This is a genomic window from Nitrospirillum pindoramense, assembly GCF_007827955.1.
Classification (GTDB): Bacteria; Pseudomonadota; Alphaproteobacteria; order Azospirillales; family Azospirillaceae; genus Nitrospirillum; species Nitrospirillum amazonense_B.
Window position 1 is genome coordinate 115344 of sequence record NZ_VITR01000008.1, and the last position, 57671, is coordinate 173014.

At 66.9% G+C, this 57671-nt stretch carries 36 protein-coding genes (2 of these 36 cut by a window edge); 16 read left to right on the forward strand and 20 right to left on the reverse strand.

Features of this window, described 5'->3' with window-relative positions; all coding sequences use genetic code 11:
* The 6 genes from FBZ90_RS14940 to FBZ90_RS14965 form a co-directional block, all read right to left on the reverse strand.
* Positions 1-609: the 5' portion of a glycoside hydrolase family 3 protein gene (locus tag FBZ90_RS14940; RefSeq protein ID WP_211102053.1), read on the reverse strand. Its footprint begins 2040 nt before the window's first position; 609 of the gene's 2649 nt are visible here — the first part of the coding sequence; it begins with the start codon at positions 607-609; the stop codon falls past the left edge of the window.
* The gene (locus FBZ90_RS14945; protein ID WP_246130428.1) at positions 606-3260 is read right to left on the reverse strand and encodes a beta-mannosidase; all 2655 of its coding nucleotides are present in this window, start codon (positions 3258-3260) and stop codon (positions 606-608) included. The genes FBZ90_RS14940 and FBZ90_RS14945 overlap by 4 nt, the downstream gene beginning before the upstream one ends.
* A gap of 32 nt (positions 3261-3292) precedes the next feature.
* Complete coding sequence (locus FBZ90_RS14950) at positions 3293-5650, reverse strand: family 20 glycosylhydrolase (RefSeq protein ID WP_145733382.1); 2358 nt, start codon at positions 5648-5650, stop codon at positions 3293-3295.
* Between the two features lie 13 nt (positions 5651-5663).
* Positions 5664-6752 (reverse strand): glycosyl hydrolase family 18 protein, encoded by a 1089-nt coding sequence (locus tag FBZ90_RS14955; protein ID WP_145733384.1) that lies wholly within the window; start codon positions 6750-6752, stop codon positions 5664-5666.
* 46 nt (positions 6753-6798) lie between these two features.
* Entirely contained in the window at positions 6799-8472 is a 1674-nt protein-coding gene (locus tag FBZ90_RS14960) for an alpha-L-fucosidase (protein WP_145733386.1), read from the reverse strand.
* A gap of 406 nt (positions 8473-8878) precedes the next feature.
* A complete protein-coding gene (locus FBZ90_RS14965; RefSeq protein ID WP_186455821.1) occupies positions 8879-11467 on the reverse strand; it encodes a TonB-dependent receptor in 2589 nt (862 codons plus the stop codon).
* A 352-nt stretch (positions 11468-11819) separates the two neighbouring features.
* On the opposite strand from FBZ90_RS14965, the gene FBZ90_RS14970 reads away from it, so the two are divergent.
* From FBZ90_RS14970 to FBZ90_RS15000, 7 genes are all read left to right on the forward strand, one after another.
* Positions 11820-13124, forward strand: a complete 1305-nt coding sequence (locus FBZ90_RS14970) for a sugar MFS transporter (protein ID WP_145733388.1) — start codon at positions 11820-11822, stop codon at positions 13122-13124.
* Positions 13125-13150: 26 nt separating this feature from the next.
* Positions 13151-14065 (forward strand): glucosamine kinase nucleotide-binding domain-containing protein, encoded by a 915-nt coding sequence (locus FBZ90_RS14975; protein WP_145733390.1) that lies wholly within the window; start codon positions 13151-13153, stop codon positions 14063-14065.
* Positions 14062-15093: an SIS domain-containing protein gene (locus FBZ90_RS14980; protein WP_145733392.1), complete on the forward strand. Its 1032-nt coding sequence runs from the start codon at positions 14062-14064 to the stop codon at positions 15091-15093. Before FBZ90_RS14975 ends, FBZ90_RS14980 begins: the two co-directional genes overlap by 4 nt.
* A gap of 1 nt (position 15094) precedes the next feature.
* Positions 15095-16267: an N-acetylglucosamine-6-phosphate deacetylase gene (nagA, locus tag FBZ90_RS14985; RefSeq protein ID WP_145733394.1), complete on the forward strand. Its 1173-nt coding sequence runs from the start codon at positions 15095-15097 to the stop codon at positions 16265-16267.
* Between the two features lie 222 nt (positions 16268-16489).
* Entirely contained in the window at positions 16490-17611 is a 1122-nt protein-coding gene (locus tag FBZ90_RS14990) for an ROK family transcriptional regulator (protein WP_211102055.1), read from the forward strand.
* A gap of 134 nt (positions 17612-17745) precedes the next feature.
* On the forward strand, positions 17746-18648 hold the full coding sequence (locus FBZ90_RS14995) for an ROK family protein (protein WP_145733398.1): 903 nt from the start codon (positions 17746-17748) through the stop codon (positions 18646-18648).
* Entirely contained in the window at positions 18648-21032 is a 2385-nt protein-coding gene (locus FBZ90_RS15000) for a beta-N-acetylhexosaminidase family protein (RefSeq protein WP_145733400.1), read from the forward strand. Before FBZ90_RS14995 ends, FBZ90_RS15000 begins: the two co-directional genes overlap by 1 nt.
* Positions 21033-21051: 19 nt before the next feature.
* On the opposite strand, the gene FBZ90_RS15005 is transcribed toward FBZ90_RS15000, so the two are convergent.
* The 8 genes from FBZ90_RS15005 to FBZ90_RS15040 all read right to left on the reverse strand — a co-directional run bounded on the left by FBZ90_RS15005 (position 21052) and on the right by FBZ90_RS15040 (position 35499).
* Entirely contained in the window at positions 21052-23190 is a 2139-nt protein-coding gene (locus tag FBZ90_RS15005) for an alpha-L-fucosidase (protein ID WP_145733402.1), read from the reverse strand.
* A gap of 88 nt (positions 23191-23278) precedes the next feature.
* Positions 23279-25615 (reverse strand): GH92 family glycosyl hydrolase, encoded by a 2337-nt coding sequence (locus FBZ90_RS15010; protein ID WP_145733404.1) that lies wholly within the window; start codon positions 25613-25615, stop codon positions 23279-23281.
* 114 nt (positions 25616-25729) lie between these two features.
* A complete protein-coding gene (locus tag FBZ90_RS15015) occupies positions 25730-28639 on the reverse strand; it encodes a TonB-dependent receptor (protein ID WP_246130430.1) in 2910 nt (969 codons plus the stop codon).
* A 332-nt stretch (positions 28640-28971) separates the two neighbouring features.
* Positions 28972-29781 (reverse strand): 5-deoxy-glucuronate isomerase, encoded by an 810-nt coding sequence (gene iolB / locus FBZ90_RS15020; protein WP_145733406.1) that lies wholly within the window; start codon positions 29779-29781, stop codon positions 28972-28974.
* Positions 29778-30692 carry a myo-inosose-2 dehydratase gene (gene iolE, locus FBZ90_RS15025; RefSeq protein WP_145733408.1) on the reverse strand — a complete coding sequence of 305 codons (915 nt, stop codon included), beginning with the start codon at positions 30690-30692 and terminating at the stop codon, positions 29778-29780. The genes iolB and iolE overlap by 4 nt, the downstream gene beginning before the upstream one ends.
* A 14-nt stretch (positions 30693-30706) precedes the next feature.
* Positions 30707-32560: a 3D-(3,5/4)-trihydroxycyclohexane-1,2-dione acylhydrolase (decyclizing) gene (gene iolD, locus FBZ90_RS15030; RefSeq protein WP_145733410.1), complete on the reverse strand. Its 1854-nt coding sequence runs from the start codon at positions 32558-32560 to the stop codon at positions 30707-30709.
* The gene (locus FBZ90_RS15035; RefSeq protein ID WP_145733412.1) at positions 32557-34512 is read right to left on the reverse strand and encodes a bifunctional 5-dehydro-2-deoxygluconokinase/5-dehydro-2-deoxyphosphogluconate aldolase; all 1956 of its coding nucleotides are present in this window, start codon (positions 34510-34512) and stop codon (positions 32557-32559) included. Before FBZ90_RS15035 ends, iolD begins: the two co-directional genes overlap by 4 nt.
* Before the next feature lie 99 nt (positions 34513-34611).
* Entirely contained in the window at positions 34612-35499 is an 888-nt protein-coding gene (locus FBZ90_RS15040; RefSeq protein ID WP_145733414.1) for a MurR/RpiR family transcriptional regulator, read from the reverse strand.
* A gap of 189 nt (positions 35500-35688) precedes the next feature.
* On the opposite strand from FBZ90_RS15040, the gene iolG reads away from it, so the two are divergent.
* Genes iolG through FBZ90_RS15060 form a run of 4 tightly spaced genes read left to right on the forward strand, consistent with a single transcriptional unit; the run spans position 35689 to position 40352 of the window.
* Positions 35689-36684, forward strand: coding sequence for an inositol 2-dehydrogenase (iolG, locus tag FBZ90_RS15045; protein ID WP_145733415.1), 996 nt, complete (start codon positions 35689-35691; stop codon positions 36682-36684).
* Positions 36681-38063, forward strand: coding sequence for an APC family permease (locus tag FBZ90_RS15050; protein WP_145733417.1), 1383 nt, complete (start codon positions 36681-36683; stop codon positions 38061-38063). The genes iolG and FBZ90_RS15050 overlap by 4 nt, the downstream gene beginning before the upstream one ends.
* On the forward strand, positions 38060-38998 hold the full coding sequence (locus tag FBZ90_RS15055; protein ID WP_145733419.1) for a carbohydrate kinase family protein: 939 nt from the start codon (positions 38060-38062) through the stop codon (positions 38996-38998). Before FBZ90_RS15050 ends, FBZ90_RS15055 begins: the two co-directional genes overlap by 4 nt.
* On the forward strand, positions 38976-40352 hold the full coding sequence (locus FBZ90_RS15060) for a family 4 glycosyl hydrolase (protein ID WP_145733421.1): 1377 nt from the start codon (positions 38976-38978) through the stop codon (positions 40350-40352). Before FBZ90_RS15055 ends, FBZ90_RS15060 begins: the two co-directional genes overlap by 23 nt.
* A gap of 55 nt (positions 40353-40407) precedes the next feature.
* Here FBZ90_RS15060 and galA read toward each other — a convergent pair whose 3' ends face one another.
* The 3 genes from galA to FBZ90_RS15075 form a co-directional block, all read right to left on the reverse strand.
* Positions 40408-43335 carry a beta-galactosidase GalA gene (gene galA / locus FBZ90_RS15065; protein WP_211102057.1) on the reverse strand — a complete coding sequence of 976 codons (2928 nt, stop codon included), beginning with the start codon at positions 43333-43335 and terminating at the stop codon, positions 40408-40410.
* Positions 43336-43423: 88 nt separating this feature from the next.
* The gene (locus FBZ90_RS15070) at positions 43424-44761 is read right to left on the reverse strand and encodes an MFS transporter (protein WP_145733423.1); all 1338 of its coding nucleotides are present in this window, start codon (positions 44759-44761) and stop codon (positions 43424-43426) included.
* 69 nt (positions 44762-44830) lie between these two features.
* Positions 44831-45982 (reverse strand): ROK family transcriptional regulator, encoded by a 1152-nt coding sequence (locus FBZ90_RS15075; RefSeq protein WP_145733426.1) that lies wholly within the window; start codon positions 45980-45982, stop codon positions 44831-44833.
* Between the two features lie 187 nt (positions 45983-46169).
* Here FBZ90_RS15075 and FBZ90_RS15080 point away from each other — a divergent pair, with 187 nt between their 5' ends.
* From FBZ90_RS15080 to FBZ90_RS15100, 5 genes are all read left to right on the forward strand, one after another.
* On the forward strand, positions 46170-48968 hold the full coding sequence (locus tag FBZ90_RS15080) for a TonB-dependent receptor (protein ID WP_246130431.1): 2799 nt from the start codon (positions 46170-46172) through the stop codon (positions 48966-48968).
* Positions 48969-49034: 66 nt separating this feature from the next.
* Complete coding sequence (locus FBZ90_RS15085; protein WP_145733430.1) at positions 49035-51110, forward strand: phosphocholine-specific phospholipase C; 2076 nt, start codon at positions 49035-49037, stop codon at positions 51108-51110.
* Between the two features lie 71 nt (positions 51111-51181).
* A complete protein-coding gene (locus FBZ90_RS15090; RefSeq protein ID WP_186455822.1) occupies positions 51182-52351 on the forward strand; it encodes an ROK family transcriptional regulator in 1170 nt (389 codons plus the stop codon).
* 107 nt (positions 52352-52458) lie between these two features.
* Complete coding sequence (locus FBZ90_RS15095; RefSeq protein WP_186455823.1) at positions 52459-55110, forward strand: TonB-dependent receptor; 2652 nt, start codon at positions 52459-52461, stop codon at positions 55108-55110.
* Positions 55111-55145: 35 nt separating this feature from the next.
* Complete coding sequence (locus tag FBZ90_RS15100) at positions 55146-55943, forward strand: DUF1868 domain-containing protein (protein WP_145733433.1); 798 nt, start codon at positions 55146-55148, stop codon at positions 55941-55943.
* 290 nt (positions 55944-56233) lie between these two features.
* Here the strand turns inward: FBZ90_RS15100 and FBZ90_RS15105 are convergent, their stop codons facing one another.
* The 3 genes from FBZ90_RS15105 to FBZ90_RS15115 all read right to left on the reverse strand — a co-directional run.
* Positions 56234-56689 carry a hypothetical protein gene (locus FBZ90_RS15105; protein WP_211102059.1) on the reverse strand — a complete coding sequence of 152 codons (456 nt, stop codon included), beginning with the start codon at positions 56687-56689 and terminating at the stop codon, positions 56234-56236.
* A gap of 76 nt (positions 56690-56765) precedes the next feature.
* The gene (locus FBZ90_RS15110; RefSeq protein WP_145733434.1) at positions 56766-57191 is read right to left on the reverse strand and encodes a hypothetical protein; all 426 of its coding nucleotides are present in this window, start codon (positions 57189-57191) and stop codon (positions 56766-56768) included.
* On the reverse strand, positions 57188-57671 hold the 3' portion of the coding sequence (locus FBZ90_RS15115) for a hypothetical protein (protein WP_145733435.1). Its footprint extends 476 nt past the window's final position; only the last 484 of its 960 coding nucleotides appear in the window; the start codon falls outside the window, past its right edge; it ends in the stop codon at positions 57188-57190. The genes FBZ90_RS15110 and FBZ90_RS15115 overlap by 4 nt, the downstream gene beginning before the upstream one ends.

Consider the following 57671-nt stretch of genomic DNA (forward strand, 5'->3'; position numbering starts at 1 on the left):
ATGCCGGCCCGCTTCCGGTCCGCTGTGCACGACAAAATGCTTGGCGGTGGCGATGGCCTTGGGATGGGCGGGGTCCGGGCCCTGGATACCCTGGATGAAGGCGACGCCCAGGCGTCCCGTCAGATAGGGGTCCTCGCCATACGTCTCCTGCCCCCGGCCCCAGCGCGGATCCCGGAAGATGTTGATGTTGGGCGACCAGATGGTCAGGCCCTGGTAACGGTCGTGGTCCGCCTTGGCGCCGGCGGCCCCCCCTGCAACGTTGTACTTGGCCCGCGCCTCGGTGGAGACGGTGTCGCCCACCCGGCGCAGCAGGTCGGTGTCCCAGGTGGCGGCCAGGCCGATGGCCTGGGGAAAGACGGTGGCGTAGCCGGCGCGGGCGACACCGTGCAGGCCCTCGTTCCACCATTCATAGGCGGGCACGCCCAGGTGCGGTATGGCGGGGGCCGCACTTTGGATCTGGCCGATCTTCTCCGCCAGGGTCATGCGGCTGACCAAGGCATCGGCATCGGACGGGGCGGTCCCGGTTTGGGACCAGGCGCCGGTGGGAAGGGCCAGAGCCAGCAACAGCCCCCACGCGGCCGCACGGCCGCGCGCGAACCGCGCCCTCACGACCGGGGGCCCTTGGTGGCGCCGGCCAGCGAGCGCACCGACAGCGCCTGGCGCAGGGCCGCGATGTCGGCGGTGCTGCGCACGGCCAGCGTCACCGTCTGGCCTGGCAACAGGTCAAAGGCGTTGTCCGATAGGCTGGCGTCCCTGTCGCCGAACTCCACCCAGACGCCACGGGCCAGGCGCTGCGCCTTGATCGTCAGGGCATAGCCGTCGGCGGCGGGCTGCAGGTCGGCGGTCAGCCCCGGGTCCGTCAGGGCCAGGTCGATGGCGTCGGCGAAATAGACGATCTCACGCGACACCGGCTGGCCACCCTGCAGCAGTTCCACCACCGCGACGGTGCGGGCGGGATCGGCCCCCTTCAGCAGGGCGGCATCCTCGAAGGTGCCGACGTCCGTGCTGGACAGCGGCGCCAGGGTGACCGGCGTGGTCCGCTCCTGCCGCACGGTACCGTCCAGGTCCATGACCCGCAGCCGCCACTGCGCCGCCATCGGCGTGGTCAGGTCCGACACCAGGTGGATGTCGGTCTTGCCGTTGTGGCGCTGGGCCGCCGCCAGCAGCGGGGCGTAGAAGCGGCGGGCATGGAACTGCAGCGCCTTCCACCGGCCGAAATAATCGATGCTGGACCAGGAGGCGCCCGGCCAGACGTCGTTCAGCTGCCAGTAGAGGGAGCCCATGCTGTGCGGGCGGGAGGCGCGCAGGTGTTCCGCCGCCATCTGGATGCCCTCCGCCTGCATCACCTGGCTGAGGTAGACGAAGGCGGCGAAATCCTTTGGCTCGCCATAGTATTTGCGGATGTAGAACAGCAGGCGGTCATTGCCGTTGCCATTGGCGAACTTCTGGTGCGCCCGCATGACCGGCGAGTTCGGGCTGGCCAAATCCTCCGCATTGGCGAAGGCCCGGACGGTCTGCATCACGGGGAAGGATTGCAGGCCGTACTCGGACTGGAAGCGCGGCGTGGTGTCCAGGTAATCCTCCAGCGGGGCGGAACCGGACCAAACCTTCCAGTAATGCTTGTCACCGTCGTCCATGACATCGGCGGGGCCGTCGAAATCGGTGCTGGGGGTGCTGGCCCAATAGGGCACGCCGCCGGCATATTTGGTGACCACGCCGCGCAGCACGTCACCGAACAGCACGGTCATGCCGGTGACGATGCGTTCCCGCTCCGCCGGCGCGATGCTGTCCTTGAACGTCTGGCGGTCGGGCCAGGATTCCCAGCCGGTCTGCACCTCGTTGTTGCCGCACCACAGGACGATGCTGGGGTGGTCGCGCAGGCGCTTCACCTGGTCCACCGCCTCGGCCCGGCTGCTTTCGCGGAAGGCCACGTCATAGGGGGTGATGGCGCCGCCGAACATGAAGTCCTGCCACACCATGATGCCCATCTCGTCCGCCAGGTCGTAGAAGGCGTCGTCCTGGTAGTGGCCGCCACCCCACATGCGCAGCATGTTCATGTTAGCGTCGCGGGCGGATTGCAGCAGGGCGCGGGCGGTTTCGGCCGGCACCCGGCTGGGGAAGCTGTCCATGGGGATGAGGTTGGCGCCCTTGGCGAAAACGGGGATACCGTTCACCACGAACTCGAAGCTCTTGCCCCACTGGTCCGGCGTGCGGCGCAGTTCCACTTGGCGCAGGCCGGTGCGGCGCGCCGTGGTCGCCACCACCTCCGCCCCATCGCTGATCGTTGCCTTGAAGGTGTAGAGGTCGGGCGCGCCATAGCCCACCGGATACCACAGGTGCGGATGATCGATGCGCAGCGGCAGGCTGACCTGGTTGGTCCCGGCGTCCAGCGTCACGTCCTGCGTCACCGCCGGAAGGGCTGTGCCGTCGGGTGCCGTGGGTGTCACGGTGATGCGCACGCTGCCGGCATGGTCGGCGGTGATCTCGAACTCCGCCCGCACGGTGGCGGCGCTGGAGTCCACCCGCTGCTGGGCGATATGGAAGTCCGCCAGGCGGGGGCCGTTCCAGGCCTCCAGCCGCACCGGCCGCCAGATGCCCAGGGTGACGTAGCGCGGGCCCCAGTCCCAGCCATACTGGTAATTGGCCTTACGCACGTAATTCGACGTCTGCTTTCCCACGGGCTCGTCCCCAAAGGCGCTGTCGAACTCACCCGGCAGGGCGTAGGGCTGCTTCAGCAGCCAGGGCTGCAGCTTAGCGATGGGGGAATGTAGCGCCACCGACAGGGTGTTGGCACCGGGTTGCAGGGCCTGCTTCACCGGCACGCGCCAGCGGCGGAACATGTTGTCGGCCGACAGCAGCGGTTTGCCGTTCAGGCTGATGTCGGCGAAGGTGTCCAGCCCCTCGAACACCAGGTCCACGTGGTCGTGGTGCAGCGTCGCCTCATCCACCGACAGGGTGGTGCGGTAGTCCCAATCGGCCAGGCCGATCCACTGCAGGCCAGCCTCGGCGTCGCGATAGAACGGGTCGCCGATGCGGCCCAGGGCCAGCAGGTCGGTCTGCACCGCGCCCGGCACGGTGGCGGCCCGCCACTGCGTTTCCCCCCCATGCGCCTTGGCGGCCGGATCCTGGGGCGCCAGGCGGAAAGTCCAGCCCTGGTCCAGGTCGCGCGTCACCACCGCCGCCGACGCGAGGCCGGGAGCCGCCAGGGCCAATGCCAGGACCAATGCCAGGGACTGCGGGCGGTGAAGGGCACGGGACATGGGGAATTTCCTCTGATTCGGCATCAGCTTACTCATGGGGCGGCCCGCAGGCTGACGCTTCCTATGGCATATAGCGGACCTTGGATAGGTGCCGTGTACATCAGGCATAGGTCGCGCTGTCCCGTGGTGGCGGGCAGGCGGGCGGTCAGGGGGAACTGCTGCGGTGCCGCTGCCGGGGACGGCAGCGGCACCGTCGCGGCGACCGGCCCGTCGCAGCCGTCCATGCGCACCACCAGTTCCCCGTTGGGGGTGGTGGCGGGATGGCTGCGCACCTTCACCGCGTCGTGGGCCAGGCCATAATTGCGCGCCAGGCGGGCCGCGTTCACCGTCAGGGTGGTGACGCCGTCCAGGCGGGCCTTGGGATAGACCCAGCAGGCGTCGAACAGGTTGACGTTGAACACGGGACCCTTGGTCGTGGCGTCGGGCGTCAGCGGGATGCGCAGGCCCATTTCCCCCTGCGGGCAGGCCTGAAGCTCTCCGCTTTGCCGGGTACGCAGCGCCTCGGCCGTCAGGTCATAGCGGCGGGGGGCGGCCAGCACTTGGCCGGCATCGCTGAACACCATGGCGTTCAGGGTGGCCGGCAGGGTCAGGTGCAACGGCGCCTCATAGCGGGTCGAGGCGCTGGTCGGCGTACTGCCGTCCGTGGTGTAGCGGATGGTGCCGACGCCCGCCTGGTTGGACAGGGCCACCGTGGCCGTGCCGGCGGCGAGCGCCGCGTTGGCGCCGCCCTCCACGGTGAAGTCGACGGCGAAGGCGCTGTCGGCGGCGTCCACGCCCAGGTGGCGATAGCGGGCGAGCTGCGCCGGCAGCCGATCCAGGAAGCCCCGCCAGTCGCGCTTGTCCTTCGGGGACCACAGGCCTTCGGCCAGGGCGTCGATGCGGGGATAGACGGCGTGGGTCACATGCCACGGCGTCATCATGTATTCGGTCCAGACGTTGGCCTGGCCGCCCAGCACATGATGGGCCTGTTCGGCGTTCAGTTCCGCCGGCATGGCGTCGTAAGCGTAGATGTCGGCCAGGGTGACGATGGCCAGGCGCCCCGCCGGCTCGTCATCGCGGCGGCTCTGCAGGCTGTCCAGGTACAGGGTGGGGGCCGGCGACAGGATCACGTCGTGGTCCATGCGCGCGGCGTCCACCGCCCCCTTGATGCCCCGCCAGGACATGATGGTGGCCGTGGGGGGGATGCCGCCCTCCAGGATCTCGTCCCAGCCGATCATGCGCCGGCCGTGGGCCGCCAGATATTGGCCAACCCGTTCGATGAACCAGGTCTGCAGGGCGTTCTCATCCTTCAGGCCCAGGGCGCGCATGCGCGCCTGGACCTTGGGCGAGGCCTTCCACTCGTCCTTCAGCGCCTCATCACCACCGACATGGATGTAGGTGGAGGGGAACAGGGTCATCACCTCGTCCAGTACGGTCTGGATGAAGGTGAAGCTGGGCTCATCGACATTGAACAGGTAGGGGTTCACTCCCCAGTCCACCGCCACGGCGGGCCGGGCGCCGGTGACGCCGATCTTGGGGTAGGAGGCCATGACCGCCTGGGCGTGGCCGGGCATGTCGATCTCGGGCACGATGGTGATGTGCCGGGCGGCGGCATAGGCGACCAGGTCGCGGATCTGGTCCTGGGTATAGAACCCGCCATAGGGCGTCGTGGATTGCCCGGAAACGACGCTGGGCGGGGTGCGCCAAGCGCCAACCTTGGTCAGTTCCGGGTAATGCTTGATCTCCAGCCGCCAACCCTGATCGTCGGTGAGATGGAGATGCAGGCGGTTCAGCTTGTGCGCCGCCATCTGGTCAATCAGGGCCTTGACGCTGTCCAGCGGCTGGAAGTGGCGGGCCACGTCCAGCATCATGCCGCGCCAGGGGAAGCGCGGCCAGTCGCGGATTTCCTGCGCCGCGATGGTCACCGGCCCCTGGTCCGCCCCGGGTGCGGCCTCCGGCGTCAGCAGTTGGGCCAGGGACATGGCACCATAATAGAGACCGGCCTCATCCCGGGCGGTGATGTGGGCGCCACTGGGCGTCACCTCCAGGGTGTAGCCTTCCGCCTGGGTCACCGGCGCATCGGCCTGAAGGGCCAGGGTGATGGCGGCCCCCTGCCGGCCCTCGCGCACCATCAGGTCCAGCCCGCGGACGCGGCGGACCTGATCGGCCAGTTGGGCGGCAGCGAACCGGGCCTGGGCGTCGCCGGTGGGCACGGCGATGACCGCCCCCGCCGACAGGGTGAAGGTGCCCTGCCCGGGATTGATTTGGGCTGCAAGGGGAATCAAGGGCGGCGGTGCCGTCTCCGCGGCGGATGCCGTCAAGGGTGCGCGCCCCTGGGCGCCCACAGCGACACCCAAGGCCATGGCCAGGACCGCCGTCGCGGTCCGCTTCCCCAGTCCCCTCACACCCATCCCCTTTCGTGCGTCAGCGCTGTGACTTGGGCAACTCGTCCCAAACCTTGGGATCTTCCGACCCCAGGACCCAGGAACAGAAGCCTTCAAGGCCGTATTCCTTCACCAGGGCATAGCGATCGTGGAAGCTGCGGGCTTCGGGCATGAACACCCATTCCCGCATCTGGTCGCGGTAGAAGTAGTAGAACGCCTCATGCTCCACCGGATCCCACTGGATCTGCGCGCCGTACTGCTTGGCCTGGGGGATAGACTCGTCGGCATCGAAATAGGCGCCGGCGATGTTGGAGGCCTCGGTCCCGTCCGGCTTCACCGGATTGTCGGTGTACCAGCGGTAGCCGTAGAGCGGGATGCCCAGAGACAGCTTTTCCTTGGGAATGAACTGCAGGGCGTACTTCAGGTGCTCCATCACCCAAGGCATGCCGGCGACGGGGCCGGGCACGGTCCAGCGGGTGTGCTCGTCATAGGTCATCAGGCAGAACAGGTCGACGGCGTCGCCGATGGCCTTGTAGTCGAAGGCGCCGCGCCAGAATTCCCACATCCATTTCGAGAAGGGGCCGCGGCCGGCATGGCCCGGCGCGTTGGGCACGACGGCGATGGACAGCTTCAGGCCGGCGCCGTGCAGGGCGGTCGCCGTCTGCTTGATCAGCAGGGTGAAGGCGTCGCGGTCGGTCCAGGCGATATTCTCGAAGTCGAACTGATAGCCGATCAGGCCGTGTTCCTTGGCCTGCTGCAACAGCGAGGCGATCATGGCCTTCTTGGCCGTCTCGCTGGTGATCAGCTCATGGAACTTCTGCTTGTCCACCGGCGAGATGATGGGCATCACCGGCACCTTTTTCTCGTGCGCCAGCTTCAGCACATAGGGGTTGGGCTGCCCATACACCAAGCCGTTCTGGTCGACGCCGTACCAGGTGGGAACGAGCAGGTCGATCTTGTCGATGTGCTGCTCGAACGAGTTAATCGATTTCTGGGTTTCCATCATATAGAACAGCGCCGTCGGCGCCTTAGCCCCAGTGGCGGCCCCAGCGGCGAGTGCCACGGAAGACGTGCAGGCCATGGCCATCATGGACAGGCCGACGGCCAGCGTTCCCAACAGACGTTTCATGAAATCTCCTTGATCAGCTTCGCGGTCGGCCCTTGGCCGTGCCCGCTCAGTGCATCTCGATGCGGTAAACGTAGGCGGCGACGGCGCCCTCCCCGCCCTCGTCGGGGCGCTTGGGCAGCGTCAGGTGCAGGCCGTCGGCCTCCTGGCGGACGTTCACGGGAGTGCCGCCCTGGGCACCCAGCAGGGTCACGGCCTTCATCGCGTCATCCGCCTTCAGGCTGTGGATCACCACCTCGCCCTCCGCCGGCCAGCCCAGCTCGATGGCGTACAGCGTCCCGCCCTTGGTGGTGAAGCGGAAGTCCTGCGCCGTGTAGGGCTTGGTCTTGGTTTCCTGGAAGGAGCCGCTGGCCACCTCGGTGGGGCCTTCGCCGAACTGGCGCCACGGGCGGGTGCCATAGATGGCCTCGCCATTCACCTTCAGCCAGGCGCCCATGGCCATCAGCGTGTCCTGCGCGCCCTGCGGGATGCTGCCGTCGGCCCGGGGCCCGATGTTCAGCAGCAGGTTGCCGTTCTTGGACACGACATCGGCCAGCAGGTGGATGAGCGCCTGCGGCGACTTGTAGGTGTCGTTCTCGACATAGCCCCAGCTGTCGTTGCTGATGGACGTGCAGGTCTGCCACACGCGCGGCTGGATGCCGGGCAGCTGGCCGCGTTCGATGTCCAGCACGCCGGCACCCTCGGGGAAGGCGCCGATCTTGTAATTGACGATGGCGGAACCGCCCAGCTTGGCCTGGGCGTTGTAGTAATAGGCTAGGAATTTCGGCAACGTGCTGCGGAATGCCGGGTGACTGATCCACCAATCGAAGTAGATGAGGTCGGGGTGGTAGAGGTCCACCAACTCCGCCGACCGGGCCAGCCAGTTGCTGAGCCAGGCCTGCGACACCGGCGTGAAGTCGCCGAACACATCGGCGTCGTCGGTGCCCTTTTCCTTCACCCGCAGTTGCGCCGGGCCGTAGAAGTCGGCGTAGCGCGGATCGTTGACGTCGGACGGGATCTTGCGCCCCTCGTCGAAGAACCAGTCATGCTCTGCCCGGTGGGACGACAGGCCGAGGTGCAGGCCCTGGGCCCGCACCGCCCGCGCCAGCTCGCCGATCAGGTCGCGCTTTGGGCCCATGCGCACGGACGACCAGTCCGACAGCTTGGTGGCGTACAGGGCGAAGCCATCGTGATGCTCCGCCACCGGCACCACATATTGGGCACCCGCCGCTCGGAACAGGCTGGCCCAGGCGCGCGGATCGTACTTTTCCGCCTTGAACAGGGGGATGAAGTCCTTGTAGCCGAACTTGTCCTGGGGCCCGAACGTCTTGATGTGGTGTTCGTATTCCTTGGTGCCCTTGGTGTACATGAGGCGCGAGTACCATTCGCTGCCAAAGGCGGGAACGGAGTAGAGCCCCCAATGGATGAAAATGCCGAACTTGGCATCGGCATACCATTGCGGCACCTGATAGGCCTTCAGCGAAGCCCAGTCGGGACGGAAGGGCCCCTGCGCATCGCCCTCGTCCACCTGCTTCAATTCCGCGGCGATCTCCGGCACATGCTTCGCGCCGCGCTTTTCCCACTGCGCATCGATCTGCGCCGGGGATAGGGACGCGGTCGGGGCGGTCGCCGGCTGCGGCGCAGCGGCGAGGGCCGCGGTGGCCGGTGGCAGCGCCAACGCCGCCGCCAGCAGGCCGGCCCTGATCCGCTTAAGGATCAGGCGTCGGGAAGAGGGGCGGGTCATGTTTTGCCTCCGGTTTTGGGTTTTGTTGGATGGGAGTGGCGTGCCGCTCAGCCACAGGGGCCGGCACGGCCCAGGGCGCGAGGCCACTGGCCCCGCGCCCCGGCCGTCGGGCCACTGTAGACCATCAAGGGGAAGGAGGGGAATGGACGGCCGTCGGTCATGCCGGCACGCCGGATAAGGGCATCAAGCCCGAAAGTGGCGGCCGCACGGCCAAACCAGCCCTTTGTTCCTAATCCCATGACCCTCAGGCTCCCCTGCCGTTGGCCCCACCAAAGGGCGGGGGTAGAGAAGGACCCATGCCTATCGTGGACGATCATCCACAGGCTTTTCTGCCAGGTATTTTCTTTAATTTAAAAAAGAATGGGCCGCCGCCAAAGCACGGGCGGCGGCCCAGGGGGAGGAAGGTTTACATCTTGTAGGACATGTTGATCGAGTAGACGCTGCCGTTCTTATAGTAACCGATCGGCGCCGACTTGGTGTTGTTGTACGAGTAGTACATCTCGTCGAGCAGGTTGCTGGCGTTGAAGGTGACCTGCATCTGCTCATTGATGCTGTACGTGGTCGAGAAGTCCAACTGCAGGTAGGAGTCGACCATGTTGCGCGAGTCCAGCCGGCCGATGCTGGTGAAGTACGGCGACCGCCAGCCCAGGCTGACACGGGCCTGGATCGGACCCTGCTCGTAGTATGGGATGAAGTTGATGGTGTGCCGCGACAGGTACGGCATGTTGATGTTGGCGGTGCCGGTGTCGGCGATGGAGTAGGTGTAGTTGGTCTGCACGCCGAAGCCGTACGCGATGTTCGTCTGATACATCGCCGCGAAGCCCTTCACGTTGGCATCGGAGTAGTTTACTGGCGTCGAAACGCTGTAAACCGCCGTGCCGCCATGGGTGTTGTCCTGCAGCACCATATCGGTCGCCGTGTTGACGATGTAGGACGAAATCTGACGGAAGAAGAACTCACCCGAAACCAGCGAGTCCTTGTTGAAGTACCACTCGGCCGAAACGTCGTAGTTGTTGGACTCGTAGGGCTTCAGGTTCGGATTGCCGCCGCTGGCGGTGTGCTGGGTATCGTCCTTGGAGAAGGCGCCGGCCATGTCGGCGTAGCGCGGACGGGCGATCACCTTGGCCGCACCAAAACGAAGGATGACATCGTCCGCGACGTCGTAGGCGAAGTTGAAGGTCGGCAGGAAGCGACCGTAGCGGCTGGTCTGGGTCACGCCATAGGGGTTGCTGGCCCCGTTGTCGTATTCCCAATACTTGATGTCGTCGGCGGTGTGCACGTAACGGACACCGACGTTGCCGCGGTACTTTTCGCCGGCGAAGTTGACCTGGGTATAGGCGGCGCTGTTCTGCTCCGTCACCTTGTACTCGGAACCGAAGTCCCGGTAGTAGGTGGTGTTCAGGCCCTTCAGGTAGTTGATCACCGCGTCCTGACTGATGCTGTAGAAGTTCAGCCAATCACCCGAGGCGTTCAGGCCATCGAACAGGCCGCTCGGCACCTGGGACCCGCCCAGCTGAGCCAGCGTCGTGCTGCCGTTGGAGTAGGTGCGGCTGCCATAGGCGCGGACCGTGTTCATGTGGTCGGTGTACTTGACGCCGGCCTGGACCGTGGTGATGGGACCCCAGTTGATGTCATGGGTCACGTCCATCTGGCCGTAGGCTTCGGAGTCGGCGTTCAACTGAGCGGCGATACCGCCAACCTGCTTGCCGGCAGCGCGAGTGGCCATGTTGTCCATGGTCGACGAGCCGTCGGTCGAGGTCACGTTGGTGTGCGTGCCGTCGTACGAGAAGCTGTACGGCGAGGAGGAGTAGAACGACAGCAGGTATTCCGGGTCCTTACCGCCGAAAGCGCGGGTGTAACCGACGTCGGTGTAAACCTTCCAATCCTTGGTCGGCGTCCAGGTGCCGGCCAGGTTGACACGGGCCGTCTGCACCGTGGTCTTGCGGTAGTTCGTGTCCAGCTCGGTGTAGGCACCTTGACCCAACGAGGCACTGGTGATCAGACCGTTGTTGATGGTCACGGCGTTGAACAGGTTGGTGCTGGCCGCCGGGTAGATGAAGCGCGACTGGCTGAAGTTGTTATAGACGCCGTGGATGTACAGGCCGGACAGGTTCAGGTCGATCGTGTCGGTCGGCTCGTATTGGACGGCGGCCTGCAGGCCCTCACGCTCACGGGTCTGCTTGAAATAGGCGGCATTGATGCCAGCCGGGAAAGTCGCGTTGGCCAAACTGCCGCTGCCCGTCACCGTCGGGTTGGAGGTGATGGTGCTGCCCTTCTGGTAGCCGAAGAACTCGATACCGGCGCGCGACAGGTCTTCCTTGTCGTACGTGCCTGCGACCATCACGCCGAAGGTGCTGGCCGGGTTCTTCCAGCTGTACAGCAGGGAGCCGCGCGGATTCCCTTGCTCGGACCGCGTGTTGTACGAGTAGCCGACCGAGCCACGCAGGGTGTTGGCGTCCAGATCCAGCGGCTTGCGCGTGTGGATGATGACGGTACCGCCCAGGCTGCCTTCGTCGATGCGGGCTTCCGTGGACTTGTACACTTCGGCCTGGTCGATGATTTCCGGCGACAGCAGGCTATAGTTGAACGTGCGGCTGTTCGGGTCGTTGGGGTTACCGCCCCAGTCGGCCGAAGCGATGGTCTGGCCATCGACCAGGATGCGGTTCAGCGCCGGGTCGGTACCCAGGATGCTGATCTTTTCACCTTCGCCAAACTGATGGTCAACACTGATGCCGGGCAGGTGGGACAGCGATTCCGCGACGTTGGTGTCGGGGAACTTGCCCACGCCTTCGGCGGAGATGACGTCAACGATGGCATTTGCCTGGCGCTTCACTTCAATGGAGCGCTCAAGGCTCTTGCGAATACTGGTGACGACAATCTCTTGCAGCTCATCGTCAGGATTGGCGTCGGCCGCATAGGCCTGCGCTGCTATGAACGACCCCGTCCCCATGCTCATCAGCATGGTGGTAACCAAGGCGTATTTCTTAATTCCCATGATATGGTTTCCCCTGCTGTGCTTTATTCTTGTAGATCCTGCCGATCTCTTGAATATCGCTTCGCTCCGTATCGGCAATACTGGAGGCGTTGTTACCGTAACCAAAGTGCCGCACAGCCTCCCCGCCGTCAATTTTTTTTTAATTTGCTTTCATAAATCCCGTTTTGGCGTGATTATAAGGCAACGGGTGATGGCGGAAGCGAGGAAATCCGGCAGGATGCGGACGGGACCGCTGAACCTGCCCAGGGCTGGCGGACGGCCATATCACACCCGACTCTGCCCCCTCTGAACACTGCCCCCAGTTGTTCCTTTCACGATCCCGGACCCTGATCACCGATTAAGGATGGCGCCCATGGCCTTTGTGAAACCGCCCCCCTCACCGAACCAGAATCGCGCCTCCATGGTGGTCATCGGCGTCCTGTTCTTCATTTTTGGTTTCGTCACCTGGCTGAATGGCCCTCTGATCACCTTCGTGAAGCTGGCCTTCAATCTCGATGACGTGAACGCCTTCCTGATCCCCATGGTCTTCTATCTGTCCTATTTCTTCCTGTCCCTGCCCTCCTCCTGGGTGCTGCGGCGGACAGGCATGAAGAAGGGCATGGGGTTCGGCTTGTTCGTCATGGCCATCGGCGCCGTCATTTTCGGCGAGTGCGCCACGATTCGCGTCTACCCGGGGGCGTTGACGGGGCTGTTCGTCATCGGTGCCGGCTTGTCGCTGCTGCAGACGGCCGCCAACCCCTACATCAGCATCCTGGGCCCCATCGACAGCGCCGCCCAGCGCATCGCCGTCATGGGCATCTGCAACAAGGTCGCCGGGATGCTGGCGCCGATCGTCATCGGCGCGTTGGTGCTGAGCGGCATCGACACCCTGGACCAGCAGGTCAAGGCGGCCCCGACGCCAGAAGCGCGGGAAATGCTGCTGTCCGCGTTCGCCGCGAAGATCCACATGCCCTATCTGGTCATGGCGGCGCTGCTGGCCGTGCTGGCGGTATGGGTCATCCGCTCGTCCCTGCCGGAGGTTTCGGCGGAGGCCAATGTTGGTGCCGACGACTCGGCCGGTGATGCCGCCCCCGCCCTGTCCCGCGCGCCGCACCTGTGGCTGGGCGTCCTGTGCCTCTTCCTTTATGTCGGGGTCGAGGTCATGGCCGGTGACGCCATCGGCACCTACGGTCATGGTTTCGACCTGCCGCTGGATGAGACCAAGTTCTTCACCTCCTTCACCCTGGCGGCCATGCTGGCGGGATATCTGGGTGGGCTGTTGCTCATCCCCAAGGTCCTGTCGCAGGAGCGCTATCTGGCCCTGTCGGCGATCCTGGGCGTCATCCTGACCGTCGCCGCCTTCGCCACCAGTGGGTATGTCTCGGTTGGGTGCGTGGCGGCGCTGGGCTTCGCCAACGCCATGATGTGGCCCGCCATCTTCCCCCTGGGCATCCGCGGCCTGGGGCGGCGGACGGAGGTCGGGTCGGCCTTGATGATCATGGGGATCGCCGGCGGCGCCGTCCTGCCCCAGCTGTTCGTGCAGTTGAAGCAGCACTATCCCTTCCAGGCCGTGTTCCTCGCGCTGATGGCCCCTGCCTATCTCTACATCCTGTTCTACGCGCTCTACGGCCACCGCGTCGGCCGCAAGGCCGTCGCCGAGGTCCCTTCCCTCGCCTGATCCCTCGCTCATTTCTGAAAATGCTCATGACACCCGATCGCTACTATCTAGGCGTCGATGGCGGCGGCACCAAATGCCGCGCCCGCCTGCGCGCCGCCGACGGAACCTTGCTGGGCGAGGGCCTGGGCGGCCCCGCGAACATCAGGCTGGGGCTGGACCGCGCCTGGTCCAGCATCCTGGAAGCCACGCACGCCGCCCTGGCCCAGGCTGGGCTGGACCCCAGCATCTTCCCCCGGCTGCATGTTGGCCTGGGGCTGGCCGGCATCGTGACGCCGACGGACAGCATACGGACCCGGGCCGCCGGGCCGGCATTCGCCTGCCTCGCCGCCGAGACCGATGCGCACGCCGCCTGCCTGGGCGCCTTCTCCGGCCGGGATGGCGCCATCCTGATCGCCGGCACCGGCAGTGCCGGCTACGCCCTGATCGGCGGCCGGGGCCATGCGGTCGGCGGCTGGGGCTTCGAGGTGTCCGATGAGGGCAGCGGCGCCAGCATTGGGCGGGAGGCCATCCGCCTGGCCCTGCGGGCCCATGACAATCTGGCCCCGGAAACCGGCCTGACCCGGCAGATTCGCGACCGCCTGGGCGGCACGCCGGCCGCCGTCGTCGGCTGGGTGAACGATGCGGGCCCCGCCGACTATGGCCGCCTGGCGCCCGATGTCCTGGCCCATGCCGCCAAGGGCGACGCCGTCGCCTGCTCCATCATCTCGGGCGCCGCCAAGGAGCTGGAAACCTACATCCGCCATCTGCACGCCCTGGGCGCTCCGAACCTGTGCCTGATGGGCGGGTTGTCGGCGCCCCTGACGCCGTGGCTCAGCCCCTGGGCCCGGTCCCTGCTTGTTGAACCGGAGGGGGACGCGCTGGAAGGCGCCCTGCTGATGGCCCGCCAAGCCGCCCCCCGCGACATAACCCAACGCCCTATCGCCAAGAGCGCCCTGCCATGAGCACGACCACCCCCCTGATGGCCCGTGAGGCCGCTGAAACCCCTGATGCGATGCGTCGTCAGATTGAGCGCTGCGCGCCCCTGTTCCAGGAACTGGGCGATCGCCTGCGCCGCCTGGCGCCGCGCTTCGTCGTCACCGGCGCGCGGGGCAGCAGCGACCATGCTGCGACCTATGGCAAATACCTGATCGAGACCCGGCTGGGCCTGCCCGTCGCCTCCATCGGCCCGTCGGTGGTGTCGCTGTACCAGACGCCCCTGCATCTGAAGGACTCGCTGTACGTCGCGGTGTCGCAATCGGGACGCAGCCCCGACCTGCTGCGCCTGACGGAAACGGCCAAGGCCGGCGGCGCGCTGACGGTCGCCTTTGTGAACGATGAGACGTCGCCGCTGTTCCAGATGGTGGACGTGGCCATTCCGCTGTGCGCCGGCCCGGAAAAAAGCGTCGCGGCCACAAAGTCCTATCTGACCTCGCTGTTCGCCTTCCTGCAGATGGTGGCGCATTGGCAGGCCGATCCGGTCCTGCTGGCCGCCGTGGCCAGCGCGCCCGAATGGATGGAAAAGGCGGCCGCGCTGGATTGGTACCCCGGCCTGTCGCACCTGGCGACGGTCCGCGGCCTGTACATCACCGGCCGCGGCCTGGGCGCGGCGGCGGCCCAGGAAATGGCCTTGAAGTGCAAGGAGACCAGCCGTCTGCACGCCGACGCCTTCAGCGCGGCCGAGGTCATTCACGGCCCCCTGGCCCTGGTGGGGCCTGACTTCCCGGTGCTGGCGCTGACGCAGGATGACGCCACCCTGCCGCCGACCCTGGACGCCATCCGCCGCATGGTGGGCCTGGGCGCCACGGTGCTGTCGACGGCCAGCGACGTGCCTGGCGTTGTGCCGCTGCCCACGGTGCCCGGCATCCCGGCGGAACTGGCCCCGCTGGCCTCGGTACAGAGCTTCTACATGGGCATCCACCGCATCGCCACCGGGCGGGGCCTCAACCCCGACGTGCCGCCCAACCTGGCCAAGGTGACGGAGACCGTCTGACATGCGCCAACTTCTGACGGGGGCCCGCCTGTTCACCGGGGATGTGCTGCTGGACGGTCACGCCCTGCTGTTGGACGGTCCCGACATCCTGGACATCGTGCCCGCCGTCGCCACCGTGGCGGGGGCCGCCCGGGTCACCCTGCCGGAAGGCAGCCTGCTGGCCCCCGGCTACATCGACACGCAGGTCAACGGCGGCGGCGGTGTGCTGTTCAATGACACGCCCACCGTCGCCGGCGCCCTGGCCATCGCGGCGGCGCATCGGCGCTTCGGCACCACGGCGCTGCTGCCGACCGTTATCACCGACGACCTCAACACCATGGTGTCCGCCGCGGAGGCCGCCGCCGAAGCCGCCACCGTACCCGGCAGTGGCATCATCGGCGTTCACCTGGAAGGCCCGTTCTTGAGCGCCGCCCGGCGCGGTGTTCATAAGGAAAGCCATATCCGCCGCCCGAACGGGGTGGATCTGGACCGGCTGTGCGCCCTGCCCCGGCAATTCGGGGACCTGGGCCGGGTGCTGCTGACCTTGGCGCCGGAACAGGTGGAGGACGCGGACATCGCCCGCCTGGTGCGGGCGGGCGTGGTGGTGGCCGGGGGCCATTCGGCCGCCAGCCATGAGCGCACGCAAGCGGCCGTGCGCGCCGGCCTGCGTGGCTTCACACACCTGTTCAACGCCATGCCGCCTATCAACAACCGCTCGCCGGGCATTGCCCTGGCGGCGATGACCGCCAAGGACGCCTGGTGTGGCCTGATCGTCGATGGTATCCATGTTCATCCCGACCTGCTGGCCCTGGCCCTGGCCGTCAAGCCGCGCGGCAAGATGATGCTGGTCACCGATGCCATGCCGCCGACCGGAACGGACGCCGTCAGCTTCACCCTGTATGGCGACCGCATACACCGCCGTGACGGCCGCCTGGTGACGGATGATGGCGTGCTGGCCGGCGCCGACATCGATATGGCGCAGGCGGTACGCAATGCCATGAGCCTGCTGGGTCTTGATTTGGAAGAGGCCTTGCGCATGGCGTCGCTGTATCCGGCACGCTTCCTTGGACTGGACGGGCGTTTGGGTCAGTTGGCCGCCGGCTTCCAGGCCGACCTGGTGCTGTTGGACGCCGACCAGCGGGTCCTGGACACCTGGGTGGCGGGGCAACGCGATGGCGGTATGACGTTAGCCTGACGCAACTCTCTGGCTAATTTTCTTCGCCCGCCCGCAAATGCGTCATTGTGTCTATGACAGCGGTGTCTCATCATGGGAACGAATAAACAATTAATTTGAAAAAGGGAACACGGCCGGATGCAGCCGCCCCTCAGCCCCCCGCCTCCAGACCTTCACCCCACCCTGGGCGCAAGCCTTTCCGGCACGAATCTGGAGCGGGCCGGTGATCACAACCAGAGGGTGATGCTACAGGCGATTCGCGTCAGCGGACCGCTCACGCGCGCCGACCTTGGCCGGCTGACAGGGCTGACCCCCCCGGCCATCGCGAACATCACCCGGCGGCTGTTGAATGACGGCCTGATCCTGGAAGTGGGCCGCATGCAGGGCACTCGGGGGCAGCCGGCCATGCGCCTGGCCATCAACCCGGACGGCTGCTTCGCCATCGGCGTGAACGTGGATCGCGACAACGTCACCTTGGTGGTCCTGGACCTGCTGGGGCAGGTGCGCCACCGGGCCGTCCTGGAGGCGTGCTTCCCCTTGCCGGAGGCGGTCAGCGCCTTTTTCACGGCGCAGATGGACGCGTTGACGCGGACCCAGGCTTTCCCCCTCAGCCGCATCATCGGCATTGGCGTGGCCCTGCCCGATGACCTCGGCCGGGTGAACCTGCCCAACCGTCCCAAGAGTTTCGAGGCCTGGAGCACGACGGACATCGCCGGCCTGTTCACCGCGGTCACGCCGCTGCCGGTTTTCGTGGAAAACGACGCCGCCGCCGCCGCCCTGGGCGAGCTTCAGTTCGGCTATGGCCTGCGCGACCCCAGCTTTTTCTATGTCCTGATCAACCAGGGCCTGGGTGGCGGCATGGTCATCGATGGCCACTACTTTCGGGGCGCCCAGGGACGCAGCGGCGAATTGGGCTTCCTGCCCATCGTCTCCCCCCGCACCCAGGCCCGCACCCTGGAAGAGGCGGTTTCGCTGTCGGCGCTGTTCGCCTTCCTCGCCGCCCGGGGCAGCATCGTCACCCGGCCGGAACAGTTGCTGGAACTGGACGACATCGGCCAACAACTTCTGGCGGACTGGCTGGATTTGGCGGCCGAACTGCTGACCACGCCCATCGTTGCCGTCAGTTGCCTGGTGAACCCGGAGGCGGTGTTTTTCGGCGGCCGTCTGCCGGCCCCCCTGATCGACCGCCTGGCGGCGATGATCAACGATCGGTTGCGGGCCCATTCAGGTGTCATTCCCGTCATCGTTCCCGTCCATCGGGCCGCCACGGCCACCGACGCCCCCGCGGTGGGGGCGGCCTTGCTGCCCTTCAATGACCGCCTTTTGCCCAGCCGCACAACTCTTATGAAAACGGCGGCCGAATGACGGCATTAATTATTTAATTTTACCTTTTTAATCGGTATGGTTCTTTCAACGGGCCGGAGCAAAGGCGCCGAACAGGGGCGACAGGCACAGCCTAATCTCTGTCATCTACCAGCAGCCTGCATGAGGGCTTACGCATGATTCAAATCGGGGTCGATTTTGGCGGCACGAAGATCGAGGCCGCTGCCCTGGATCTCAACGGCCGTTTCCTGTCGCGGCTGCGCGAGCCCAATCCCGGCAGCTACGACGCGGCCATCGCCACCATCTGCCGCCTGGTCAGCCGGGTAGAGGCGGAAGCGGGCGCGCGGGGCACCGTGGGCATCGGCGTCCCTGGCTCGATTTCCCCGCAGACAGGGCTCATGCGCAACGCCAATTCGGTTTGGCTGAATGGCCGCGTTTTTCACAGCGATGTCGCCGCCGCCCTGGGCCGTGAGGTCCGGGTCGCCAACGATGCCAACTGCCTGGCCTTGTCAGAGGCTGTCGACGGCGCCGCCGCTGGCGCACGCATCGCCTTCGCCGTCATCCTCGGTACCGGCTGTGGCAGCGGCCTGGTGATCGATGGCCGCCTGATCGAGGGCGCCAACGGCCTGGCCGGTGAATTGGGCCACGTCTCCCTGCCCTGGCCCAAGGCCGATGAGGTACCGGCGCCCGACTGCTGGTGCGGCAACAAGGGCTGCCTGGAAACCTGGGTGTCCGGCACGGGGTTGAGCCGGGAATTCAAGGCGGTCACGGGGCGCAAGCTGGACGCCGAGACCATCATCCAGAGCATGCGGCGCAACGAGCCGGAGGCCGTCGCGGCCTTCGATCGCTTCATCGACCGGCTGGGTCGCGGCTTGGCCTTGGTCAGCAACATCGTCGATCCGGATGTCTTCGTTTTCGGTGGCGGCCTGTCCAACGTCACCGAAATCTACGACCGGCTGGGCGGCGCCATCCGGCCCTATCTCTTCACCGACGTCTGGGAAGCGAAGCTGGTTCCGGCCCGCTGGGGTGATTCCTCCGGCGTGCGCGGCGCCGCGCGCCTGTGGGAACGCACCCTGTAATGCTGTCCCCTCGGCACTGGGCCGCGGTGGTGTTGGCCACCGTGGCCGCCGCCGTGTCCTACCCCACCCCAGGCGCCGCGCAGACGGTATCCCCCTTGGATCTGTCGGCGGCCGTTGTCGTGGCCCCGCGGGTCCAGGGGCCGGAGGCCGCCGCCGTTGACATGCTGGTGGATGAGGTGCGCAAGCGCACCGGCATCGCCTGGTCCCAGGTGTCGCCGTCCCAGGACCCGGCGCCCATGGACGACGCAGCCGTGCGCATCGTCATCACCCATGCCGCCGGCGCGACCAAGCCCGAGGGCTACAGCCTTCGGACCGAAAGCCATGGGCGGCAAACCACCCTGGTCATCGCCGGCAACGACAGCCGGGGCGTCCTGTTCGGCATCGGGCATGTCCTGCGCACGCTGAGCATGACGCCGGGTCATGTCGTCCTGGATCATCCGCTGAATCTGTCCACCAGCCCGGCGCAGCCGGTGCGCGGCCATCAGATCGGCTATCGCTTCAAGAACAACACCTATGACGCCTGGACGCTGGCGCAGTTCGAACAGCACATCCGCGACCTGGCGGTGTTCGGCACCAACGCCATCCAGCTGATCGCCCCGGCCTCGGACGATGAGCCGACCAGCCCCCTGTTCCCGGCCCCGGCCCTGGACACCACCCTGGGCATCGCACGCCTGCTGGACAAGTACGGCCTGGATTGTGATCTCTATTACCCGGAGATGCGCGACAACTACGCCGACCCGGCGACGGTGGACCAGGAATTGGCCGCGTTCGAGGATCTCATCCGGCGCTTTCCGCACATCCATGCCCTGTACGTGCCGGGTGGCGACCCCGGACACACGCCGCCCACCCTGCTGTTCCCCCTGCTGGAACGGGAGGCGCGCATCCTGCGGCGCTATCATCCGGCCGCCCAGCTCTGGGTGTCGGCCCAGGGGTTCGACCAAGCGCACTATGAGGACTTCTATCGCCTGTTGGCCCAGCACCCGGATTGGCTGACCGGGGTTTTCTTTGGACCTCAATCGCGCGATTCCCTGCCGGTGCAGCGCGCCCGGGTGCCTCGCGTCTATCCCATCCAATTCTATCCCGACATTGGCCACACCCTGCACGCCCAGTTCCCGGTGCCTCGGTGGGATCCCGCCTTCGCCCTGCTGGAGGGGCGGGAACCGGTCAATCCCCGCCCGGAGGCCCAGACGCTGATCTTCCGGCACTTCGCCGGGCTTACCGCCGGCTTCGTCACCTATTCGGAAGGGGTGAACGACGACGTCAACAAGGCGCTGTGGACGCGACTGGGCTGGGATCCGACCACCCGACCCGAGGATATCCTGCGCGATTATGCGCGCTATTTCCTCGATGCTGGCGCCGGTGACCGATTGGCCGCCTTGATCATGGGGTTGGAACGCTCCTGGGTGGGCGCCATCAAGGACAACGGCGGCGTCGACGCCACCTTGCAGGGCTTCCAGGCCCTGGTGGGCCTGCCCGCTCTGACGGATAATTGGCGTTTCGAGTCCCTGCTCTATCGCGCCTATTACGACGCCTACGCCCGAGCCAGGGCCACGGCCGAAGGGAGTCGCGAGGCGCAGGCCCTGGCCCTGCTGGGCCAGGCGCCCGCGCGGGGCAGCCTGGACGCGATGGCGGCGGCCTCGGCCACGCTGGCACAGCCGGATGGGGCGGAAACCAGCCACCTGCGCGACAAGCTGTTTGACCTGGCGGGGCGTCTCTACGCCCATGTCGGCCTGCAATTGAGCGTCAGCCGGTATGGCGCGTCGGGGATCGAGCGCGGGGCCAACCTGGACCGGGTGGACACCAGCCTGAACGACCGCGTTTGGCTGACACGCCAGTTCGAGGACATCACCCGCTTGCCGGATGAGGCCGCGCGACAGAAGCGGCTAGCGGAGATCGTCGCCTGGGCGCAGCCGACGCCGGATAGCCTATACGACGATCTGGGCGATCCCCAACGCGAGCCGCATCTGGTGCGGGGGCGGGACTATGCCCAGGACCCGGAACTCTACGACAGCGCCATTGACGGCATCGCCGACAAGATCCCCGACGACGGCTGGCGCCTGTCCTGCATCACCTATGCCGAGACGCTGTACGAGCGGCCGATCCATCTGCGCTATCGGCATCTGGATCCCTCACGGCCCTACACCCTGCGCGTGACCTATGCGGGCGAAGACTACGCCCTGCCCATGCGCTTGGTCGCCAACGGCCATATCGAGATCCACCCGCCCCTGGGCCGCCCGCGCAACCCGTCAACGCTGGAGTTCGACATTCCGCAGGCGGCGACCCGTGGCGGGACGCTGGACCTGGAATGGACGCGTCCGCCCGGCATGGGTGGCAGCGGCCGGGGACACCAGGTGGCGGAAACCTGGCTGATCCCCAAGCCTTGACGATTCTCTGGCCTGACGTTCAGCGCGTCACCACGCCCAGCTCCGCGAAGGCCACCTGGCCTTCACCGCCGGCGCCGCGGGTGATTTCCAGCCGGACGAAACGGCCGGGCCGCACCTCCGGGAACATCACCCGTTGCTCGCTGGCATTGGCCGCGATGTTGGCGAACTCGCCCACCGCCGCAGGACCCCAGGCCTTGCCATCCTCGCTGACCTGGATGCGATAGCCGGCGGGCGCCCCCACGCCCGGCGGACGCTGACCGGCGGGCAGCAGCGTGACGCCCTTCAACGGGCGCCGCTCGCCTAAATCCACGACGGCGGAATGGGGCAAGGCGGCACCGCCGGTGACCCAGAGGCTGCCGGGATCGTCATCGATGATCGCCCCGGCGCCCGGCGCCGTGGCCGACACGATCCGCCAGTCCGCCTTGGACACGTCGAAGATCCGGCTGGCGACGGCGCTGCTGGACCCTGTGCGCGGCAGATGGCACAGGGCCTGGACGATGCCGCCGTCCGGCAGGGGGAATGGGTCCTGATAGAGGGGTGAGTGCAGGGTCGGACTGCTGCCGTCGGTGGTGTAGTGCAGCGCGGCGCCCGGCAAGTCGCTGGACAGCGTGACCATGCCACGTCGGTCACGGTGGATGGTCGGCTCTTCCACCAGGTCGGGCAGGCGGAATAGCCCCACCTCGCGGATGGCGGGGCAGGCATCGGCGTCCAGGATGCGCAACCGCAACCGCGTCGTGGACACCGGCGCCGGTAGGCGCACCAGGCGCTGACTGCCGATGGCGGTGTGGCGGGTCACCTCGACCCAGGCCGCCCGGTCACCCTCCCAGATCTCCAGGGTGAAGGTGCCGATCCGCTGACCCAGCGGCAGGTATTCGCGCAGTCGGATGACGTCGAAAACGCGGGGTGCCGGCCATTCCAGCACCAGGTCGGCGGCCCTGATGGCGTCGGGGGGGCACCAATAAGTATCCGGCCGCCCATCCAGGACAGTGTCCGGGCCGAAGCCGGGGCCGCGCGTCGCGCTGGCCCGCGGCATGGCCCCCTTGGCCAAGTCCGTGCCGAAGGTCGCGCGCAGGGTATCGCCCCAGCCCGCCAGCATCGCGGCGTCATGATCGGGGATGCGGCCGCGCCGGTCGGGCGGCAGGTTCAGGATCAGGTTGGCGCCTCGGCCCACGGACTCGAAATACAGCCGCACCAGGCGGCCCACCGACTTGACGTCGGCATCCTCCCGGGCGTGCCAGAACCAGCCGGGACGCAAGGACACGTCGACCTCGGCCGGACGCCAGTGCGCCCCACCCCGCACGCCATGCTCCCCAATCTCCTGGGTGTAGGGGGCGTCGCCCACGGTCGCCCAGCAGGGGTCGCCGGCATATCCCTCCTCATTTCCCACCCAGCGGGCGTCGGCTCCCCAGGGTCCATGGGAATCCCGGCCCCAGTTGCCCCAGACGACGGCGTCGGGCTGGTACTGCCGCACCAGGGCCCAGGTGTTGGTCCAGTCGTAATAGCTCTCGGCGTCGATGGAGCGCTTCTCGCGCGCGCCGCCGTAATAGCCATCGCCGCCATTGGCGCCGTCGAACCACATCTCGAACAGGGGGCCGTAGCTGGTGAGCAACTCGCGCAACTGGTTGCGGTAATAGGTGATATAGGCTGGCCGGCCGTATTCCGCATGATTGCGATCCCACGGCGACAGGTAGAGCCCGAAGCGCAGCCCCGCCCGTTGGCAGGCCGCCGCCATTTCACCGACAATGTCACCCCGCCCGTCCTTGTAGGGGCTGTTGCGGATGCAGTGCTCGGTATACCGGCTGGGCCACAGGCAAAAGCCGTCATGATGCTTGGCGGTCAGGATCAGGCCGGTCAGGCCTGCGGCCTTGGCGGAACCGACGATCTGGTCGGCGCTGAAGTCGGTGGGGTTGAACAGGGCCGGCGACTCATCGCCATAGCCCCATTCCCGATCGGTGAAGGTGTTGATGCTGAAATGGACGAAGGCGTAGGCGGCCATCTCATGCCACGCCAATTGCCGCGCCGTGGGCACGGCCCCCCAGGACTGGGGTGTCGGTACCGGCTGCGCGGCCAGGGCCCCCGGCCCTGCCAGCGACAGAACGCCGGTGGCCGCCCCGCTGGCCAGAAGGGCACGGCGTGACGGCAAGAAACTGCGTGACATGGACGCCCCCTGGACAGGCTTATCTTAATGAAAATGAATTAAATAAATCATGCCATGTCCAAGGGGCTGACGGAATGGCAAAAGCGTCTCAGGCGGTTGAGCCACCGAAGGAGGGCGGCTGGTTGTCCTTGCCTGCGCCGAAGGCGGGGTTGGGCTTGGGCCCCATGGTGAATACCAGCCGCCCGCCCCGCACCAGATCGGCATGCCGGATCCAGCTGCGGGTGTAAGGCTTGCCCTGCCAGATCACCGACTGGATGTAGGGACTATCGGGCGCATTGCCCATGGCCTCGATGGCCAGGGTCCGGCCCTCACCCACCGCCACCTCCACCCGGTCGAACAGGGGGGAGCCGAAGACATAGATGGGTGTGACAGGGTCGACGGCGTAAAGGCCCAGCGCGCTCATCAGGTACCAGGCGCTCATCTGGCCACAATCCTCGTTGCCGGCCAGGCCATCCGGGTCCGCCCGGTACATGGTCTTCAGCAGGCTGCGCACCCGCGCCTGGGTCTTATGGTGGGCGCCGGTATAGGCGTAGAGATAAGCGATGTGGTGGCTGGGCTCGTTGCCATGGGCGTACTGGCCCACCAGGCCGGCGATGTCCGGCGGCGCGTCGTCCGGCAGGTCGGAACTGGTGGTGAACAGTTCATCCAGCTTGGCCTCGAACGCCGCCGGCCCACCGAACATAGCCATGTAGCCATAGATGTCGTGCTGGTTCAGGAAGGTCGCCTGCCAGGCGTTGCTCTCGGTGAAGTCGCGCCACTTGCGGCTATGGCCCATGCCGCGCGGGTCGAAGGGCCGCGCCCAGCTGCCGTCGGTGAAACGCGGGCGCATGAAGGTGATGTCGCGGTCGAACAGGGCGCGATAGTTCAGAGAACGTTGGCGCAAGATCCGGGCGTCGTCCAGCGCGCCCGCCACCTCGGCCAGCCGGGCGATGGCCCAGTCGTCATAGGCGTATTCCAGGGTCTTGCTGACCGCCTCCTCCACCGTGTCGCTGGGGATATAGCCCAGGCGCCGGTATTCCGGCAGGCCGCTGGTCTGGCCCTGGAACGCCTGTTTGCGGAAAATGGGCCAGGCGCGGGCGTAATCGACACCTGGAATGTCCTTGGCCGCCGCCTCGGCCAGCACCACGGCGGAATGCCAGCCGATCATGCAGCCCGTCTCGGTGCCCTGCAACGGCCAGACGGGCGGCCCGGCGGGGCTTTCCTCCGCCATGCGCACCAAGCCGCCGACGATGTCGCCCACGCGCCGGGGTGGCTGCGCCAGGGTGAACAGCGGATGCAGGGCGCGATAGGTGTCCCACAGCGAATAGGTGGAGTAGTTGTTGTCCCCGGCCGGCAACTGGCGAACGGTGCTGTCCATGGCGCGGTAGCGGCCGTCCACGTCGCTGAACAAGGTGGGCGCCAGCAGGGCGTGGTAGAGCGAGGTATAGAAAATCTTGAGGTCGGCGGCGTCGCCGCCCTTGGTGATCGCCAGGCGGCCCAGCTCCGCCTCCCACGCCGCTGTGGCCGCCGCGCGCACGCCGTCGAAATCCCAGCCGGGGATTTCAGCTTCAAGATTGCGCAGGGCGCCGTCCACGTCGACGGCCGACAGCCCCACCTTGACCAACAGGGGGGCGGACGCGGCGTCGGGCAGGTCCAGCACGCATTTCAGCGCGGCGCCCTGCACCTCCCTGGCCCCCTCAGGCAGGGCGTGATCGTTGGTGTAGAGCCGCGCCGCCGCGAAGGGCCGTGACAGTTTCAGCGCGAAATGGATGACGCGCCCCTGCCCCCACTGATGAACCTGGCGGCCGCCGACCAGCGTGTCGTCGCCCACCAGGCGCAGCGTGGCGCCGGTGATACGGGTGACCGAGCCGGCGGGGTCCTGGAAGCCATGCGCCAGGTCGATCAGCAGGTGCGCCCCGTCCTTCCTCTGGGTAAAGCGATAGCGGTGCAGGCCCGCCCGCGCCGTGGCCGTCAGTTCGGCCTCGATGCCGCTGTCCTTCAGGCGCACACGGTAATAGCCGGGCGAGGCCTGTTCATCGGCATGGTCGAAGGGCGCGCGATAGCCCTCGCCCGGGACTTCGGGTGTGCCGGGGTCCAGCCGCACCGGGCCCACCCGTGGCACCACCAGCACGTCCATCATGTCGCCCACGCCCGTGCCGCTGAGGTGGGTGTGGGAGAAGCCCAGGATGGTGGTGTCCTGGATGTGATAGCCGGAGCAGGCGTCCCAGCCGGCGGTGTTGGTGTCGGGGCTCAACTGCACCATGCCGAAGGGGACGGTGGCGCCGGGAAAGGTATGGCCATGGCCGCCCGTGCCGATGAAGGGATCGACATGCCGGCAATATCCTCCGGCCGCCTTGGCGGCGGCGAAGGCGCCCGACACACCGCCCGCCAGCGGCACCAGGGCCGCCGCGGCGACGCCGCCTAGCAGGTCACGCCGTGTCATCATGGGAAAGGCCCTCCGTCATCGCTGGTTCAGATCGCGGATCACGCCGCCGACCAGGCCCGCAGAATAGAAAAAGGTCCCGGTGATCGCCACCGGGACCCTTCATCTCAAAGCGTATCAGTAGCTGTACTTCATGCTGACCAGGATGGTCCGGCCCGTCTCCACCACGTCGGAGATGGCCAGGCTCGACTTGCCGATGTGCGACCAGTAGGACACGTCGTCGAACAGGTTGGCCACCGACAGGTCGGCCCGAACGCCGTAGCCGAAGTCGTAGCCGGCATGCAAATCCACCCGCTGGGACGACCGGACCCACAAGTCATCCCAGCTGCTGCCCAGGCCCAGGTAATCGTACTGGGCCACATAGGCACCGGTGTAGTGATAGATCAGGTCCAGGGTGAAGCCGTCCTTTTCATAGAAGGCCTCGATATTGGCCATCCATTCCGGGGCGTTCTGGATGCGCTCGTTCGGGTCCAGCCCCGCCGCCTTGGTGTTGACCGAGGTCCACTGCCGCGTGAGGTTGGCGCCGAGGCCGAAGCCATCGAAGGGCGCCGGCATGTCCTGGAACTTCTGCCGGGCGGACAGTTCGATGCCATAGACCTGACCATCCCCGCCGTTGGTGGGGTGGTGGAAGATCACAGAGCTGCTGTTGGTGACTGCCGAGTTCGTATAGGTGCTGCCGTTATCGTAGATGTAGTTCGACAGCTGCTTGGCATAACCCGCCACCATCAGGTTGCCGCCGTGGCCCGTGTCCCACTGGCCGGAGACGTCATAGTTGACGGCGGTGATGGCCTTCAGGTTGGGGTTGCCTTCGGTGATGGTGGTGACGCCGTTGGAAATGCTGGTCTGCGAGCCACCGCCCAACTGCACGAAGGGCGGGCGGGTGTAGCTGGTCCAAATGGCCGCGCGGTAGACGGAGTCGTCGTCGGGCCGGTAGTTGGCGAAGATGCTGGGCAGCGGCTCGTTGTAATGGGTGGAGTTATAACCCCAGTGCCCCGCCAGCTCGTTGCCATCGGCATCGTGCGGCGTGACCCAGAAGGTGTTGTGGATGGCCGTGTGCTCGAACCGGAAGCCGGGGATGACCTCCAGGTCGTTGAACTTCAGGTTGGCCAGGACATAGGCGGCCGACACCGCTTCCGTCCCCTTCTGAGTGTTGCAGTTCCAGTTGTTGACATAAAGGCTGCTGCAGCTGTCCAGGTTGCTGGGGCTGGAATAGGTGTTGTACAGGCGGAACAGGGCGGCCTGGTCGATGACCGGCACAGACCAATTGTAGACGCCCGGATAGACCGACGAATAATTGCCGCTGATGATGCCCAATGAGCCGAAGGTGCGGCCGTCGCTGAAGTTGCCGTTGTACCAGTCCCGGTTGGTCACCTGGCGCTCGCTGTCCTGGTACTTCACGCCGAACTTGATGAAGTCCAGCGGGCCGGCGTTCACGTCGTACCGGACATCCAACTTGCCGCCGCCGCGCACCTGGCCGCTGTACTGTTCCGTCAGCTCGCCCCGGTCGCGCGCCGGCAGGCTGGCGACGTTGCCCAACTGCGAGATGATCTGCGAGCCGACCAGCGGATAGGGCAGGTCGTTCACATACGTCGCCAGCGTGCTGTTGCCGTAGGCGAAGCCGTTGCCGTCGTTCTGGGTGGAGCGGGTGGAGATTTCGATGTGGTTGGGGCGGTCATTGTCACCCCAGCTGATGAAGGCGCTGGGGCTGACGGTCCAGTTGCCCCACTTTTTCTCACCACCCAACTGCGCCGTCGCCAGGTCGGAATATTCCGGGTTGGTCTCGTACCACAGGCGGGTGGACAGGTATTGGATGTTGGGCCGGTACAGGCTGGTGCTGCCGATCTGGTCATAGGTCACGTTCATGCCGACCAGCTGGCTGAGCGTGCTGTTCTGTTCCGTCTGGGCCACGGCGTAGCCCAGGCGGAAGAAGGCGCTGGTGGTGTCATCCGGTCGCCAGTCCAGCGAGACGTTGCCACCGTAGCGCTCCGTATAGCCGGAGGAGACGCCGGCGTTGAAACCCGTCGTTTCCAGGTTCTTGGACGGGTCCAGGTTGCTGGGGTTGCTGCCGTCGGCGTTGGCCACGGCGAAGGCCCAGGCGTTGTCGCAGCAGGTGGACTCCATCACCGCGCCCATTTCGCTGTTGGCGTAATGGCGGATGTCGTAATAGGCGCTGACGTAGACGCCGAACTGGTTGTCGCGGCCGAACTTACCCGCCGCCTCGCCCGCCAGGCCGTATCCCAGGCTGCTCTTGTTGTAGTCCTGCGCCCGCGTCTCCAGCCGGCCGCTGGCGGTGAAGCTGAACATAAGCGGCTGGTTATAGTCGAAGGCCGTGGGCGTGCGGAAATCGACGGTGCCGCCGATGGCGTCGCCGTCCATGTCGGCCCGCGAGGTCTTGTTGACCACGATCGTGCTCAGGCCCGAGGGGGGCAGCAGGCTCAACTGCACCTCGCGGCTGTAGGGCATGCCCTGGGCCACGTTGACGCCGTTGATCAGGTTGACATTGTACTCGCCGTTCAGGCCGCGGATGGAGGTGAACATGCCCTCGCCGCGCGACGCGCCATCGATGCCGCCTACGAAGGACTGGCCCGTGTTCATGACGTTCACGCCCGGCAGCAGGCCCAAGGCCTCCGCCACGTTGTGCACCGCCGTGTGTTCCAGGTCCGCCGCCGACATGACGTCGACCGTGTTGCTGGCGTTCATCTGCAGGCTGGAGGCCTGGTAGCGGTTGGCCGCCACCACGATTTCCTCAAGTGCCGCGGAGTACGCCTCGAAACTGACCATGACCGAGCCATCCTTGGGCACGGTCACGCGGGTCGAACTGGTGTGCAGGCCGGCGCGCGAGGCCGTCACCATGTAGGTCCCTTCCGGCACGTTGGCCAAGGTGAAGGTCCCATCCTCACCCGAGGCGGTCGTGTAGGAGGTACCGGGAATGGTGATGGCCGTGGCCGGCAGGGGCTTGCCCGTGGCCGGGTCCACGATCGTGCCCGTGATGCTACCCGCCATGGCCGGCAGCGAGAACGCCATCATCGTCGATCCCGCCAGAAGGCCAGCCCTGAATTTGCCCAGGCCCATGTCTTGCTCCCCGATTTTTGTGGAGCGGTGGCTGGTTCCCTGGGCACCCGCCCCGGGGAACACGGATTCAGCACACCGTTCTAACCACAGAGGAACGCCCGGCGGGGGCTCAAGTCAATTCATTTTTTCTATTTTAACTATTTTTGATTTGAAAATTCTATTTTGTGGCTCTGTAGCCACGAGCCTGGAATTCGACGGACGCACGAGCCCGACGATTAAGCCTCAGAGTCTTATGGATTTTCTGGAATCCTGCGCCGCAGTTTCCCAAACCGGCTGGCACGGCCGGCTCAACGCCGCATGATCCAGTCGTGCGCCGGATCGTTGCGGAATATCCACTGGCGCTCCGGCCCCGCCATCACGTTGAGGTAATAAAGGTCGTAGCCATGGGGGGCGCCCACGGGGTGGTAGCCACGCGGCACCATGACCAGGTCGCCATCCTGCACGCAGATGGTTTCGTCCAGGCTGCGGTCGTCGGTGTAGACGCGCTGGAAGGCGAAGCCCTGGGGCGGGTTCAGGCGGTGGTAATAGGTTTCCTCCAGCGCCGTCTCATGCCCGGCCTCCGCCGTGTCGTGCTTGTGCGGTGGATAGCTGGACCAGTGGCCCCCGGGGGTGATGACCTCCACCACCAGCAGGCTGTCCGCCGGCTTGCCCTCCGGCAGGATGTTGCGCACGTACCGGGTGTTGGTGCCCTGGCCGCGCACCTCGCGCGGCATGTCATCCGCCGGGATAAGGCGCGGCTCGGCGCCGACCAGCCCCGGCGCGGTGCAGACCGCTAATTCCACGGCGTCGGTCGCCACGACGCGGTAGGGCTGGCCCGCGGGTACATAGACCGCCCCGGGGGCCTTGTCCTCGAACACGCTGGCGCGGCCGCCGATGGGCCCCAGGTCCAGGTCTGCCGCTGTCACACGCGCCGTGCCAGACAGCACCACCAAGCAGGCCTCACGGCCCGGCTCCACCCCGTCGAGGGTTTGGCCCGGCGCCAGCCGGTGCAGGCGAAAACCGACATGGATCCAGCCGGCGCTTTCCGGCGTCACCTCCAGCACGCGGCCGGTGGCGTCCGGCGCCTGGGGCCGCACCAGCAGGGGGGACGCGCTCATGACACCACCGCCAGGCCGGCACCGGCCGCCGCCTGTTGCAGATGACGCAGGCCCATCTCGCCATAGCGGCGCGGGTCGGCCTTGGCGGGGTCCTGTTCCGCCTCGATGATGACCCAGCCGGCATAGCCGATATCGGCAAGGGCGCGCATAACGGCGCCATAGTCCAGGCGCCCGTCGCCGGGCACCGTGAACATGCCGTCCAGCACCCCGTCCAGGAAGCTGCCGCCCCGGTCCAGCAGGGCCTGGAACACCGGCTGGCGCACATCCTTGCAATGGACATGGGCCACGCGGGCCGGATGGGTGCGGATGACCTCCACCGCGTCGATGCCGCCCAGGGCGGCGTGGCCGGTATCCACCGTCAGGCCCACCGACGGGCCGGTGTGGGCCAGGAAGCGGGCCAAGTCCTCCGGCCCCTCCACTACCGTGCCCAGGTGATGGTGATAGGCGAAACGCAGCCCCTGCCGGGCGATGTAGTCGGCGACATCGGTCAGCCGCCGGCCGAAGGCGGCCCACCCGGCCTCATCCAGCCGGGGCGTCTGCGCCAGCGGCCGGGCACGGTCACCATGGATGGCGTTGCTGGTCTCGGCATGGACGAAGACGGTGCTGCCCATGGCCTTCAGTAGGGCCAGATGCCCCTGCAGGGCGGCGATCTCCGCATCGGCGTCGTGGGCCAGCAGGCCGCCGCTGTACCAGCCGCCTACCAGATCCAGGCCATGGCGGGCCAGCAAGGGCTTCAGCGCCCCGGGATCACGGGGGAACTTGCCCCCCAGCTCGATCCCGCTGAACCCGATGGCATGGGCATCGGCCAGCACCGTTTCCACCGGCGTCGCCCCGCCCAGTTCGGGCATGTCGTCGTTGATCCAGGCGATGGGGCTGACACCGAAGCGGATGGACCCGGGGCGGATGGACATGGGGGCTGCTCTCCCTAGCGTTGGTCTTTTGTTTTCTCGTCATAGGCGGCGCGGGCCGCGCGCACGGACGGCCGGTCGGACACCTCCGGCACGGCCACATCCCACCAGGCGCCCCCGGCGGGGGTGGATACGGCCGGGTCGGTGTCGATGACGATGACGTGCACGCCCCCACCCGTCCGCGCCTGGGCCAGGGCCGCCTCCAGCCCCGCGATGTCCGCCACCTTGAGCGCCCGCGCGCCCAGGCTGGCCGCGTGGGCGGCGAAGTCGATGGCCGGCAGGGCCGTGTGGCGGGTGTCGGCCAGCAGGTTGTTGAAGGGCGCGCCACCAGTGGCGCGTTGCAGCCGGTTGATGCAGCCGAAGCCCCGGTTGTCCAGCACGGTGATGGTCAGCGACAGGCCCAGCATGACCGCCGTGGCGATCTCGGAATTCATCATGAGATAGCTGCCGTCGCCCACCAGGACATGGACCTCGCGCTCCGGCTCCGCCAGCTTGACACCGAGGCCGCCGGCGATCTCATACCCCATGCAGGAATAGCCGTATTCCACGTGGTAACCGCCGGGCCGCCGCACCCGCCAGAGCTTGTGCAGTTCCCCGGGCAGGCCGCCGGCGGCGCAGACCACGACCGCGTCCGGCGCCGCCTGGCGCCAGACCGCGCCCAGCACCTGGGCATCCGTGGGAAGCGCCGTATCGCACTCTTTGGGCGCCGCCGTCGCCGCCTGCCAAGCCTCATCCCAGGCCAAGGCCGGCGCCGCCAGGGATCGCGCCCAATCGGCCGGCACCCGCCATCCGGCCAACAGCGGCGCCAGCCCGGCCAGAACGGCGGCGGCGTCACCCACCACGCCCACGGCGCCCTGCTTGGCCGCATCATGGGCGGACACATTGACCTGGACCAAGGTGCGTGCCGCCCCCTGGAACAGCGCGCGGGACCCGGTGGTGAAATCCTGCAGGCGGGTGCCAATGCCGATGACCAAATCCGCCTCGGCCGCCGCCGCGTTGGCCACGCCGGTGCCGGTCACGCCGATGGCGCCCAGGTTGCACGGATGGTCCCAGGGCAGCGCGCCCTTGCCCGCCTGCGTCTCCGCCACCGGGATGCCGGTGGCCGCCGCCAGGTCCGCCAGCAGGGTTTCGGCCCCGGCATACAGCACCCCGCCGCCGGCGACGATCAGCGGCCGGCGCGCGGCGCGGATGCGCACCACCAGGTCGGCCAGGTCATAGGGGTCGGCCGGCGCGCGGCGGATGCGCCATAGGCGGGGGGCGAAGAAATCCTCGGGATAGTCCCAGGCCTCCGTCTGCACATCCTGGCAGAAGGCCAGGGTGACGGGGCCGCAGGCCGCCGGGTCGGTCAGGACGGCCATGGCCTTGGGCAGCGCGTCCAGGATCTGTTCCGGCCGCGTCAGACGGTCGAAATAACGCGACACCAGCCGGAAGCAATCATTGGCCGACACGGTGCCGTCGCCAAAGTCCTCGATCTGCTGCAGCACCGGGTCCGGCCGGCGGCTGGCATAGACGTCGCCAGGCAGGAACAGCACCGGCAGGCGATTGACATGCGCCAACGCCGCCGCCGTCACCATGTTGGTGGCGCCAGGACCGATGGAGGTGGTGCAGACCATGGCTCGCCGCCGCCGCGCCTGCTTGGCGTAGGCGATGGCGGCATGGGCCATGCCCTGCTCATTATGGGCGCGGTAGGTGGGGAGCACATCCTGGCTGGACTGCAGCGCCTCCCCCAAACCGGCGACATTGCCGTGGCCGAAGATGGCCCAGCAGCCGGCGAAGTACGGCACGGGCCCGCCGGGCCCCTCCACCTGCTGCGCCGCCAGATAGCGGACGGTCGCCTGGGCGGCCGTCAGGCGCTGCCGTGCGCCGGTCACGCCGCCCGCCCGCCCATGGCGTCCGCGCGGGCCCGCCGCCAGGCATCGACCAGGGTCTTCAGCTTGCCCGCCATCATGGCCACCACCTCGTCATCATCCAGCCGGTTGGCGAGCCAGCCGCGCGCGGCATCATAGAAGATGGTGCGCCCGACGGCGAAGCCCTTCACGATGCCGGCGGGTGCGGCGGCCAGGAAAGAGGCCAACAGCTCCTCCTCCGGCGCGGACAGGCCCAGCAGGACCACGCCACGGCAATAGGGATCGTTCTCCAGCACCGCGGCCTCGATGTTGCGCCAGGCAACGGGATCGGCCGCCGGCTCCAGCTTCCACCAGTCGGGTTTCACCCCGATGGCGTAGAAGCGGCGGATGGCACGCGCCACCGTCGTGGCGTCGACCGGCAGCCCGGCCGGTATGATCACCTCGGCCAGCATCTCGTGCCGCGTCTTGCGGCAGGCGTCGAACAGGCGCAGCAACTGCCGCTCCTGCCGCTCACGCAAGTCTTCAGGATCATCCGGGTGGTAGAAGACCAGGCATTTGACGACGTGGGCCAACGGCCATTCCGTCAGTTCGGTCGCGACGTCGGCGGAGCTTTCGAACACCAGCGGGCGGGACTTCGGTTCCTCGATGGGGCGGCCGATCCAATAAGGGGCGTCGGCGGCGCTGGCCAGCGCATCGAAGCCGTAGCGGCCGTCCAGCAGCAGGCCGAAGCGGTCATCGCCACCGGCCACCCGCTCGACCGCTTTCAGGGCCAGGGCCTTGAACTGGGGAATGCGGGCGGGATCGGCATCCAGTTCCCGCGCCAGATCCTCGAACTGGCTGCGGTGGTCCACGGCCAGGACGGTCAGTTCGTCATACCGATGCCGACGGGTGGTGGCCCAATGGATGTGTTCCAGCTCGGCGCAATCCCGCAGGCGGCGGGGCAGGCTGGGCTGGGCCAGGAACCATTCCAGTTCCGGCCAGGTGGGCATGGCCGGGGCACAGCCGTGGCGGGAAACAACGATGGCGCCGCAGGCGTTGCCCCAGGCGCAGCACCGTTCCAAGGGTTCATCCCGCAGCCAGCCGCGCAGGAAGCCCGCCATGAAGGCATCGCCCGCGCCTAGGACGTTGAAAACCTCGACCGGATAGCCGGGGACCACCAACCCGTCGGTCACCGCGGCCGGGATGGCCCCGGGGAAGGCCACACAGCCATCCGCCCCGCGCTTGCAGACGATGACGGCGTTGGTCAGGCTGCGGATGGCGGTCAGGGCCGACACCGTATCGGTCACGCCGCCCAGGATGTGGATCTCCTCCTCCGTGCCGACGATAAGGTCGCACAGGGGCAGCACCTCGCGCAGGCGGTTGGTGACCCCGGCGTGGGCGACGAAGCGGTCCTCCCCCCGATCAAGGCCGGCCAGGCCCCACAGCACCGGCCGGTAGTCGATGTCGAACACCACCCTGCCGCCGTTCCCCTTCACCAGGCGGGCCGCCGCCACGCTGGCGGCGAAGGCGCCCGGCTGCGACAGGTGGGTGCCGTTGATCAGGACGGCGCCGGTGCCGCGCAGCCAGTCCGGATTGAGGTCCGCGACGTCCAGCGCCATGTCGGCGCAGTTTTCGCGATAGAAGATCAGGGGGAAATTGTCCCGGTCGCGGATGCCAAGGACCACCAGGGCGGTCAGTCGCTCCGGATCGGACACCACGCCGGTGACGTCCACCCCCTCGCGTTCCAGTTCCTCCCGGATGAAGCGCCCCATATGGTCCGCCCCCACCCGGGTGACCAGCCCGGTGCGCAGGCCCAGGCGCGCGCCGCCGGCCGCCGTGTTGGTGGGACTGCCGCCCAGGTATTTGGCGAAGGAGGCCATGTCCTCCAGCCGGCCGCCCACCTGCTGGCCGTAAAGGTCGACGCTGGACCGGCCGATGGCGATCAGATCCAGCGACTTGGGAAGGGTTTGGACGGGGGATTGCGCAGAAGACGCCATGCCGGTTCCAGCCTTGGGGGTGCCCGGATCAGCACCCGATAGAATGGAACGTATATTCCACGTTCTATGTTTTTGTAAATAAAATATCGGAAATGGATTTCATGATCGCCGCCTCCGGGTACGCGGGGCGGTCCGGGCACCGGCCCGTTCCCGCTCGAACGCCAGGCTGATGACCAGTGTTTGCGCCAGGCACAGGGACGCGGCCAGCGAGCGGAAGCCGCGCACCTCGGACTCGCGCACCTGCAGGACTTGCGCGGCCATCTTGGCCATGGGGCTGACCAGGCTGTCGGTGATGGTCAGGACCTTGGCCCCCGCCGACACGGCCCCCTCCACCGCGTGGACGGTCTCCTCGGCATAGGGGTGGTAGCTGACGGCGATCAGCAGGTCGGACTCGCCGATGGCGCCGATCTGCTGGCGGGTCAATCCGCCCACGCCGTCGACGAAGACGGTGCGCTTACCCACCTGCTGGAACGAATATGCCAAGTAGGAGGCCACCGGGAACGCACGGCGGAAGCCCATGATGTACAGGGTCTGGGCCTGGTCGATCAGCTTCACGGCGCGGGCCAGTTCGGCCTTGGTCATGGTCTGGCGCAGGTTTTCCAGCGCCAGCGTGTCCCGGTCCACGAACTCGGCCAGCAATTCCCCGTCGTCGCCCGTGCCGGCCTGGCTGTCCAAGGCGGCGTTGAACTGGCGCACCCGCTCGCCATAGCCCAGGGCGGTGTGGTTGGCCAGCAGGCCATCCCGCAGCAGGCGTTGCATGGGCATGGCGCCGGAATAGCCCAGCGCCTTGGCGAAACGGACGATGGCGGACGGCTGGACGCCCGAGCGTTCCGCCACCACAGCCAGGGTTTCCAACGCCAGATCGTCTGGATGGTCCAGGACGAAGCGCGCGATCTGCTGCAGCCGCTTGCTGAAGGTGTCGTAGCGTTCCAATATGGCGGCGCGCAGCTCTTCCGCCGTGCGCGGCGCGGTGGCACTCTCCGTCATCGTCCCTCCAGAATTCGACATGACCCTAAGAATAGACGGTCATGGGGCGAAGGCAACGTCACCCGGCGTTATGGATATTCCATCATACCCCATGGTATGATATTTTCATTCCATAATATGATCGTGACCGCCCGCCGGACGGCGACCCTCCGGACACACCGGGCGGCCAGGCCTTGACAGGGAGCCTGCATGTTCGACATCGCCATCCTGGGCGCCGGCCGCATCGGCCGTATTCATGCCCGCAACGTCGCGGCCCATCCGGCCCTGCGCCTGAAGTACGTCACCGACCCCAATGCCGCCGCGGCCGACGCCGTGGCCGCCGAAACCGGGGCGACGGTGGCCGACATGGACACGGCCCTGTCCGATGGCGCCGTGAAGGGCGTGATCATCGCCAGTTCAACCGACCTTCACCTGGACCAGGCAGCCCGTGCCATCGCCGCCGGCGCCGTGGTGCTGTGCGAGAAGCCGCTGGACATGGACCTGGCCCGTGCCCAGGCTGCCGCCCCCACCCTGGGCGGCGACGCCCCCCTGCTGCTGGGGTTCAACCGCCGCTTCGATCCCCATTTCGCCACCCTGAAGGCGCGACTCGACGCCGGCGCCGTGGGCCCCTTGGAAACCCTGCAGATCACCAGCCACGACCCGGCGCCCCCGCCGGTCAGCTACATCAAAGTGTCGGGCGGACTGTTCAAGGACATGGCCATCCATGATTTCGACATGGCACGCTGGCTGCTGGCCGAACCAGTGGTGGAGGTCTATGCCGCCGCCAGTTGCCTGGTCGATCCCGCCATCGGCGCGGCCGGCGATGTCGATACCGCCAAGACCATCCTGCGCACCGCTTCGGGCAAGCTGTGCGTCATCAGCAACAGCCGCCGTTCCGGCTATGGCTATGACCAGCGCATCGAGGCGTTCGGATCGCGCGGTCTGCTGCGCGCCGACAATATCCTGGAAAGCAGCGTCACCACCTGGGGTGGGGCTGGCGGCAACCCCGGCATGGCCAGCGACGCCTTCCAGAACTTTTTCCTGGACCGGTACGCGGAAGCCTACCGGCGCGAGGTCGCCCACTTCGCCGACATCCTGGCCGGGACGGCCAAGCCCGGCGTGGGCTATGCCGATGGCGTGGCCGCCCTGGCCTTGGCCGAGGCCGCGGCCCGGTCGGCCGCCACCGGCCAGGCGGTCCGTCTATGACCCCGGCCACCGAGCCTCCCACTCCCACCGCGTTGAAGCCGGTACGCGGCATCGGCCTGGGCGGCGGCCTGGCCGCCAACATCCTGAACATGGTGGGCATCGGCCCCTTCATCACCATCCCCCTGGCCATTTCCGCCATGGGCGGCCCGCAGGCCATGCTGGGCTGGCTGGTGGGGGCCGTGCTGTGCGCCTATGACGGCCTGGTGTGGGCGGAGCTGGGGTCGGCCTTCCCACGCTCGGGCGGCCCGTATCACTATCTGCTGCACGCCTTCGGCCCCGCCCGCCTGGGCCGGCTGTTCAGCTTCCTCTACCTGTGGCAGTCGCTGCTGATCGGGCCGCTGTCCATCGCTTCCGGCACGGTGGGCCTGGCGCAATACGCCAGCTTTCTGGCCCCGGACATGAAGCCGTGGCACATGATGGTGGTGGCGGCGGCCGTCTGCCTGCTGAACACCGCCCTGCTGTATCGTGACATCCGGTCGATCCAGCGCCTGTCCATCGGCATCACCGTGGTGGTGGTGGCCGCCTGCGTTTGGATCGTCCTCAGCGGCGCCTTGCACTTCGACGCCAAGCTGGCCTTCGACTTTCCCGAGGGCGCGTTCAAGCCCACGGGCGCCTTCTGGATGGGCATGGGGTCGGCCACCCTGATCGCCGTGTACGATTACGGCGGATACAACAACGTCTGCATGATCGGTGAGGAGATCAAGAACCCCAGCCGCACCATTCCCCGCGCCGTGCTGCTGTCCATCGCCATCGTCGCGTTGCTGTACCTGGGCCTGAACCTGTCCATCCTGGGCACCCTGCCCTGGCAGACGGCGCAAAAGTCCGACGCGGTGGTGGCGGAGTTCATGCAGGTGATCTATGGCCGCTGGGGCGGCGTCGTGGTGTCCATCCTGATCCTGATCGCCAGCTGGGGATCGGCCCTGGTGGTGCTGCTGGGCTTTTCCCGTGTGCCCTACACGGCGGCGGTGGATGGGCGGTTCTTCAAACCCTTCGCCACCCTGCATCCCAAGGGCCGGTTCCCCACCGTGTCGCTGCTGTTCATGGGCGGTGCCTCGGCCGTGGCCTGTTTCTTCTCGCTGGCCGACCTGATCGCGGTGCTGATCGTCATCCAGACGCTGTTCCAATTCACCGCCCAATGCGTGGCGGTGGTCATGTTGCGCCGCCAGGGTCCCGCACAGCCCGGACAGTTCCGCATGCCGCTCTACCCCTTGCCCGTCATCGTCACCATCGCCGGGTGGATGTACATCGTCGCCACCAGCCAGCCTCGGCACATCGCCATCGGCGTGGCCATGCTGGCCCTGGGCGTCGCGGTCTATCTGGCCCAATCCCGGCGGGAGGGGGCCTGGCCTTTCCGCCTGCCGGCCTGGCGGGCGCCATGACCACGCCCAAGACCCATGACGTGGCCGTGGTCGGCGAACTGTACATCGACCATGTGCTGAGCGGCTTCACCACCTGGCCCCAGCCAGGGGAGGAGGTGGTGACCGACGCCTACACCCGTGAGGTGGGCGGGGGTGCGGCCAACACCGCCTGCGGACTGGCCCGGCTGGGCCGCCGGGTGCAACTGGTCGGCATCATTGGTGAGGCGGACGCCCCCTGGTTCAGGCAACGCCTGGCGCCCTATGGCCTGGGCACCGATGGCCTGCGCATCGGTGCCGGCCATACCGGGATCAGCATCAGCGTCTCAACCCGCGAGGACCGGTCCTTCTTCACCCATATCGGCGTCAACAAGGCCCTGCCCGCCCTGCTGGCGGATCCGGCGACGGTGGCCGACCTGGCCCGCGCCCGCCACGTCCACTTCGCCCTGCCGTTGGAGCACGCGGTGGCGGAGGCGCTGCTGCCGGCCCTGCGGGCGGCGGGTTGCACCACCTCGCTGGATGTGGGGTTCCAGCCGGTTTGGCTGCCGGATCCCGCCAACCATGCCACCTGTCAGGCCGTCGACCATTTCCTGCCAAATGAAAAAGAGGGGGCGCTGTTCTCCGGCAGCGACGGTGCGGTGGACTACCTGACCCTGGCGCAGCGCCTGGCCCTGCCCCACCCCGTCCTCAAGCTGGGACAGCGGGGCGCCGTGGGGCTGGGCGGGGACGATCTCTGCGCCGCGCCGCCGCCGCCGGTGGAGGTGGTTGACACCACCGGTGCCGGCGACGCCTTTGACGCGGGCTACATCGACGCGCTGCTGGACGGCGCGCCGCTGCTGGAACGCCTGCGTCGCGCCTGTATTTGCGGCGCCCTGTCCACGCGTGTGGCGGGCGCCCTGGGGGGCATCCCCGACCGAACGGAACTATGGAGCACCTATGAGCAGACCTACCGATCGTAAGATCGCGATGATCGGCGGCGGCGGCGTGCGCACGCCGCTGGTCATCTTCGGCATCAACGAGGCGGCGGAGGCGCTGGGCGCCCGCGAAATGGTGCTGTACGACCCGGACCAGGAGCGCCTGAAGGTCATCGCCGCGCTGGGCCGCGCCGTCGTCGCCAAGGAGGGCGGCAGCCTGAAGATCCGGGAGACCGCCTCGATCGAGGACGCGGTGGAAGGCGCGGACTTCATCCTGAACAGCGTGCGCGTCGGCGGCATCGCTTCGCGTGCGGCGGATGAATTGGCGGCCATCAAGCACGGCTATCCCGGCCAGGAAACGACGGGACCGGCCGGGGCCGCCATGGCGCTGCGCACCGTGCCCGTGGCGCTGGAGCAGGCGCGGGTGGTGGAACGGCTGGCACCCAACGGCTGGATCGTCAACTTCACCAACCCGGCCGGACTGATCACCCAGGCCATCAGCACCCATACCAGCGCGCGGGTGGTAGGCATCTGCGACACGCCCACCGAACTGCTGCACCGCATCACCCTGGCGCTGGGCGCCCGGCATGACGAGGTGGTGTGCGACTATGTCGGCCTGAACCATCTGGGCTGGGTCCGCCGCATCCGGCTGCGCGGCGAGGATGTGACCGACAGGGTGCTGGATGACGACAGCATCCTGTCGCAGCTCTACACCGCCCCGCTGTTCGACTTCGCCATGATCCGCACCCTGCGGCTGATCCCGACGGAATACCTGTTCTTCTACTACAGCCGCCGCCGCGCGCTGGAGAACCAGAAGCGCCAGGGCAGCAGCCGGGGCACGGAGGTGGAGCAGCTGAACCACGAGCTGTTCGCCACCCTGAAGGACCGGCTGGGCGCCGACGACGGCGAAGGCGCGGTCGCCGCCTACGCCGCCTACCTGAACCGCCGCTCCGGTTCCTACATGAAGCTGGAGGCGTCGGCCGGATCCGCCTTCGACAAGGACGCGCCGTTCGACGAGGATCCGTTCCGCGTGGCCAGCGGCTATCACCGCATCGCGCTGGATGTCATGACGGCGCTGTGCGGCGACAAGCCGGCGCGCATCATCGTCAACACCCGCAACGACGGCGCCGTCCCCAACCTGCCGGACGGGGACATCGTGGAGACGCCGTGCCAGATCAGCCGCGACGCCATCATCCCCGAACCGCTGGAGCCCCTGCCGGACGAGGTCCACGGCCTGGTGCAGTCGGTTAAGTCCTATGAGCGCGCGGCCATCCGCTCGGCCATGAAGACCGACCGGCTGACGGCGCGCATGGCCTTCCTGATCCACCCGGCCATCGGCGAGTGGGAGCCGTCGGATCCGCTGCTGCATGAGTTGCTGGATCGCTGCATCCATTGCTGACGCGGGACAGGTCCGAGCCCCCGTGTTCCATCGGAACCGGGGGCCGGGCCGTCGCTCAGGCCTGGCGCACGACGACGTTGCGGTCGAAGCCGAACGCGGCACCGGCCGGGGTCTGGAATAGGACATCCAGACGCCGCTGCCCGGTGCCCGGGGCCAGCGCGACCTCCATCCGCCCCGGCATAGGCGTGGTCTTGCGGCCCAGCAGGCGCCCCCCCTCGTAAATGTCACAGACGCCGACCAGGCTGAGGAACACCACGCGCCCACCCTGGCGACCGACCTTGGCATGAGGGGTGAAACGGACGGAGCATAGGGTGTAGCCGTCTGCGGTCTGGGGATCGTGGGCCCATCGCGTGCCGAAATCGTCCCAGGGCGTGGGATCCGCCTGCCGGTACGCCAGCGCCGCCTCCTGGGTCGCGGCCAGCGGTGCCGCGTACCAGGTGTCCAGGATCAAGTCGGACCCCGTGGTCGCTTGCCGTGCCGGCGGGGGGACAGCGTCAACCGGAACCCGGGCGCGGGCGGGCTTCAGGCCGCCCGCCGTCGCCGTGAGCGTCAGGGCTGGCGCCCCCGCCCGCGCCTGGACGATCACCTGCGCTAGGCCATTGAACAGGGCGCGGCGCTCCCCCTTCTCCGGCGCGGCGCTGTTGGGGTCGCCATTGCCCAGGCCAATGATATCGCCGCCCTCGACCGTGAAGGTGACCAGATCCTGGGCCACGGGCACCGGCCGTCCCTGGGCGTCCACAGCCTCCACCGTGACGGGCATCGCGTCCAGGCCGTCGCCCCGCATCCGATCACGGTCCGGCGTCAACCTCAGGGCCACGGCGGGGCCCGTGGTCTCCACCTGGGTGCGGGCCGCCACCGCGCTCCCCGTATAGCCCACCGCCTCCAGCCGGCCTGGGGCGTAAGGGACCATCCAGTGGTTCATTTCATAGGGATCGGCCGCCTGGCGGCCCAGGGAGCGGCCGTTCAGGAACAACTCCACCTCCGCCAAGTTGGCGCAGGCCATGACCTTGATGGGCTGGCCTTCGCGTCCCGGCCAGGTCCAGTGCGGCACCAGGGCAAGGACGGGCCGGTCCGTCACCCATTGGGCCTGATGGATGGAGAAGGCGGCCTTGGCGAAACCGCACAGATCCATGATGCCGTAGAAGGAGGAATTGGACGGCCAGCCCCAGGGTGACGGCTCGCCATGATAGTCGAAGCCCGTCCAGACGAAGCCGCCGGCGATGAAGTCCCGCGTCGCGATTTCCTTCCAAGCGGCACGGTGGGTGTTCCAGCCCTTCACCGGGTCGTCATAGGCGGCGATGGTGCGGCTGTCCTTGTCCGTCTCATAGGCACCCCGGGTGCTGAAGGCGCTGGTGTCTTCCGAGGAGATCAGCGTCCTGTCGGGATGGGCGGCGTGGAAGGCGTCGTACTTGTCCTGCTGGTAGTTGAAGCCCACCACATCCACCGCCTGGGACACGTTGACGGGGGTGAACAGGCCGCCGTTCATGGCCGCCGTCACCGGGCGGGTGGCGTCCAGCGCCTTCACCGCGTGGGCCATGCGCCGCACCATCTCATAGCCGGCGGCGGAGCCCTGCATCGGTTCCTCATTGAATACGGACCACAGGATGACCGACGGGTGGTTGCGGTCCCGCCGCACCATCCATTGCAATTGGGCCAGCGTATCGGGCGACGGGTTGAACTGCCGGTTCTCATCCATCACCAGCAGGCCGTATCGGTCGCACAGATCCAGCACCACGGCGGACGGCGCGTTGTGGGTGCAGCGGATGGCGTTGCAGCCCAGTTCCTTCAGCCGGCGGATGCGATAGTCCCACACCCCATCCGGGATGGCGGTGCCCACGCCAGCGTGATCCTGGTGCACGCACACGCCCTTGATCTTCAGCGGCCGGCCGTTGAGGAAGAAGCCCTTATCCTTGTCGAAGCGGGTGGTGCGAAAGCCGCAGGTGGTGGTGACGGCATCCACGCACCGGTCCCCCGCCATCAACCGTGTCTGGACGCGATAAAGGCTGGGTGCCTCCACACTCCATAGCCGTGGATTGGCCACGGCCAGGTCCAGGCGGGCGGCGCCCTGCTCCAGGGCGGGCACGGACAGGGGCGCCTGGCCGCTGGCCACCACCAGGCCTTCCGCATCCTCCAGCGTGCTGACCACGGTCATGACGGCAGCGGACGTGCCGGCGTTATAGGCGGTGACCTCCACCGGCAGCACCCACCCGTCACCCGCCGGCACGGGGTGGGCGTAGACGCCGTCGGTCACGATGTGGACCGGGTCGCGCTTCACGATGCGGACGGGGCGATAGAGGCCGCCGCCCTCATACCACCACCCTTCCATGGCATGGGCGTCCACCCGGATGGCCAGGGTGTTCAGGTCGTCGCCAAAGGTGGCGAAGGGCGTCAGGTCGATGGTGATGCCGTTGTAGCCGCTCCAGTTCCGCTCAACCACGGTGCCGTTGAACCAGATTGTGGCGTGGGTGGCGATGCCGTCGATCTGCAGTTCGATATGGCGGCCCTGGTCGGCCGGATCGAAGCGCAGGGCGGTGCGGTACCAGGCGATGCCCCGCCGGCGGTAGCCCTGGGCCCGGTTGGCATCGGGCTGGATGGGCTGGAAGCTGACGAAATCATGGGGCACCTGGACAGCGCCCCAATCGGAATCATCGAACTCGGGTGCCGCCGCCCCCCAGGCCTTGCCCGCCTTGGCGTTGTCGTAGGATTCGTCCTGGCCCAGGATTTCCGGAAAAGGGACGTCGCCCTCGAAAAAGCGCCAGCCCCGATCCAGCAGCAGCACCTGGCGCGCGGAGGCCGGGGGCGTGGCCCCCTCGAGATGCGGCAACGCCGATAGGCCACCGGCCGACGCCCCCGGGATGGGACCTGAGGCCACCATGGTCGCGACCGCGGCGGCGCCCGCCTTCAGCATCTGACGCCGACTGACATCCCGCCCCGCCAAGGCCCCCTCCCCCACCGTTCCGCAAGCGGCATTCAGCGCCACCATGACGGAATGCTAATGGCGGATATCCGAGCCCGCAACGCTATTTCTATATTTTATTGTATTGGAATTTCCATTCCGCCGACCGGCGGAATCAGGACAGCCGCAGGCGGGGCGTCAGCATGAGGCAGAGGAGCGCGCCGAGGGACGGCATGACCGCCATCGGCACGATCAGGGCCAGGGCGGAAACGACGGCCTGACGGTCACCCGCCCGCCACACCAGGATCTCGCTGACCACCAGGATGGCGATGGCGCATCCCACCTTGATGCACAAGGTCAGCAGCCCGAACACCTGCGTGGGCGCCAGGTGCCGGCCGGACAGGGCGGGCGACGCGGCGCAGGCCCCGGCGGCGGCCCAGAGCAGCATGCTCAACCCCCCGAGGCCCGCCCCCAGCAGAAGGGCGGCGGCGGCCGTCAGGACCAGGCTGTGCGCGCCGAACAGCAGGAAGGTCAGGGCCCCGGTGATGGCCATGGCACCGGAGGCGCGGAAGGCCGACGACGGCGTGGTGCGCTCCACCACCGTGGTCCAAAGCGGCTGGCCCGCCAAGCCGCCCAGGGCAACGCAGGCCATGACCGTTCCCCGCGCCAGGGAGGAGGTCAGGACCGTGGCGGCGAAGTAGGGCTCCAGCCGGGTGAACACCGACGCGCAGGCCGCGAGACCACATTCGGCGGCCAAAACGCTGATCAAGCCCATGGGCAGGCGCACCGGCAATGACGGACGCCGCATCGTCCCCTCTGGGGACCGCGGCGTCTCCGCGCCCGCTGTCCCACCCCGCGCCGCGCGCCAGAACCAGCCGGCACTCACCATGCCGAGGCTCCACAATACCAAGGCGAAGACGGTGAAGGCCCGCGCCTTGTCCGTGGCGCTGCCGGCCAGCAGCAAGGGCGCGGTCACCGCGATGGACAGGGTGGCCAAGCCGGCACCGACGAAGCGCAAGGCGGACACGTTGGTGCGTAGCCTGTCGCTGGCGATCATGCCCAGGACGGCGTTCTGCGGCACGTCGTACAGGGCGTAGGCCAGGCGGAACACCAGCCCGGTCACCAGGGCGTAGACCAGGCGCCATGCCTCCGGCACCAGGCCCGTGGCCAGGAACAGCAGCAGGGCCGCCCCCGCCAGGATGCTGCCCGCGAAGTGCAGGCGGGCGGCGGCGGATATGGTTCCCGCCAACCGGCGCAGCAGGTGTCCCATCACCATGTCAGTGGCGCCGTTGATCACCAGCGACAACGCAAGGACCACGCCCATGGCGCGCGGCGGCAGACCGCATGCCTCGGTCAGGAAGTAGGCGAACAGCAGTTCGCTGCTGTACCAGACCAGGCTTTTGCCGTAATGGCCGACGCCATAGGCCCGCCACAGGGGCGTCCGCCATAGCGCCGCCCATCCCCCGCTCCAGGCTATCCCCCCGCCGGCCATCGGCCATGCCCCCAGCATCATTCCGCCGGCACACTATCCCCGCCAGGTTACAGCGGTGTGTCGGGCGCTTCCCACGGCATGGGGGACTGCTCACACAAAAAAGGCGTTGCGCAACGGCGTGACGGCGGCCCCCAGGGCCACGGGATCGCCCGGCGCCTCCGCCACGACCACCTTGGGCGAGGGCGGAGGCCGGTCCCGGCGATGGTTCTGCTGCGGCACGACGATCTGGTCGACCAGGGCCTGGGCGATGGACGGCGGCAGGCGGCCACCGATGACGACCATGCCGGGATCGATGCTGTAGGCCAACAGGCCGCACAGCACGCCAAAGGAATGCTTGGCATGGTCCAGCCATTGCGAGACGCCAGGCCAACTGATGTCGATGGTCTGCACCATGTCCTCCACCGTGGCGAAGGCATGGCCATGCTCCTTCAGGCAGGTCTGCAGCAGATCGAGGTTGGTGTAGGTGACGCCCGCCAGGGTCCAGACGCCGCCGAACTCCCCGGCGTTGCCGTGCTGGCCGCGAAAGGGCTTGCCATCGGCGATGATGCCGCCGCCAAAGCCGTTGGTCAGGTGCAGATAGGCGAAATTCCGGCAGCGGCGGCCGACACCGAACAGGTTCTCGCCTATGGCGGCCACCGTGCCGTCATTGTCCACCCGCACCGGAAGACGCAGCGCCTCCTCCAGGATGGGCTCGATCTCCACCAGCGCCCAATCGTCCAGATAGACCGGCGGATTGAACAGCTGCCCCTGCCCGACATAGAAGCCGGAGATGCCCACCCCCATGCCGACCAGGCGACGGGGATCGATTCCAGCCTCGTCCGTCAATTCGCGCATGAAGGCGCGCAGCTTCTCCAGCACCACCGGCCGCGCCATGGTGGGCATGGCGGCCCGCCGCTGGCCGCGCACCGTGCCGGCGAAATCCATGAGGGTCATGGACAGGGCATCGCCCAGCATGGACACGCCCAGGGCATAGGCGAAATCCGGATTCAGGCTGACATGGACGCTGGGATGACCCGGCCGGTCCGCCTGCCGGGCGGACAAGCGCACCAGGCCATCCTGGTGAAAGCCCTGCAGCAACCGCGTCACCGTGGGCTGCGACAGATCCAGCGAGCGGGTCAGTTCCGCCTGGCTGAGCCCCCCGCTTTTGAACACCAGGTCAAGCAGGCGCCGCCCACCGTCGCTGACCGGGCGGGCGACGGAGACGACGGGCAAAGCGGGGTCGAGATCGGAAAACGTCTGCATGTAAACAGGCAACCGCGGCAGGAGAGGACCGCCTCATAGAGACATAAGCGCGCGCCGTCATCAAGGCGTCATACATTCTGTATAGTATGCATGCTGCATACATTACAGCGCCGAGCGCGGCCATGGGGGCCAGCCCCATGGTTCAAAGGCCGGAACAGGCCAGGGGAAAGAAATGAGGTTGGGGATCATGCTCTGTGATGGTCGGCGCAAGCGCGCCTTGATGGGAACCGCGTTGTCCTGGGGGCTGCTGCAGGCGGTGACGGCCTGGGCGCAACCGGCGGACACGCCAACGGGGGCGACACCGGCGGCCGCGGCGCCGGCCGATGCCACCGATAACGTGGAGGAGATCATCGTCACCGGCGTTCGGCGATCGAACGCCAAGGCGATCGACACCAAGCTGAACACCCCTGGCGTCACCGACGTCATCAGCGCCGACGACGCCCAGGCCCTGCCGGACCGCACCATCGTCGAGGCGCTGCGGCGCGTGCCCGGCCTGTCCGTCCTGCCGGCCACCGACAACGAACACCCGCGCGACGAGGCGGCGACGCCCGTCATCCGCGGCCTGGGCCCCGCGTACAACAACGTGACCATCGACGGTGTGCCCATCGCCAGCCCCGGCACGCCCAACGGCAACCTGGGCTCCATGGGGCGCGGCGTGCGGCTGGACATCCTGCCCACCTCCATGATCAGCGAACTGCAGGTGACCAAGACCTTCACCGCGGATCTCGACCCCAACGCCGTGGGTGGCGCCATCAACCTGAAGACGCGCAGCGCCTTCGACAATGGCGGCCGTCCCTTCTTCACGGCAGAGGGCGCGCTGGGCATGGCCAACGACCACGGCCAGCCGCGCAGCCAGGACCCGCTGGGCCGGCGCATCAGCGGCACGGGCAGCATGACCTTCGGCCCCGACCACATGTTCGGCGTGGTGGTGTCGGCCAATTACCAGAAGCTGGACAGCTTCACCGACACCCACATGACGACGGACACGGTCCATTACAACTTCTACAACAGCGCCGGCGTCCTGCAGAAAAACAACAACCTGGGCAACGGCATCGCCGTGCCGCAGCAGGACAAGTACTGGTACGTGGAAGACAGCCGCCAGCGCGTGGGCGCCACCACCAAGCTGGAAGCGCAGCCCACGGACACGCTTTATGGCTTCCTGACGCTGGGCCATTACCGCTTCGTCGATACCATGGAACGGAACGAGGTCATCCTCGATCCGCGCAACACCGGCACCGTGTTCAATCAGACGCCCACCTCGGGCAGCTATCCCGGCGGCGACGTTGAGGTCGGGTTCGAGCATTCCAACATCATCACCACCACCAACCTGGCGCAAGCGGGGCTGGACTGGCGGCCGGCCAACAACCAGGTGCTGTCGGTGCGCGGCGACATTTCGCGGTCGACCTACCGCGAGCCGTTCGACATGGTGAAGTACATGACCGGGTTGAGCTATCCCGCCCCCGGTTCCGCCGGCGCCATCAGCGCCAACGCGGCCAAGCCCGCCTATGGCTTTACCTACGACACCAGCCAGTTGAACCAGCAGTTCGCCATGGCGCCCAGCGCCTATTACAACCTGTCGAACTACAGCGGGCTGTACTGGCGCAACGCCAAGCGCTCGGCCGATGACGACATCAAGAACACCCGGGCCGACTACCGCTACAACATGGGCCCCAAGGACCAGGGCCTGGGCTTCGCCGTGGGCGCCAGCTTCACCGACGACCGCCCCGACTACAACGTCTGGCGTAATGATTGGGAGCCGAACAACACCGCCGGCAGCCTGTTGCTGATCAACGCCGCCGGCCCGGCCGGGGCGCCGATGAAATATTCCCAGGGCCTGAACCTGTTGACCATCGACCCGGCCAAGGCCTGGGCCGCGTTCAACGCGAACCCGTCCTGGTTCAACCTGACGGACCAGTCGTCCTTCAACAACCAGGACAACTTCAAGCACACGGAACAGACGGTGGGCGCCTATGCCACCGTCGCCTACGCCTTGGACGATTTCCACGCCCAAGTGGGTCTGCACAACGACAGCACGGACCAGGACACCATCAGCCGGGCCAAGATCTCCGGCGCGTGGACGGACCTGAAGACCAGTTCCAGCTACGATTACCTGCTGCCCTCCGCCCTGGCCAGCTACGACATCACCCGTGACATGGACGTCCGCGTGGGCGCCAGCCAGACCATCGGCCGGCCCAGCTATGACAGCTACGCCGCCCGCACCTCCATCAGCTTCACCAACGCCTCCGACCTGGGCAACCCCAACGCCACCGGCGTGTCCGTCACCATCGGCAACCCCAACATCAAGCCGCGCCTGTCCACCAACGTCGATCTGGCCTTCGACTACAAGCTGCCTAACGAGGGCGGCGGCCTGCTGTCGCTGGCCTTGTTCAACAAGGACATCAAGGACGAGATCTTCACGGCCAGCTCCATCGGCTACACCTACCAGGGTGTGACCTACAGCAACGCCGTGGTCTCCACCCCGCAGAACGCCAGCAACGCCTCCATCCGGGGCGTGGAGTTGAACGCCATCGTCAATTCGCTGGAATGGATCCATCCGTGGCTGCGCGACTTCGGCGTCAGCGGCAACTGGTCGTTCATGCAAGGCGAGCTGTCGGTGGTGCAGTCCAGCGGCGCCACCCGCACCTTGAGCCGCCTAGTGGGCCAACCCAACCAGACGCGCAACGTCCAGGTGTTCTACAGCGATAGCGATTTCGAGGTCCGCCTGGCCTACAACCGCCAGGGCAAGGCCCTGCGCTCCATCGTTCCCGACATCGCCTGGCAGGATCTCTACTGGGCCCCGCGTGAGCAGCTGGACTTGCAGGCCAGCTACAAGGTGCGCGACAGCGTGACCGTGTTCGGCGAGGCCAGCAACCTGACCCACAGCCGCCTGACCAGCCTGGTGGGCCCCAACCAGAACCTGCTGAAGGACAGCTACTCCGTCCCCACGGTGTTCTGGGTGGGGGTGCGGTTCACGCCCGACCTGTGATCGTCCATTATCCCCGGGGGGGCTCGCCCCCCGGGGATTCTTCCCCTTTTCGACGCGAGATTTCCCGTGCGGCCCACCCGACGCCACCTTCTCTCCGCCGCTGGCGCCGCCGCCCTGCTGGCGCCCATCCACCGCGCCCTGGCCCTGTCCCCGCCGGCTGGCAGCGGCAGCCTGGCGGACATCCGCCATGTCGTCATCCTGATGCAGGAAAACCGGTCTTTCGACCATTACTTCGGCACGCTGCGCGGCGTACGGGGCTTTCATGACCGGGCGACGGCACCCGGTAGCAATGGCGACATCTGGCGCCAGGCGGACGGCAAGGGTGGCCATGTGCGCCCCTTCCCCCTGGATGGGGCCTCGACCGCCGCGCAGAACATCGCCTCACTGCCCCATTCCTGGGTGGACGGGCACGCCGCCTGGAATGGCGGTCGCAACGACAATTGGGTGCCGGCCAAGGGCGCGCTGACCATGGCGCATTACACCCGCGCCGACATCCCCTTCCACTGCGCGCTGGCCGACGCCTTCACCATCTGCGACGCCTTCTTCTGCTCCACCCCCAGCGCCACCAATCCCAACCGCATCCATCTCATGACCGGCACCACCGACCCCTTGGGCTTGGCGGGCGGCCCGGTGCTGAAGCAGCCTGCGGAGGGGCCGGACTTCCAGCCTCTGAACGGTCCGGCCTTTTCCTGGACCACCTATCCCGAGCGCTTGGAGAAGGCCGGCATCTCCTGGTGTGTGTACCAGGGGGTGGACGCGGACGGTCCCTTCACCATCGATGTCCAGGACATGATCCGGCCCCGCCACCGGCCGGCGGTGGATGAGAACGACGGTGTCAGCTGTTTCAACGCCCTGCGCTTTTTCGCGCAGTTCGCCCATGCCCCGGTGGGGTCGCCGCTGCACGCCAAAGCGATGACCCGCCGCCCGCCCAGCGTCTTCGCCGCCGACGCCAAGGCGGGCCGCCTGCCCGCCGTCTCCTGGCTGATGCCGCCGCACAACCATTCCGAACATCCGCGCTACGCCCCGCTGGACGGCGCCGCCTACATCGCCACGGTGCTGGAGGCGCTGACCGCCAATCCGGAGACATGGCGCCATACCGCCCTGTTCGTGCTGTATGACGAGAACGACGGGTTCTTCGACCATGTGCTGCCGCCGGCCCCGCCGACGGCGCCGGCCGGCGGCCTGTCCAACGTGGACTTGACCGGCGCGGTCAACACCGGCGACGGACAGCCCTTCGGCCTGGGCGCCCGTGTGCCCATGATCGTCGTCTCTCCCTGGACCACCGGCGGTGCCGTCTGTTCCGAGGTGTTCGACCACACCTCCGTCCTGCGCTTCCTGGAGGCGCGGTTCGGGGTGACGGAACCCAACATCAGCCCTTGGCGCCGGGCGGTCTGCGGCGACCTGACCAGCGCCTTCGACTTCGCCCGGCCGGCTCAGCCCCCGGTGACGGCGCTGCCCGACACACGGGGCTATCGTGCCCAGGTGGAGGCGCAGGCCCACAAGCCGGACCCCACCCCCGTGCATCACAATGCGCCCCTGCCCCAGGAACCGGGGCAGCGCCCGGCGCGGCCCACGCCCTATGACCTGGCCGTGGATTTGGAGACGGGGGCGGATGGACGGCCGGCCCTGGCCTTCAGCAACCGGGGCCGGGCGGGGGCGGTCTTCCATGTGTTCGATCGGTTGGCGCCCGGCGTCAACCCCGCGCGCCACACCCTCTCCCCCGGCACCAGCCTGTCAGCCCCCCTGCCCCTGCATGACGCCCGGGGATGCGACATCCTGGTGCTGGGTCCGAACGGCTTCCTGCGCCACCTGACGGCCAGCGTCGACCTGATCGGCCGGCTGGCCCTGGCGGCGGCGGCCCAGGGCGCGGATCTGACGCTGGCCCTGGCCGTGGAAAACCACGGCGGCGACGTCCTGCATCTGCGCCTGGACGACGGCGCCTATGGCGCGGCCAGCGTGACGGCGACGGTGGCGGCCAAGGAACGGCGCCCGTTCGCCTGGCACACGGCCGCCAGCGATGGCTGGTACGACGCGACGCTGGCCCTCACGGGGGCGGGGGGGGAACTGCGCTGGCGCCTGGCTGGCCATATCGAAACCGGTGGCATCAGCCGGTCCGATCCGGCTTGGGGGGCCTATAGCTGAAAGAGGGGTGCGTCCCGCGCGTCATCCTGAGATAAGAGCGCGAGGTTACCCCCGCGTGAATGAGCAGTCTCATGGATATCGTGTCGACGCCGGCCGCCGCCGGACGGGGCGCCCCCGCAACCAGCGTCCCGGAGGGCTTCTGTTCCGCCAATGAGCGGCGCCTGCTTCGTCTCATCCGCGAAAAGGGCCCCATCTCCCGGGCCGACCTGGCCCGGGAAACCGGTCTGACCCTGCAATCCATCGTGCGGCTGGTCGCGGCCCTGATGGAGCGCGACCTGGTGGTGGGCGGTCCCAAGGTGCCGTCGGGCCCGGGACAGCCCAGCCTGCCCATCGAGATCGCCCGCGACGCCGCCTTTTCCGTCGGCGTTTCGATTATGGACGACGCCCTGTCCGCCGTGGTGATCGACCTGTCGGGGCGCGTCAGGGCCACGCATGAGGAATTGTTCGACACCGCCGACCGTGGCCGCGTCACCCGCCATCTGGGCAGCATACTGAAAGATCTGTCTGGCGCCGGCGGCTTCGACCGCTCCCGGCTGGTGGGCGTGGGCGTGGCCATCCCCGGCTTTTTCGTCGACAGCCGGGGAGCGGTGAACGCGCCCCTGGTCATGAACGACTGGGCGCTGACCGACCTTGAGGCCCATCTGGGCGCGGCTCTGGAACTGCCGGTGTGGATCGAAAATGACGGCAGCGCCGCGGCGGCAGGCGAAAGCGTCTATGGCGCCGGCCAGCATCACCGCAGCTTCGCCTACATCCACATCGCCTCCGGCCTGGGCGGCGGCGTCGTGCTGGACGGCAAGCCCTGGCGGGGACGCAACGGCAACGCCGGTGAATTCACCGGCACCTTGCCGCCCTCGACCCGGCCGGACCGCCCCACCCTGCGCCTGTTGCTGGACCTGGTGAATGCCCAGCCGGGTACGGGCCGCCCCTTCCCCTCCGTCGGCGCCCTGGTCCAGGCCTTCGATCCGGAGTGGCCAGCCGTGGAGACGTGGCTGGCCCGCACGGGGGAGGGTGTGTCCGCCATCCTCTCCGCGGCCGCCGCCGTCCTCGACCCCGACGCCATTGTCATCGGCGGTCGCATCCCGCCCGGCTTGACCCTGCGCCTGATCGAGCGGGCGCACTTCTATTCCGTGCCGGTGCGGGACCAGGACCGACGCTTTCCCACCCTGGTGGCCTCCCGCACCGGGGGCGACAGCGCGGCGCTGGGGGCCGCCACCCTGCCCTTCCTGCATCACTTCTTTTGAAGCCGGCCGCGCCGGAAGTCGTGTCATGGAAATATCATAAATTGACAGATAAATAGTAACTCATGGTGAGTTATTTATTCCTTCGAGCCATCGGGGGAGCCACCATCATGACCACGCACCGCTTTTCGACCGCCTGCCGTCTTGCCTTGCTGACCGGCTGCGCCCTGGTGGCGCTGCGCCCAGCGCCTGCGCTGGCCCAGACGGCCGGCGGGGATGATGACTTGCAGGAGATCACCATCACCGGGCAGCGCACATCCAACCTGCGCGCCACGGCGGTCAAACGCGACGCGGTGCAGGTGCTGGACGCGGTCTCGGCGGATGAGACGGGGACCCTGCCCGATTTCAACGTGGCCGACGCCCTGAAGCGCGTGGCCGGCGTCAACGTCCTGATTTATCAGGGCGAGCCGCGCTTCGTGACCATCCGGGGGTTCGACGCCAACTATGACACCGTGACCATCGACGGCTTCACCTTCGCCACCCCGGACAGCGGCGGCCGGCAGGTCTACATGGAAACCCTGCCGTCCAACCTGGCGCAGCGGATGGAGGTGTACAAGTCCGGTTCCCCCGACCTGGACGGGCATGCGGTTGGCGGTGTGGTCAACCTGGTGACGCCCAGCGCCTTCGACTTTCCCGACGGCACCACGGTGGTTTCGGCCAAGGGCGGCTACAACCTCCAACGCGACGATGCCGGCGGGCGCACCCCGGCGGGCGAGGGGCAGGTGCGCTCCTCCTGGCAATTCGGCCGGGATGACCAGTTCGGCCTGCTGGTGTCCGCCAGCTATTGGGAACGGGATATCTTCGTCCCGCAGGAGGAGACGGCCGCAGCCACCAACTGGTACCAGGCCAACGGCAAGCCGGCGGCGACGGCCTATGGCGGCAATGGCATCGCCGTGCCGGCCGGCCGCCTCTGGTACAACTACCAGGATGACCGCCGGCGCCTGGGCACCAGCGCCCGCCTGGACTGGAAGCCCAGCCCCCAGCTGAGCGCCCACCTGTCGTCCTTCTATTACTATCAGCATGAGACGGCGGTGCGGAACGACCTGAACGCCGCCGTCAACGCCGGCGCGACGGACGCCGGCCAGACGGAAACCAGCGGCACCTTGTCATCGGTCAACCAGTACGCCCAGAGGGCCAACCTCAACTTCACGCGCAAGCTTTGGGGCGTGAACAGCGGCGCCAGTTACACCTTCGCCGGCGATCTGGTCGCCGATTTGGGCGGCAGCTGGTCCCGCGCCTTGCTGGACAACCCGCAGATCTTCGACCGCTTCACGCAGAGCAATTTGGCCTTCACCTACGACACCAGCGGCGACGCGCCGCTGTTTACGGCCGTGGACGGCGGCAAGGCCCACAACTGGGCGCTCTATAATCAGAACTACCGCCAGTTCCAGGACTATCAGCTGGGTGAGAACGTCTTCGACGTCCAGGCCAGCCTATCCCGCCATGTCGGGCCGGAAGACCGGGGCCTGGGCTTCAAGGTGGGCGCCAAATGGGTGGGCACGCGGCAGGACAACAGCCTGACGCAGACCACCTACAACGCCGGCGGTTATACCCTGGCCGACGCCTTCGCCGGCCAGTACACCTGCGGCTATACCTGCAACGATGGCGGCATCCCGCTGATCAGCCAGACCCTGGCGGACCAGGCCTTCCGGCGCAGCTACGCCAAAGTGGCCGCCGCCTATGCCGGCTCCGCCGCGCAGACCAGCGACACCGCCTCGGCCCTGGGCGGCGATTACCGGGTGAGCGAGGATATCTACGCCGGCTATGGGCTGCTGGCCTATACCGCAGATTGGGGACGGGTACAGGCCGGCGCCCGGGTGGAGGGCACGCGCTTCACCTCCGACGGCTATGTGAAGACCAATGGCGTCATTGGCCCGGCGACGTCGGACAAGAGCTACACCACCCCCCTGCCCTCGATCACGGGAACGGTGCACACCAGCGATGACAGCCAGTTGCGCCTGGCCTACAGCCGCACCCTGGGACGGCCCCGCTATTCCGACCAGGCCACCCACGGCGGCTCGCTCTCCACCACCGGCGCCATTTACACCCTGTCCCAGGGCAATCCGGACCTGAAGCCCCGCCTGTCCGACAATATCGATGTCGCGGAGGAATGGTATCTGGACCACGGCCGGGGGCTGGTCTCGCTGGGCGGATACTACAAGACCATCCATAATGAGATCTTCACCTTCACCCAGACGGAAACGCTGCCGGTGAACGGCGTGAACGCCCCGGTAAACGTCTCCGAGGCGCGCAACTCCCCGCATGACGCCATCGTCAAGGGGCTGGAGTTCAATTTCATCCACGACTTCGATTTCCTGCCGGAGCCGTTTTCCGGCTTCGGCATCGCCGCCAATGGCATGATGTCGTGGACCAGCTTCCCCATCATCCTGGGCGACGGCACGGTGGTGGACCGGCATGAGCTGCCGCAGCAGGCCAACCGCGTCTTCAACGTCTCGCTCTACTATGAAGGCGAAAAGCTGCATGGCCGCATCGCCTGGAATCACACCGGGAGGATGTGGGACGACCGTTATTCGAACCTGACCGGGGCGGCCGTCTACTACCAGAACCGCGACTACATGCCGGCCGACCGCTTGGACCTGCAGTTGTCCTACGATGTCAGCCACATGCTGTCAGTCAGCGTCACCGTGCAGAACTTGACCGGCGAGGACGTGCGGGAAAATGACGGCCGCGACCTGGAACTGGGACGGCAATATATCGGCTTCGCCCCCACCGTCATGCTGGGCGCGGCCCTGCGCTTCTGACGCCCCTCATCAATTCGGAAAACCAAAGGCCACCGATGCCCGACCCTGATACCGTCCGCCGCGCCCTGCTGGGCGTTCTGGGCACAAGCCTGCTGGCCACGTCGGCGCGGGCGCAACCGACCGGCGACGGGTCGTCCCGCCCCGACCGCCCACCCGATGTGGGCCGCAAGTTCTGGCCCGATGGCCGGGTGAAGCCCTTCATGGGCAACACCATCATCTGCCATCTGCCGCAGCAGGGGGAAAACGCCGCGGCCTTCGGTGCCCTCCTGGACATTTATCGCGAGGCGCCGGCCCACGCTTTCAGCCGCAAGATCACCTTGCTGCCGCCCTCCAGCTATCACATGACCGTCTTCGGCGGCGCCAACGATGTGGAACGAAAGTCCGGGCTGTGGCCCAGCACCATCCCGCTGGACGCCCCCATGGCGGACTGCGACCACTTGCTGGGGGATCGGCTGCGCGCCTTCGCGCTGGACTGCGACCTGCCGCTGCGCATGAGGGTGGACCCGGCGGAGCCCGCCCCCGGCGAGGGCCCGCTGACCCTGCGCCTGCTGCCGGCCGACGCGGCCGAGGATCGCAAGCTGCGCATCCTGCGGGACCGCCTGTCCGCCTGCCTGGACATCCGCGCGCCCGGCCATGACCGCTATCGCTTCCACATCACCATCGCCTATCAAATCGATTGGCTGACGGCGGCGGAGGAGCAGGACTACCGCGCGGCCCTGCGGCTGTGGAAGGCCCGGCTGCGGGACGCCAGCCCCCTGATCCTGCTGGGGGCGCCGGAATACTGCACCCTGAAGGACATGTTCGCCTTCCAGCGCCAGTTCTTCCTGGCCTGAGAGCCTGTCCGCGTGTGCGGTATTGGCGCCGCACTATTCATTGCGATAGCGCAGCAGCCAGAAAATAGTCGGAATTTGGCCTGGTAATAAATTTCGTTTATCTTTTCTGAACTGCAATGCTATGCAGCGTCAGGCGTTCTGCGGCGTGATGAGAAAGACCTATTCTCATTCCACTTTACTGATCATTATCCGGGATAAACTGTTCCAGAACCACCAGGCTACCAGGCCCTATGCCCGCAATACGAGAGACGATATTGAGTATAATGTGTCATATTCCGGTTGAGATCAGCTTATTGGGCTGCCGATTTGGTCGCCGCCATCGATAAATCTTGGCATAATGAGTCCAGACCAGCCGGGCATGACGACGTAGACAGCGTCTTGATGCGGTCCAAATCCCGGGTGTCCAGCGTGGCGTCAACGTGGCGCAGTACGAAGTCCTTCAGTTGTGCATGACGCTGGATCAGCGTGCCCAACTGAGGCAATGTCTTCCAATGGTCGACCAACAGCCGCGCCACGGCCTCTGAATTGCCTTCGGCGATTTCACCGTCGTCGCAATGCCCGTACTTGGCATAGGCGTCGTAGACCTTGGCCCAGCTATTCATCTGGTCGACCATTTCGTCAGCCTTTTCCGCATCCTTCGGAGTGCAGGTCTTTCCGTAAGCCGGTATCATGCTGAACAGCGCTATACTGACCGCAGCGCATGCGACGGCGGTGATGTTGGTCCGTATATGGCTGGGTCCTTGCATGCACCAAACCTCAATGACGTGGTCGGCATCCCGTACCCGATAAGCCCGCCCCAGCCACGCAACATTCTCCGTGAGACTATTCCTTACGGTAGCGCAACAGCCAGATGATAGTAGAAATTTGGCATAGGGCAGCTAAGCTCGTGTCATAGACTGCCACAAATCGCTCTCCCCCTCCCGCTGAAACCTGGAGATTGGCGAAAAATAAAGATAACACGGCAATTGTTGCTATAATCTCCATTATAAAAATAGAGATAATTGCATTTCTGACCACTTCCTGAAAGCGAGCAGGCACTTTCTCCCAAAAAATTAATCTAGGAGAATATAATAAAATTATCATGAGCATGAACGCGAAAAATGTGACTGCATCGTCATTTGGATGAATATTCAAATTCCCCATAAAACTGTTTACCAAAATCGGGAGACCCAAAGCTGCGACAGCAAAATTGAATATGTACCAGCTTGTTGGCTTTTTACCAATAGATTGATCATTATTTGGGATCATCTCTTCACCGCTGCACTGTGTATCTGAAGCCTTTGTGAAATTCCCCGTAAGCGGGCTTCTTTTTCTTCCTCCTTTAAATTGGTTAGATGCTCGTTAAAAAGCAACGCCCACCCACCAGTGGATGCAGCCCGTGGAGAAATTTCAAGCGCGAAAGCAATTTGAATTTTATTGGATATTTCTCGGGAACGAGCGTGCGCCCGCTCAGCAACATTCGCAAAACGTTCGGCACGCGCGCTATTTGACGTGCGCGCGGCCATATTTTCCGCCGCACGAGCAGTATTTTCCAATTTATATATAGCACGAGCCTCAGAAATTTCTCGCCAAACTTTGGGAAGTCCTGCAGCAAAATCTGGAAGAGTCAACAGAGTAGCGATAATTCTATATTTCTCCGTTTGCTTCTTGTAATTCTCTGCATCTTCTTCATTGCCCTGAAGTTCCATTCCATAAGCGCGACCATCAGCATAGAGCAGATATCCACTA

What these genes read in the sequence shown, in the direction of transcription:
- FBZ90_RS15090 (WP_186455822.1), top strand. Translation starts at nt 51,182, where the DNA reads ATGGATATCGTGTCGACGCCGGCCGCCGCCGGACGGGGCGCCCCCGCA.
- iolG (WP_145733415.1), top strand. Translation starts at nt 35,689, where the DNA reads ATGTTCGACATCGCCATCCTGGGCGCCGGCCGCATCGGCCGTATTCAT.
- FBZ90_RS15010 (WP_145733404.1), bottom strand. Translation starts at nt 25,615, where the DNA reads ATGATGACACGGCGTGACCTGCTAGGCGGCGTCGCCGCGGCGGCCCTG.
- FBZ90_RS14990 (WP_211102055.1), top strand. Translation starts at nt 16,490, where the DNA reads ATGCTACAGGCGATTCGCGTCAGCGGACCGCTCACGCGCGCCGACCTT.
- FBZ90_RS15055 (WP_145733419.1), top strand. Translation starts at nt 38,060, where the DNA reads ATGACCACGCCCAAGACCCATGACGTGGCCGTGGTCGGCGAACTGTAC.
- FBZ90_RS15070 (WP_145733423.1), bottom strand. Translation starts at nt 44,761, where the DNA reads ATGATGCTGGGGGCATGGCCGATGGCCGGCGGGGGGATAGCCTGGAGC.
- FBZ90_RS14950 (WP_145733382.1), bottom strand. Translation starts at nt 5,650, where the DNA reads ATGGGTGTGAGGGGACTGGGGAAGCGGACCGCGACGGCGGTCCTGGCC.
- FBZ90_RS14995 (WP_145733398.1), top strand. Translation starts at nt 17,746, where the DNA reads ATGATTCAAATCGGGGTCGATTTTGGCGGCACGAAGATCGAGGCCGCT.
- iolE (WP_145733408.1), bottom strand. Translation starts at nt 30,692, where the DNA reads ATGTCCATCCGCCCCGGGTCCATCCGCTTCGGTGTCAGCCCCATCGCC.
- FBZ90_RS14980 (WP_145733392.1), top strand. Translation starts at nt 14,062, where the DNA reads ATGAGCACGACCACCCCCCTGATGGCCCGTGAGGCCGCTGAAACCCCT.
- FBZ90_RS15000 (WP_145733400.1), top strand. Translation starts at nt 18,648, where the DNA reads ATGCTGTCCCCTCGGCACTGGGCCGCGGTGGTGTTGGCCACCGTGGCC.
- FBZ90_RS15075 (WP_145733426.1), bottom strand. Translation starts at nt 45,982, where the DNA reads ATGCAGACGTTTTCCGATCTCGACCCCGCTTTGCCCGTCGTCTCCGTC.
- FBZ90_RS15060 (WP_145733421.1), top strand. Translation starts at nt 38,976, where the DNA reads ATGAGCAGACCTACCGATCGTAAGATCGCGATGATCGGCGGCGGCGGC.
- FBZ90_RS15110 (WP_145733434.1), bottom strand. Translation starts at nt 57,191, where the DNA reads ATGATCCCAAATAATGATCAATCTATTGGTAAAAAGCCAACAAGCTGG.
- FBZ90_RS14965 (WP_186455821.1), bottom strand. Translation starts at nt 11,467, where the DNA reads ATGGGAATTAAGAAATACGCCTTGGTTACCACCATGCTGATGAGCATG.
- FBZ90_RS14945 (WP_246130428.1), bottom strand. Translation starts at nt 3,260, where the DNA reads ATGTCCCGTGCCCTTCACCGCCCGCAGTCCCTGGCATTGGTCCTGGCA.
- FBZ90_RS14970 (WP_145733388.1), top strand. Translation starts at nt 11,820, where the DNA reads ATGGCCTTTGTGAAACCGCCCCCCTCACCGAACCAGAATCGCGCCTCC.
- FBZ90_RS15095 (WP_186455823.1), top strand. Translation starts at nt 52,459, where the DNA reads ATGACCACGCACCGCTTTTCGACCGCCTGCCGTCTTGCCTTGCTGACC.
- FBZ90_RS15035 (WP_145733412.1), bottom strand. Translation starts at nt 34,512, where the DNA reads ATGGCGTCTTCTGCGCAATCCCCCGTCCAAACCCTTCCCAAGTCGCTG.
- nagA (WP_145733394.1), top strand. Translation starts at nt 15,095, where the DNA reads ATGCGCCAACTTCTGACGGGGGCCCGCCTGTTCACCGGGGATGTGCTG.
- FBZ90_RS14960 (WP_145733386.1), bottom strand. Translation starts at nt 8,472, where the DNA reads ATGACCCGCCCCTCTTCCCGACGCCTGATCCTTAAGCGGATCAGGGCC.
- iolB (WP_145733406.1), bottom strand. Translation starts at nt 29,781, where the DNA reads ATGAGCGCGTCCCCCCTGCTGGTGCGGCCCCAGGCGCCGGACGCCACC.
- FBZ90_RS15040 (WP_145733414.1), bottom strand. Translation starts at nt 35,499, where the DNA reads ATGACGGAGAGTGCCACCGCGCCGCGCACGGCGGAAGAGCTGCGCGCC.
- FBZ90_RS15080 (WP_246130431.1), top strand. Translation starts at nt 46,170, where the DNA reads ATGCTCTGTGATGGTCGGCGCAAGCGCGCCTTGATGGGAACCGCGTTG.
- FBZ90_RS15050 (WP_145733417.1), top strand. Translation starts at nt 36,681, where the DNA reads ATGACCCCGGCCACCGAGCCTCCCACTCCCACCGCGTTGAAGCCGGTA.
- FBZ90_RS15105 (WP_211102059.1), bottom strand. Translation starts at nt 56,689, where the DNA reads ATGCAAGGACCCAGCCATATACGGACCAACATCACCGCCGTCGCATGC.
- FBZ90_RS15015 (WP_246130430.1), bottom strand. Translation starts at nt 28,639, where the DNA reads ATGATGGCGTTCTCGCTGCCGGCCATGGCGGGTAGCATCACGGGCACG.
- FBZ90_RS15100 (WP_145733433.1), top strand. Translation starts at nt 55,146, where the DNA reads ATGCCCGACCCTGATACCGTCCGCCGCGCCCTGCTGGGCGTTCTGGGC.
- FBZ90_RS15005 (WP_145733402.1), bottom strand. Translation starts at nt 23,190, where the DNA reads ATGTCACGCAGTTTCTTGCCGTCACGCCGTGCCCTTCTGGCCAGCGGG.
- FBZ90_RS14955 (WP_145733384.1), bottom strand. Translation starts at nt 6,752, where the DNA reads ATGAAACGTCTGTTGGGAACGCTGGCCGTCGGCCTGTCCATGATGGCC.
- galA (WP_211102057.1), bottom strand. Translation starts at nt 43,335, where the DNA reads ATGGTGGCGCTGAATGCCGCTTGCGGAACGGTGGGGGAGGGGGCCTTG.
- FBZ90_RS14975 (WP_145733390.1), top strand. Translation starts at nt 13,151, where the DNA reads ATGACACCCGATCGCTACTATCTAGGCGTCGATGGCGGCGGCACCAAA.